Origin of the sequence: Anaerotruncus sp. G3(2012), assembly GCF_000403395.2 — a bacterium.
GTDB lineage: Bacteria > Bacillota > Clostridia > Oscillospirales > Ruminococcaceae > Anaerotruncus.
Window position 1 is genome coordinate 115,343 of the sequence record NZ_KE159668.1, and the last position, 57,027, is coordinate 172,369.

Annotated in this window: 54 protein-coding genes, 2 tRNA genes and 1 other annotated feature (2 of these 57 only partly in view); of the genes, 38 read left to right on the forward strand and 18 right to left on the reverse strand. The window is 56.1% G+C overall.

The window, feature by feature from the left end; translation table 11 throughout:
* From C814_RS12395 to C814_RS0104580, 4 genes are all read right to left on the reverse strand, one after another.
* Window positions 1-801, reverse strand: the 5' portion of a protein-coding gene (locus C814_RS12395; RefSeq protein WP_016315654.1) for a sensor histidine kinase. The gene continues 585 nt to the left of window position 1, outside the view; the window shows 801 of its 1,386 coding nt (coding positions 1-801); it begins with the start codon at window positions 799-801; its stop codon lies off the left edge, out of view.
* Window positions 794-1,528 carry a LytR/AlgR family response regulator transcription factor gene (locus C814_RS12400; RefSeq protein WP_016315655.1) on the reverse strand — a complete coding sequence of 245 codons (735 nt, stop codon included), beginning with the start codon at window positions 1,526-1,528 and terminating at the stop codon, window positions 794-796. The genes C814_RS12395 and C814_RS12400 overlap by 8 nt, the downstream gene beginning before the upstream one ends.
* A gap of 13 nt (window positions 1,529-1,541) precedes the next feature.
* Window positions 1,542-2,054: a DUF3879 family protein gene (locus C814_RS12405; RefSeq protein ID WP_016315656.1), complete on the reverse strand. Its 513-nt coding sequence runs from the start codon at window positions 2,052-2,054 to the stop codon at window positions 1,542-1,544.
* Between the two features lie 193 nt (window positions 2,055-2,247).
* Window positions 2,248-3,081 carry a Cof-type HAD-IIB family hydrolase gene (locus tag C814_RS0104580; protein WP_016315657.1) on the reverse strand — a complete coding sequence of 278 codons (834 nt, stop codon included), beginning with the start codon at window positions 3,079-3,081 and terminating at the stop codon, window positions 2,248-2,250.
* A 455-nt stretch (window positions 3,082-3,536) separates the two neighbouring features.
* Here C814_RS0104580 and C814_RS24120 point away from each other — a divergent pair, with 455 nt between their 5' ends.
* The 6 genes from C814_RS24120 to C814_RS12435 all read left to right on the forward strand — a co-directional run bounded on the left by C814_RS24120 (window position 3,537) and on the right by C814_RS12435 (window position 9,580).
* On the forward strand, window positions 3,537-4,145 hold the full coding sequence (locus tag C814_RS24120) for a 4'-phosphopantetheinyl transferase family protein (RefSeq protein WP_016315658.1): 609 nt from the start codon (window positions 3,537-3,539) through the stop codon (window positions 4,143-4,145).
* Window positions 4,087-5,577 (forward strand): polyphosphate:AMP phosphotransferase, encoded by a 1,491-nt coding sequence (pap, locus tag C814_RS12415; RefSeq protein ID WP_016315659.1) that lies wholly within the window; start codon window positions 4,087-4,089, stop codon window positions 5,575-5,577. The genes C814_RS24120 and pap overlap by 59 nt, the downstream gene beginning before the upstream one ends.
* Complete coding sequence (locus C814_RS12420; protein WP_016315660.1) at window positions 5,574-6,128, forward strand: M48 family metallopeptidase; 555 nt, start codon at window positions 5,574-5,576, stop codon at window positions 6,126-6,128. Before pap ends, C814_RS12420 begins: the two co-directional genes overlap by 4 nt.
* Before the next feature lie 324 nt (window positions 6,129-6,452).
* Window positions 6,453-6,698: a (2Fe-2S) ferredoxin domain-containing protein gene (locus C814_RS12425; RefSeq protein ID WP_016315661.1), complete on the forward strand. Its 246-nt coding sequence runs from the start codon at window positions 6,453-6,455 to the stop codon at window positions 6,696-6,698.
* Window positions 6,699-6,701: 3 nt separating this feature from the next.
* Entirely contained in the window at window positions 6,702-8,405 is a 1,704-nt protein-coding gene (locus tag C814_RS12430) for a [Fe-Fe] hydrogenase large subunit C-terminal domain-containing protein (RefSeq protein ID WP_016315662.1), read from the forward strand.
* The gene (locus C814_RS12435; RefSeq protein ID WP_016315663.1) at window positions 8,405-9,580 is read left to right on the forward strand and encodes a SpoIIE family protein phosphatase; all 1,176 of its coding nucleotides are present in this window, start codon (window positions 8,405-8,407) and stop codon (window positions 9,578-9,580) included. Before C814_RS12430 ends, C814_RS12435 begins: the two co-directional genes overlap by 1 nt.
* 167 nt (window positions 9,581-9,747) lie before the next feature.
* Here the strand turns inward: C814_RS12435 and C814_RS12440 are convergent, their stop codons facing one another.
* The 3 genes from C814_RS12440 to C814_RS12450 form a co-directional block, all read right to left on the reverse strand.
* On the reverse strand, window positions 9,748-11,103 hold the full coding sequence (locus C814_RS12440) for a sodium-dependent transporter (protein WP_016315664.1): 1,356 nt from the start codon (window positions 11,101-11,103) through the stop codon (window positions 9,748-9,750).
* 79 nt (window positions 11,104-11,182) lie between these two features.
* Window positions 11,183-11,428: a binding site (T-box leader), on the reverse strand.
* Between the two features lie 216 nt (window positions 11,429-11,644).
* Window positions 11,645-12,097, reverse strand: coding sequence for an ImmA/IrrE family metallo-endopeptidase (locus C814_RS12445; RefSeq protein WP_016315665.1), 453 nt, complete (start codon window positions 12,095-12,097; stop codon window positions 11,645-11,647).
* A gap of 24 nt (window positions 12,098-12,121) precedes the next feature.
* Window positions 12,122-12,535 carry a helix-turn-helix transcriptional regulator gene (locus tag C814_RS12450; RefSeq protein WP_016315666.1) on the reverse strand — a complete coding sequence of 138 codons (414 nt, stop codon included), beginning with the start codon at window positions 12,533-12,535 and terminating at the stop codon, window positions 12,122-12,124.
* A gap of 152 nt (window positions 12,536-12,687) precedes the next feature.
* Between C814_RS12450 and C814_RS12455 the strand changes: the two genes are divergently transcribed.
* From C814_RS12455 to C814_RS12465, 3 genes are all read left to right on the forward strand, one after another.
* A complete protein-coding gene (locus C814_RS12455; RefSeq protein WP_016315667.1) occupies window positions 12,688-12,906 on the forward strand; it encodes a hypothetical protein in 219 nt (72 codons plus the stop codon).
* A 56-nt stretch (window positions 12,907-12,962) separates the two neighbouring features.
* Window positions 12,963-13,268 (forward strand): RNA polymerase sigma factor, encoded by a 306-nt coding sequence (locus C814_RS12460; protein ID WP_016315668.1) that lies wholly within the window; start codon window positions 12,963-12,965, stop codon window positions 13,266-13,268.
* 75 nt (window positions 13,269-13,343) lie between these two features.
* Window positions 13,344-13,428: transfer RNA gene (locus C814_RS12465), tRNA-Leu, on the forward strand.
* 489 nt (window positions 13,429-13,917) lie between these two features.
* On the opposite strand, the gene C814_RS12470 is transcribed toward C814_RS12465, so the two are convergent.
* A complete protein-coding gene (locus C814_RS12470; protein ID WP_016315670.1) occupies window positions 13,918-14,418 on the reverse strand; it encodes a flavin reductase family protein in 501 nt (166 codons plus the stop codon).
* 199 nt (window positions 14,419-14,617) lie between these two features.
* Between C814_RS12470 and C814_RS12475 the strand changes: the two genes are divergently transcribed.
* The 15 genes from C814_RS12475 to C814_RS0104605 all read left to right on the forward strand — a co-directional run bounded on the left by C814_RS12475 (window position 14,618) and on the right by C814_RS0104605 (window position 28,200).
* Window positions 14,618-15,838: an argininosuccinate synthase gene (locus C814_RS12475; protein ID WP_016315671.1), complete on the forward strand. Its 1,221-nt coding sequence runs from the start codon at window positions 14,618-14,620 to the stop codon at window positions 15,836-15,838.
* A 130-nt stretch (window positions 15,839-15,968) separates the two neighbouring features.
* Window positions 15,969-17,363, forward strand: coding sequence for an argininosuccinate lyase (argH, locus tag C814_RS12480; RefSeq protein WP_016315672.1), 1,395 nt, complete (start codon window positions 15,969-15,971; stop codon window positions 17,361-17,363).
* Window positions 17,364-17,375: 12 nt separating this feature from the next.
* Window positions 17,376-18,416, forward strand: coding sequence for an N-acetyl-gamma-glutamyl-phosphate reductase (gene argC, locus C814_RS12485; RefSeq protein WP_016315673.1), 1,041 nt, complete (start codon window positions 17,376-17,378; stop codon window positions 18,414-18,416).
* Window positions 18,417-18,473: 57 nt separating this feature from the next.
* Window positions 18,474-19,694, forward strand: coding sequence for a bifunctional glutamate N-acetyltransferase/amino-acid acetyltransferase ArgJ (gene argJ, locus C814_RS12490; protein WP_016315674.1), 1,221 nt, complete (start codon window positions 18,474-18,476; stop codon window positions 19,692-19,694).
* A gap of 23 nt (window positions 19,695-19,717) precedes the next feature.
* Window positions 19,718-20,578: an acetylglutamate kinase gene (gene argB / locus C814_RS12495; RefSeq protein ID WP_016315675.1), complete on the forward strand. Its 861-nt coding sequence runs from the start codon at window positions 19,718-19,720 to the stop codon at window positions 20,576-20,578.
* A gap of 25 nt (window positions 20,579-20,603) precedes the next feature.
* Window positions 20,604-21,062, forward strand: a complete 459-nt coding sequence (locus C814_RS12500) for a DUF6194 family protein (RefSeq protein ID WP_022788378.1) — start codon at window positions 20,604-20,606, stop codon at window positions 21,060-21,062.
* Between the two features lie 17 nt (window positions 21,063-21,079).
* Window positions 21,080-22,243, forward strand: a complete 1,164-nt coding sequence (locus tag C814_RS12505; protein WP_016315677.1) for an acetylornithine/succinylornithine family transaminase — start codon at window positions 21,080-21,082, stop codon at window positions 22,241-22,243.
* Window positions 22,240-23,172: an ornithine carbamoyltransferase gene (gene argF / locus C814_RS12510; RefSeq protein WP_016315678.1), complete on the forward strand. Its 933-nt coding sequence runs from the start codon at window positions 22,240-22,242 to the stop codon at window positions 23,170-23,172. The genes C814_RS12505 and argF overlap by 4 nt, the downstream gene beginning before the upstream one ends.
* A 169-nt stretch (window positions 23,173-23,341) precedes the next feature.
* A complete protein-coding gene (locus C814_RS12515; RefSeq protein ID WP_016315679.1) occupies window positions 23,342-23,641 on the forward strand; it encodes a hypothetical protein in 300 nt (99 codons plus the stop codon).
* A 45-nt stretch (window positions 23,642-23,686) separates the two neighbouring features.
* On the forward strand, window positions 23,687-23,965 hold the full coding sequence (locus C814_RS12520) for a hypothetical protein (protein ID WP_016315680.1): 279 nt from the start codon (window positions 23,687-23,689) through the stop codon (window positions 23,963-23,965).
* A 52-nt stretch (window positions 23,966-24,017) separates the two neighbouring features.
* The gene (locus C814_RS12525; protein ID WP_016315681.1) at window positions 24,018-24,953 is read left to right on the forward strand and encodes an ABC transporter substrate-binding protein; all 936 of its coding nucleotides are present in this window, start codon (window positions 24,018-24,020) and stop codon (window positions 24,951-24,953) included.
* An 11-nt stretch (window positions 24,954-24,964) separates the two neighbouring features.
* On the forward strand, window positions 24,965-26,581 hold the full coding sequence (gene ilvB, locus C814_RS12530; RefSeq protein ID WP_016315682.1) for a biosynthetic-type acetolactate synthase large subunit: 1,617 nt from the start codon (window positions 24,965-24,967) through the stop codon (window positions 26,579-26,581).
* Complete coding sequence (ilvN, locus tag C814_RS12535; RefSeq protein WP_016315683.1) at window positions 26,578-27,072, forward strand: acetolactate synthase small subunit; 495 nt, start codon at window positions 26,578-26,580, stop codon at window positions 27,070-27,072. The genes ilvB and ilvN overlap by 4 nt, the downstream gene beginning before the upstream one ends.
* A 192-nt stretch (window positions 27,073-27,264) precedes the next feature.
* A complete protein-coding gene (locus C814_RS12540) occupies window positions 27,265-27,888 on the forward strand; it encodes a hypothetical protein (protein WP_016315684.1) in 624 nt (207 codons plus the stop codon).
* A 15-nt stretch (window positions 27,889-27,903) separates the two neighbouring features.
* Window positions 27,904-28,200 (forward strand): hypothetical protein, encoded by a 297-nt coding sequence (locus C814_RS0104605; RefSeq protein WP_022788380.1) that lies wholly within the window; start codon window positions 27,904-27,906, stop codon window positions 28,198-28,200.
* A gap of 158 nt (window positions 28,201-28,358) precedes the next feature.
* Here the strand turns inward: C814_RS0104605 and C814_RS22265 are convergent, their stop codons facing one another.
* Window positions 28,359-29,645 (reverse strand): hypothetical protein, encoded by a 1,287-nt coding sequence (locus C814_RS22265; RefSeq protein WP_016315686.1) that lies wholly within the window; start codon window positions 29,643-29,645, stop codon window positions 28,359-28,361.
* Between the two features lie 392 nt (window positions 29,646-30,037).
* Window positions 30,038-30,874 carry a triose-phosphate isomerase family protein gene (locus C814_RS12545; RefSeq protein ID WP_016315687.1) on the reverse strand — a complete coding sequence of 279 codons (837 nt, stop codon included), beginning with the start codon at window positions 30,872-30,874 and terminating at the stop codon, window positions 30,038-30,040.
* Window positions 30,875-31,162: 288 nt separating this feature from the next.
* Between C814_RS12545 and C814_RS12550 the strand changes: the two genes are divergently transcribed.
* The gene (locus C814_RS12550; protein WP_196809921.1) at window positions 31,163-32,224 is read left to right on the forward strand and encodes a branched-chain amino acid aminotransferase; all 1,062 of its coding nucleotides are present in this window, start codon (window positions 31,163-31,165) and stop codon (window positions 32,222-32,224) included.
* 97 nt (window positions 32,225-32,321) lie between these two features.
* On the opposite strand, the gene C814_RS12555 is transcribed toward C814_RS12550, so the two are convergent.
* The 5 genes from C814_RS12555 to C814_RS0104615 all read right to left on the reverse strand — a co-directional run bounded on the left by C814_RS12555 (window position 32,322) and on the right by C814_RS0104615 (window position 39,562).
* The gene (locus C814_RS12555) at window positions 32,322-32,912 is read right to left on the reverse strand and encodes a metallophosphoesterase family protein (protein WP_016315689.1); all 591 of its coding nucleotides are present in this window, start codon (window positions 32,910-32,912) and stop codon (window positions 32,322-32,324) included.
* Window positions 32,909-34,867, reverse strand: coding sequence for a BMP family ABC transporter substrate-binding protein (locus tag C814_RS12560; protein ID WP_016315690.1), 1,959 nt, complete (start codon window positions 34,865-34,867; stop codon window positions 32,909-32,911). Before C814_RS12560 ends, C814_RS12555 begins: the two co-directional genes overlap by 4 nt.
* 305 nt (window positions 34,868-35,172) lie before the next feature.
* Window positions 35,173-35,592, reverse strand: a complete 420-nt coding sequence (locus C814_RS12565; RefSeq protein ID WP_016315691.1) for a hypothetical protein — start codon at window positions 35,590-35,592, stop codon at window positions 35,173-35,175.
* 249 nt (window positions 35,593-35,841) lie between these two features.
* Window positions 35,842-37,044: a sodium/glutamate symporter gene (gltS, locus tag C814_RS12570; RefSeq protein WP_016315692.1), complete on the reverse strand. Its 1,203-nt coding sequence runs from the start codon at window positions 37,042-37,044 to the stop codon at window positions 35,842-35,844.
* A gap of 247 nt (window positions 37,045-37,291) precedes the next feature.
* Window positions 37,292-39,562 (reverse strand): transglycosylase domain-containing protein, encoded by a 2,271-nt coding sequence (locus tag C814_RS0104615; RefSeq protein ID WP_016315693.1) that lies wholly within the window; start codon window positions 39,560-39,562, stop codon window positions 37,292-37,294.
* A gap of 358 nt (window positions 39,563-39,920) precedes the next feature.
* On the opposite strand from C814_RS0104615, the gene C814_RS12575 reads away from it, so the two are divergent.
* Window positions 39,921-40,259, forward strand: a complete 339-nt coding sequence (locus C814_RS12575) for a hypothetical protein (protein ID WP_016315694.1) — start codon at window positions 39,921-39,923, stop codon at window positions 40,257-40,259.
* Between the two features lie 137 nt (window positions 40,260-40,396).
* Here the strand turns inward: C814_RS12575 and C814_RS23610 are convergent, their stop codons facing one another.
* Entirely contained in the window at window positions 40,397-40,666 is a 270-nt protein-coding gene (locus tag C814_RS23610) for a hypothetical protein (RefSeq protein ID WP_196809919.1), read from the reverse strand.
* A gap of 29 nt (window positions 40,667-40,695) precedes the next feature.
* A complete protein-coding gene (locus C814_RS12580; protein WP_016315695.1) occupies window positions 40,696-41,487 on the reverse strand; it encodes a type III pantothenate kinase in 792 nt (263 codons plus the stop codon).
* 259 nt (window positions 41,488-41,746) lie between these two features.
* Between C814_RS12580 and C814_RS12585 the strand changes: the two genes are divergently transcribed.
* The 8 genes from C814_RS12585 (at window position 41,747) to C814_RS12620 (ending at window position 50,937) form a co-directional block, all read left to right on the forward strand.
* Window positions 41,747-41,822, forward strand: a tRNA-Thr gene (locus C814_RS12585).
* Between the two features lie 274 nt (window positions 41,823-42,096).
* Window positions 42,097-42,852: a cupin domain-containing protein gene (locus C814_RS12590; RefSeq protein ID WP_016315696.1), complete on the forward strand. Its 756-nt coding sequence runs from the start codon at window positions 42,097-42,099 to the stop codon at window positions 42,850-42,852.
* A gap of 23 nt (window positions 42,853-42,875) precedes the next feature.
* Window positions 42,876-43,733 carry a sugar phosphate isomerase/epimerase family protein gene (locus C814_RS12595; RefSeq protein WP_016315697.1) on the forward strand — a complete coding sequence of 286 codons (858 nt, stop codon included), beginning with the start codon at window positions 42,876-42,878 and terminating at the stop codon, window positions 43,731-43,733.
* A gap of 113 nt (window positions 43,734-43,846) precedes the next feature.
* Entirely contained in the window at window positions 43,847-44,374 is a 528-nt protein-coding gene (locus C814_RS12600; protein ID WP_016315698.1) for a TRAP transporter small permease, read from the forward strand.
* Window positions 44,371-45,651 (forward strand): TRAP transporter large permease, encoded by a 1,281-nt coding sequence (locus C814_RS12605; protein ID WP_016315699.1) that lies wholly within the window; start codon window positions 44,371-44,373, stop codon window positions 45,649-45,651. The genes C814_RS12600 and C814_RS12605 overlap by 4 nt, the downstream gene beginning before the upstream one ends.
* A gap of 49 nt (window positions 45,652-45,700) precedes the next feature.
* Window positions 45,701-46,801, forward strand: a complete 1,101-nt coding sequence (locus C814_RS12610; RefSeq protein ID WP_016315700.1) for a TRAP transporter substrate-binding protein — start codon at window positions 45,701-45,703, stop codon at window positions 46,799-46,801.
* A gap of 312 nt (window positions 46,802-47,113) precedes the next feature.
* Entirely contained in the window at window positions 47,114-49,183 is a 2,070-nt protein-coding gene (locus C814_RS12615; RefSeq protein WP_016315701.1) for a hydantoinase/oxoprolinase family protein, read from the forward strand.
* Complete coding sequence (locus tag C814_RS12620) at window positions 49,180-50,937, forward strand: hydantoinase B/oxoprolinase family protein (protein ID WP_016315702.1); 1,758 nt, start codon at window positions 49,180-49,182, stop codon at window positions 50,935-50,937. The genes C814_RS12615 and C814_RS12620 overlap by 4 nt, the downstream gene beginning before the upstream one ends.
* Here C814_RS12620 and C814_RS12625 read toward each other — a convergent pair.
* Window positions 50,930-51,859: a LysR family transcriptional regulator gene (locus C814_RS12625; RefSeq protein ID WP_016315703.1), complete on the reverse strand. Its 930-nt coding sequence runs from the start codon at window positions 51,857-51,859 to the stop codon at window positions 50,930-50,932. The two genes, C814_RS12620 and C814_RS12625, sit on opposite strands and share 8 nt — an antisense overlap.
* 282 nt (window positions 51,860-52,141) lie before the next feature.
* On the opposite strand from C814_RS12625, the gene C814_RS24125 reads away from it, so the two are divergent.
* From C814_RS24125 to C814_RS24550, 4 genes are all read left to right on the forward strand, one after another.
* Complete coding sequence (locus C814_RS24125) at window positions 52,142-52,870, forward strand: hypothetical protein (protein ID WP_016315704.1); 729 nt, start codon at window positions 52,142-52,144, stop codon at window positions 52,868-52,870.
* A 25-nt stretch (window positions 52,871-52,895) separates the two neighbouring features.
* Window positions 52,896-53,660, forward strand: a complete 765-nt coding sequence (locus C814_RS12635; RefSeq protein WP_016315705.1) for a cupin domain-containing protein — start codon at window positions 52,896-52,898, stop codon at window positions 53,658-53,660.
* A 439-nt stretch (window positions 53,661-54,099) separates the two neighbouring features.
* Window positions 54,100-56,106, forward strand: coding sequence for a methyl-accepting chemotaxis protein (locus C814_RS12640; protein ID WP_016315706.1), 2,007 nt, complete (start codon window positions 54,100-54,102; stop codon window positions 56,104-56,106).
* Window positions 56,107-56,146: 40 nt separating this feature from the next.
* Window positions 56,147-57,027, forward strand: partial view of a methyl-accepting chemotaxis protein gene (locus tag C814_RS24550; RefSeq protein ID WP_016315707.1) — the start only. The gene runs 1,333 nt beyond the window's last position; only the first 881 of its 2,214 coding nucleotides appear in the window; its start codon is at window positions 56,147-56,149; its stop codon lies off the right edge, out of view.

Below are 57,027 nucleotides of genomic sequence, written 5' to 3' on the forward strand. Positions count from 1 at the left end.
GGTATAAAACCCTTCCACCTCCTCCATCCGTTCCTGCATGGCACGAATCTGCTGCTTTTCAAGAAAATAGGTGTTTTTTTCCTCCTGAAGCCGCGCCATCTCCTGATAGGAAAAGATGGAAACCAGCGTCCCCGCATAGAACATCCCCGCAACCAGAGGGACCAACCCGATGAACAGGGGATGCTGTTCGTAAAGCTGGAAGATAACCCCATCCTTGACGCCGATCAGCATGGTGAACAGGATGCTGCCCACCAGAATCCCGGTCACCGGGATCAGGAGAAGGCAGAAGGTTTCCCACACCCCTAGGTGCAGCTCCTTTCTGTGCAGGACACCCGCCGCAAGGAAGAGGACAGCGAGAAACAGGGCAAACTGCACCAGCATAAGCAGCAGAAAATGGATTGTCAGGCGCAGAAAGATCTGTTCAGCGTCGTTCATTTCGGACAGGCGCTGGCTCCAGAGGAAGTTCAGGCTTTCCATGGCCAGCGCGCAGAGGTTGCGGGCGCTGAAAAAAACGGCCGACAGGAGCAGGATGGTTTGCCGGCTGAGGCGCAGAGGGGCTGACAGAAGCGACATCGCCAGTGTGATGAATGCCATGCTCGACCAGTTTGGCAGGTCGGCCACCAGCCCGGTCAGATAGGGGGCGAGGTAGATACAGAAAACCGCAGCGGTTCTCTGCCGGAGAGTATGCCTCGACCTTGCCGCCAGAAACGGATGGAAGAAAGCCGCGAAACTTCCGGCATAGAGCAGGAGAAGAACCACCAGTATGCCATGTTGAACCCATCGGAAGGTTGTCTCATTCATCGTCCAGCCTCTGTTTGACAAAGTGCAGATACGCCTTGATAAACGCCCCATATTTGTATCTTGAGATCAGCAGCCTTTCCCCGTTCACCAGCGTCAGCTCGGTTTTGTTGTAGGCGTCCACATAGGTGAAATTGACCAGATAGCCCTTGTGGATGCGGAAAAAACGTCCCTGCAGCTGTTCCTCCAGCGTCCCGATCTTCGCATAGTACGCGCACTTTTCGTCCTTCATGTGGAGCACGACCTTGTGGTTGCTGCTCTCGATGTAGTAGATGTCGTCCAGCGGGATCGCCCGGCTGGTATTCGCGTACTGGATCACGAGGGGATTGGCCTTCCGCATACGTTCGTCCCGGGACAGGATGTGTTCAGCCGCCCGTCCAAAGACCTCCGCGAACCGCTGCTCATCAACCGGCTTGAGCAGGTATTGGAATGCATTCACGTCGAATGCGTCAAAGACGTATTGCTCATGCCCGGTGACAAAGACAATGAGCGGCTGGGGTTCTATCGGGAGGCCCCGGATCTGCTTTGCCAGCGAGATGCCGTCCATATCGCAGCCGGACGCCTCCATCCCGATGTCCAGGAAGAGCAGGTCAAAAACATCCGCTTCCGCCAGGCAGTCAGAAGCGGAACTGTATTCCAGGACCCTGCACCGCCGTCCCTGCTTCCGGATCAGGGCGGCGAGGTATTCCCGGACCGGTTTTTCATCGTCACAGACCGCCACCCGAATCATTCGAGACATCCTGTCAGACGGTCCGGTCCAGCCCGCCGCCGGCGGAGATGCCCGCAAAAATCCGGTCCAGCAGGTCGGTTGGGATCGGCTGCCCGGCGGACCAGCCGGGGATGCTTGCCTTGATCGCGCTGGTCACCTTCCCCGAAATCTCCAGATGCAGCTGGTTGAACGTCCAGCAGGCAGACAGCCGGTCCTCGACCGGCAGGGTTTTATAGTATTCGTTCAATGTTCGGTAGTAGGCGTCCCATTCCGCTTCGTTATCCCCCGACATCCCATTGTATTTATAATAGCTGTTTTTGACATCTTCAAAGACGTGCTGCTTCATCTCGTCCGACACATCGATGATCTTCCTCCAGCCAGACCTGCCGGTAACGCACATCCCCTCCACGCCATAAGAATTTTTGAACTTCCCGGAACGCAGGTCTTCCAGTGTGTTGACGCCCTGCGGCGCGCTCCGGCGCCCCGTTGTAAAGCCGCTGAAAGGCCCCATCCGGTTGAACCAGCCCATGTTCCCGATGATCCGCATACAGCTCCCCCTTTCAAGCTCTGTTTCTGCCCCTATCCTTAATCCTCGTTCGCCCTGCACATTTCCCAAGGACGGCTGCGCAACTGGCTGGTTTTCTGTCGCAAATGGATAGAAGCCTGAATGGGAGGCAGCCTGCTTTTAAGAGGTTAAAAATCGCAGCGAAAGGGAAAACAGGACGGTTTCCCGCTCCCTTTTATTTTGTATAGGGGACAAACCGGTCGATCGCCTGTGCGACACCGCAGTCGTCGTTGGATGCGGTCACATGGTCCGCGAGTTCCCGGATTTCCGGCAGGGCATTTTTCGGGGCGACCGCCAGTCCGGCAAACCGGAGCATCTCGAGGTCGTTTCCGTTGTCCCCAACCGCCATGACCTCCTCGGGGCGGATACCAAGCCGTCCGCACAGATGGGAGAGCCCGTCCCCCTTGTTGGCGGACGCGGCATTGACCTCCGCGTTCCCCGCGACCGAAGAGGTGACCGCCAGCCCGCCGATCGAGCCGAGCAGCGCCCAGACCTCTTCGATTTGGTGCGGCGGGATAAACGGCAGATTGATCTTTTCCACGCAGGCATCCGGCTGGGCGGCGAGCGCGGACAGGCTCTCCACCTGTTCCCGGCTTGAACGGATCATCGCCCTGCGCCCCTCGGAAACCGGAATCCGCGAGAGGATCGCGTCCCCCTGGCGGTCAACGTAGGAGCAGCCGCAGCAATAAAGCTCGGTGTAGAGTCCAAACGGCGCGATCTCCCGCAGCACCCGCAGAGCGAGATCCTGCGGTACCGGATTGGAATAGAGGGTTTCCCCGGTCATAAGGTCGCAGACCGCGGCGCCGTTTGAGGTCACCGCGTAGCGCAGCCCGGGGATCTCACGCAGCTGCTGGGGAATCCGTCCGCGAATCCGCCCGGTGGCAATCACCACCTGCACCCCCTGCGACGCGGCCCGCGCAATCGCAATCCGGTTCGGCTCGGGCAGGGTGAGGTGGTCGCTGCAAAGGGTGGTACCGTCCAGGTCCAGTGCGATCAGTCTGACTTGCATTTCAAAAACTCCTGTCGATTGATGTTGAAACCGCATATCGTAAAACCGCTGAAAAATGCGGGTCTGCCGCAGGCTCGAACAGAATCGTTCCGCCTCTGTTTCAGATGCTTCGATTATACAACAATCGCGCGGATCACGCAACGCCCTTTCCCGGAACCGGCGCTGTCTTTTTGGGTCGGGGATTTCCTTGGCAAAAATCCCCCGCTGTGCGTGCCCGCCTGGGGATATGGTCGCGGCCCTATCCCCCGCAAACAAAGCTGTCCGCCCCTGTCCACGCCGAAAAATGGTGTGCAGCGATTCTTTTGCATAAATTTACCCATCTATTATCAAAAAAATTGCGGCAGAATGCCCATCCCAACGGCAAACAAAAATTGACTGTTCCGCCGAATCCTGTTACAATAGGACTATATGGCAACCCGGCTTCTGTTGTAGGGATTGCCCAAAGGAGGGGACGGATGCAGAACACGGTCTGGCTGGCGTGCACCGACCGCAGGGACCTGTCCGCTGCGGCGCGGGAGCTGCTCGCCCATGCGCTGGCGCTTGCTACACCGCCGGCATTGGTTTATGGCGCGCATGGAAAGCCCGAACTGGAACAGGGCGGGCTGCGAATCAGCCTTTCGCACACCAGGGGCGCGGTCGCCTGTGCGGTGTCGGCGTTCCCGGTCGGGGTGGATGTGGAGCCGCTCGGCCGGAAGGTCCGGGACTGGAAGCGGCTTGCAGAGCGGTATTATACGCCGGAGGAGCGGTCCTGCATCGACAGCCCGGAACAGTTCCTCGAGGTCTGGACCCGCAAGGAGGCGTACCTCAAACGGGATGGGCGTGGGCTTTCTCTGCCGCTTGGGCAGATCAACACCCTGTCCATCCCGGGGATTTCTACCCGGGTCGTGAACGGGTTTGTCGTCTCCTTGTGCGGGGAACCGGCGGAGTTTTCGCTGGTGGCCTGCCGTTTGGAGCAGTTCAAAAAACAAGATGGGGAAAACGAAACCACCCAAAGGGGGCTATGCTATGTTGGAAGAACTGGACCTGCACTTGAAGATGGAAAAAGAGGAGTGGAACGCTTGTAAGGAGATGCTCTGGCGGCGGCTGAGTGTGTTACAGCAGCGGGCACGTGAACTGAAAATCCCGACCATCATCCTGTTTGAGGGCTGGGGGGCGTCCGGAAAGGGCTTGATGATCTCCCGTCTGATCCAGAATCTGGATCCGCGCGGCTTTTCGGTGCACAACATTGTCGGGCCGACCGCGGAGGACCTGCGTTATCCGTGGATGTACCGGTTCTGGAAGCGGCTGCCGCTCTATGGGGAGATCGCGATTTTTGACCGGAGCTGGTATTATGGGGTTACGGCCGAGCGGGAGAGCGGGGGGCTGTCCGGGAAAGAGATCGAGCGCCGGTTTGATGAGATTGTAGATTTTGAGCGGCAGATGGTTGATGACGGCGCAGTCCTGCTCAAATTTTTCCTGCATGTTTCCCGGAAGGAGCAGCGCAGGCGGCTCAAGGGGTTGGAGTCCAAAAAGGCGACCCGCTGGCGGGTGACCCAGGAGGACTGGCGCCGGAACAGGCACTATGAGGAAGAGGCGGAGCTGTTCGAGGAGATGCTCGAGAGAACCAGCAAATTGGACCTGCCATGGACGCTGGTGGAGGCGGAGGACAAACGGTATGCGGTGCACAAGGTGCTGGCCGCGGTGATCTCCGCCCTGGAGGGCGCGATTGCCCGCCGGGAGAGCGACAACATGCCCGAATTCGCGGGGGTACGCATCTCGAAGGAGCTGGCGTCCCGTCCGCTGCCGCCCCTCTCGGAGGTGAGCCTCGCCCGCCGCACCCTCTCGATCGAAGAATATAAACAAGAGCTGAAACGCTGCCAGAAACAGCTGTTCGAGCTGCAAAACCGGCTTTATCAGAAGCGCATCCCGCTCATCCTCGCATTCGAAGGCTGGGATGCCGCGGGCAAGGGCGGCACGATCAAGCGGGTGACGCAGGCGCTCGACCCGCGCGGTTATGAGGTGATCCCGATCTGTGCACCCTCGCCGGTCGAGAAAAACCATCAGCACCTCTGGCGGTTCTGGAACGCCCTCCCGCGGGATGGACATACAGCCATCTTTGACCGCACCTGGTATGGCCGGGTCCTGGTCGAGCATATCGAGGGGTTCTGTACCATGGAGCAATGGGGCCGCGCTTATGACGAGATCAACCGGTTTGAGCGGCGTCTGGCCGACTGGGGGGCAATCGTCCTGAAGTTCTGGCTCCAGATCGACCAGGAGGAGCAGCTCCGGCGGTTTATCGAGCGCCAGCGGATTCCCGAGAAACAGTATAAGATCACCGACGAGGACTGGCGCAACCGGGACAAGTGGGACCAATACGAGGAAGCGGTCAACGAGATGCTCGCCCGCACCAACACCGGCTATGCGCCCTGGACGGTCGTTGAATCGAACGATAAGCGGTATGGGAGGATCAAGACGATGAAAACGATCATCCATGCGGCGGAGGAGCGGCTGAAATGACCGCGCAGAAGCCCGGCACCCAACGGACTGTGGGGAGCATCACCTATGAGCTGACCCGCAAACGGGTGAAAAACCTGAACCTGCGGGTAGGGGAAGGGGGCGCGGTGCGCGTTTCAGCGCCCGCCCGCACCCCGCTGCGGGAGATCGACCGGTTTGTGGCGTCGCACGAGGCATGGATTGAGCAGGCACAGGAACGGGTACGCATTCGGGAGGAAGCCGCAGGACAGGTGCAGGACAGCTATACCGACGAGGAATGCCAGCGGGTGTTCGGAGAGGTGAGTGACCGCATCTATCCGCTGTTTGCGGCATACCTGCCCGCCCAGCCCGCTCTCCGGGTGCGGTGGATGAAAAGCCGGTGGGGGGTCTGCCATGTGGCGAAAAACTACATCACCCTGAACAAACAACTGATGGGGAAACCCCGCGCAGCGCTCGAATATGTGGTGCTGCATGAATATGTACACTTTCTGCATCCGAACCATCAGGCGGGATTTCATGCGGAGATGGCGCGCCTGATGCCCGATTATCTGGCCCGCCGCGCGCTTTTGAAGTGATAGATTGGAAAGATTCTCCGGAGGTTGGTCCGCCCGGAGGATACCGCCTCATGTCGCGCACGCTGCGGCGGCAGCCAAAGGCCCGGGGCCATGGGGCACCTCTCCTGGTGTGGAGCGGCAGAAGGCGGGTTTCATCAGAATTGACAAAATTATCACAAAAATTTGGATGGAGAATTTCCGGATGCAGAATTGAAAAAAGATGAACTTTATAGTATGCTATAGTCAAAATAGTTAAAAGCAGAACCATACGACTGGAGCGGTTTGGGTTTTTTCCCGGGCGGCTCCTGAAAGCCGGAATCCGGCGGGAAGGGGATTTGTGTTTGTATGAATATTTCTGTGTGTATTGGAAGCTCATGCCACCTCAAAGGTTCCTACGATATTATCAATGTCTTTAAACGGATGATCGCACAGAACCAGCTTGCGGAACAGGTCAACCTCAGTGCATCGTTCTGCCTGGGGAAATGCCAGCAGGGGGTCGCGGTCCGGATCGACGATGAGATCGTGACCGGTGTGAACCCGGAAAATGCCGAAGAAATTTTCAGGGAAAAAGTGATGAAGGAGCTGCAGTGAGGAATGACCGACGTACTCAGCCTGAAAAAAGCGAACTGTAAAAACTGCCATAAATGCATCCGGGTCTGCCCGGTGAAGTCGATCCGCTTTGCCGATAACCAGGCCAAAATCATCAATCAGGACTGCATCCTCTGCGGACGGTGCGTGGTCACCTGCCCGCAGAATGCCAAGAAGGTCCGCAACGACCTCACCGAGGTGATCGGCGCGATCGGCAGCGGCAAAAAGGTGGTCGCGAGCGTGGCCCCCTCGTTCATCAGCGAGTTCCCGGTTGATGGGATCGGGCAGTTCGAGACGCTGCTGAAAAAGCTGGGGTTCTTCGCTGTGCGCGAGACAGCCGAAGGCGCATATATCGTCAAGCGGGAGTATGAGCGGATGATCCGTGAGCATCAGCAGGAGGTCATCATCTCTTCCTGCTGCCCAACTGTCGTCTCCCTGATCCAGAAATACTATCCGGCTGCGCTGCCGTACGTCGCACCGGTCATCTCCCCGATGCTCGCCAGCGCGCGCCAGATCAAGGCGGAATTCCCGGATGCGTATGTTGTGTTTATCGGCCCGTGTATCTCCAAGAAGGAGGAGATGCACAAGCTGCCCGGCTACATAGACTGTGTACTGACCTTTGACGAGCTGGAACAGTGGCTCATCCGGCGCGAGATCAAGGTGGAAGCGCTTGAGGCAGATGGACAGCCCGAGGGGGATGGACGTCTGTCCCGGTTTTTCCCCAAGACGGGCGGAATCATCGAGTGTATGGACCTCGACTTTGAGAGCGGTTATGAATACCTGCCGGTTGACGGGGTGGAAAACTGCATCAATGCGATCAAGGAGATCGAGAACGGCAGCCTGAACGGCTATTTCGTCGAGATGAGCGCCTGTGAGGGGAGCTGCATCAACGGCCCGTTCACGCGCCAGTATAAGGATTCGATCCTGCGGAGCCGCCGCCGGGTCAACCAGTATGCCCAGCCCGACCGCTCCAGGCGGACCGATTTCAGCATCAAGCCGGATTTCGGTCTGATGCGTCCGCTGCCGGTCGAGCTGGTGCGGGAGCACCGCCCGTCTGAGGCGCAGCTCACCGAAATCCTTGCCAAGATGGGCAAGACCCGCCCGGAACACGAGCTGAACTGCGGAAGCTGCGGCTATCCGACCTGCCGGGACAAGGCGGTTGCGGTGTTCAACGGCAAGGCGGACGTTGGGATGTGCCTGCCGTTCATGCGGGAGAAGGCCGAATCCTTCTCAAACAACGTGTTCAGCATCACCCCAAACGCAATCATTGTGCTTGACGAGGACCTCTGCATCCAGAAGATGAACATGCCGGCAAGCCATCTGTTTGGGATCAGCAGCCAGAAACTGATTGGCTCGATGATTATTGAGCTGGTGGACCCGACCTATTTCCAGGATGTACTGGACACGGGGAACGATGTCATCGACAAGCATATCTATCTGCCAGAGTTCGACAAGCATGTTGAGCTTTCGATCGTGCGGGACGAGGAGCACCATCTCCTGTTCGGGATGCTTAAGGACATCACCTCGGAGCACAACCGCCACGAAAAGTATAAGACCCGCCGCGACCAGACGATCGAGATCACCGACAAGGTGATCGAAAAGCAGATGCGGATCGTCCAGGAGATCGCTTCGCTGCTCGGCGAGACGACCGCCGAAACCAAGGTGGCGCTGACCCAGATCAAGAATACGGTTCTGTCGGAGGAAACATGATGGACAGACTGTTTATGGAGAATGGCTTCATCAGCCTGATTAAATATGGGGAGGAACTTTGCGGCGACCGGGTGATGGTCAAGACGCAGAACCCAAAGGGTGACTTTACCATGGTGCTGGCGGATGGTTTGGGCAGCGGTGTAAAGGCCAACATCCTTTCCACCCTGACTTCCCAGATTATCGCAACCATGATCGATTCGGACATGTCGATCGAGGAGTGTGTCACCACCATCGCGCAGACCCTGCCGGTTTGTTCGGTGCGGCAGGTCGCCTATGCGACCTTCTCGATCCTTAAGGTGCACGACGGCAACCAGATCGACCTGATCCAGTACGACAACCCGGACATTATCGTGCTTCGCAACGGCAAAAACTATGAGTATGAGCGGGAAGAGCGGGTAATTTCGGGAAAGAAGATTCTGGAGTCCCATTTTGAGGTCCAGCTCGGGGACATCTTCATCGCAATGAGCGACGGGGTGATCCATGCCGGGATCGGGCAGTCGCTCAATTTCGGATGGGAACGCCCGAATGTGATCGAATACGCCGAAACCCACTGCAAAAAAGAGATGTCGGCAAAATCCATCGCGAGTATGCTCAGTGACGCCTGCCGGGAATTGTATATGGATAAGCCGGGTGACGATACCACGATCGCGGTGCTGCGTATCCGGGAACGCCAGCTTGTCAACCTGATGATTGGCCCGCCGGTCAACAAGGAGGACGATGAGCGGGTCATGGAGGAGTTTTTCTCGCAGGGCGGCAAACGGATCGTCTGCGGCGGCACCACCTCTTCGCTGGTCGCACGGTATCTCAATACAACGGTCGAAACCCGTCTGGACTATCTGGATGCAAACATCCCGCCGATCGGGTTCATCAAAGGGGTGGATCTCTGCACCGAGGGGGTGCTGACGATGGGCAGGGTGGTCGAAATCGCCAAGCAGTACGCCTCGGCGTCAGATAAATACACCGAGTGGCTGGACAAAAAAGACGGTGCATCGCTGATTGCCCAGATGCTGTTCGAGGAGGCAACCGACGTCAACCTGTTTGTGGGCCGCGCGATGAACCCCGCGCATCAGAACCCGGAGATGTCGATTGATTTTTCGATCAAGCTGCGTTTGATTGAGGATCTCGCAAAATACCTTGAGATCATGGGCAAGCATGTCCACACCAATTATTATTGACCTTCGCACAACAGCCCCCGCCTCTGCAAAGAGGCGGGGGCTGTTTTTCAAACATGCGGCAGGCTGCGGGGGCGCTGATTCCCGGTCCCGCAGCGGATGCTTCAAAAGTACAGCTTGCAGGGCAGACTCCAAACCGGAGCGGAACAGAGCCACGCCTTTTCGTCAGTTTACGCAGGCATCAGACCTATGACAAAGATGACCAGGATCAGGACCGGTGCAACAAATTTGATCATCAGAGTGAAGAACCCTCTGATCCGGAACTGCACCCCATTCTGTTCGATCTCCTGCGTCACCTTATCAATGCCCCAGACATGCCCGACAAAGACACAGGTGAACAGCGCGGCCAGCGGCATCAAAATTTTATCGGTCAGGAATCCGAGCGCATCGAACAGGTTCATGCCGGCGATGGTCAGGTTCGGCATAGGACCCATCGAAAGCAGTGCGAAGATACCGATAATCCCCATCAGGCTGCCCAGGATGATGGCCGCATTCCGGCGCTTCCAGTGGAAATGGTCGATGAAATAGGCCACAACCACCTCAAACAGGGCGATTGCGGAGGTCGCCGCTGCAAAAAAGACCAGTACAAAGAACAGCAATCCAAACAGCCGCCCCATGAACATCGAGTCAAATACCGCGGGTAGGGTTTCAAAGATGAGGCTGGGTCCGGCGGTCGGCTCAAAACCGAACGAGAACACCGCCGGCAGGATTGCAATACCTGCAAGTACAGCGATCAGGGTGTCCAGCCCTACGATCAGATAGGTATTTCTGGGCATATTCGATTCCTTTTTCAAGTAGCTGCCGTAGGTGATCGTAATGCCAAGCCCCAGGCTCAGGCTGAAGAACACCTGCCCCATCGCAAGCACAATCACATTGCTCAGCTCGGAAAAGGAGCTGAAAATCTCGAAGCGGGGCACAAACAGGAACTTCAGCCCTTCCACCGCATTGGGCAGCAGTGCCGAACGCACAGCGACGATAATCAGCAGCGCGAACAGGCCAGGCATCATCCATTTGCTGACCCGCTCAATGCCGGCAGCGACCCCGCCGATGACTACCAGCCCGCAGAATGCCAGAAATACAATATGCCAGACTGCCGATTCGAACCCTTGCCCTACAAAATTTCCAAAAAAAGTGGAGGTGCTTTCGCCAAAATCCCCGCCCAGCAGGTAGACGGAAATGTATTTGAGCACCCAGCCACCCACTACACTGTAATAGGAAAGGATGGTGAACGCACAGAGCACGTCAATCGCGCCGACGAATGCCCATTTTGGGTTGAGCTTGTGGAACGCGCCGATCGCATTGAGCTGGGTGCTGCGCCCAATCCCCATCTCCGACAGGGTGATCGGGACACCAAGAATCAGGGCAAACAGGATGTAAAAGACGATAAAGAAACCGCCGCCGCTGCTGCCTGCAATATAAGGGAATTTCCAGAGATTCCCCAGGCCGATTGCAGACCCGGCTGCCGCCATGATAAACCCAATGGATGAGGTAAAATGCCCTCGCCCCTTCGCTGATTTTTTCGACATAACCATACTCCTTTTCCGTTTCACGCATAACCATAGTCCGATACATTGACACAAACAAAAAATCCTGTCCTCTGTTTTCACAAAGGACAGGATTGTATCCTGCGGTACCACCTTACATTGACGCACACAGCACGTCCACTCTGCGGATGCAAACACATCCCGGAGCTGTAACGCGCTCCCCGCGTCGTACACTACTGGGCAGAATGCTGCTGTTTGCATACGCTCTCAAGGGCTACTTTATCGGTTCCGCCTTCCGCCGGGCTTCCACCACCGCCGGCTCTCTGTGGGTGCGCAAACCGTTTTACTTCCCTGTCAACGATTTTGTGTGATGATTGTGTCTAAATTTATTAAAGCATACTCCGCCGTATTTGTCAAGAAAAATCCGGAAAATGAGAAAGAAGGGGCTTTTCAGGATTTTCTCGGACTGTCGGACGCTGCCTCCAGAGGCTTATTCGGGCGTATGTGCGGGCTTCCGGTCAGGATGCAGCAGTTCATGCCCCCCAATCAGGGGACGCCGAAGTGTCGCCCTTGTTTTTTCTTATCAGACGGGTCCCCGCTCCCGCAGGCACTGTTCCACCACCCTTGGGGGCAGCGCAGTATACCGGCTGACCTGTTCCACCGTCCAGCCATTGGCACGGCAGTCGGCGAGGGTCTGCCTGTCGAGCAGGAGAAACCCTGCGAAGAGGTCCGCTTCCCGCTCGTAGCGGGCAGTGACAAAATCGGTGCTCTGTTTCAGGAAGAAAGAGTTGTATCCGGTGTGCAGCAGCGCGTGACCCAGTTCATGCGCGCAGACTGCTGCACGTTCCTTGGGGTCGGATAGTCCGCTGTTGAGATAGACGATCGGTACCCCAAGCGGACTGGCATAGAATCCGCGGATCCTCGCAGGAAGCGGCAGCTCAAGCAGTTCCACATCCAGAAAGCCGCAGAGGGCGAACGGGTCAGCGGTGTGGAACCGCTCGACCAACGCATCCGCAGCCGATTTGAACCGTTCCATGAAAACCTCCCTATGGTCTTGTTGTCAGGCTTCCCCGCCATTGTTTGTGCGGCGGCGCAGTTTCTCAACCGCTACCATCGTTCCCACTTCGATCGCATCTACCACCTGCGCGATGTCGCTTTCTGAAAGCGGCATCCCGTTAAACATCAGGCCCTGCTGGGAAAGCAGGTGGGCTCGGAAGTCCTCTATAACGTCATTCAGGTCAATATTGCTCTGTAAAGCGGCCTGCTGTTCACTGGGTACGGGGCTGTCCAGCAACAGCGAATCGCTGGAGACTTCAAACAGCTGACAGATCTTCAGCAGGGTGGCATGGTCCGGGCTTCGCCTGCCCTGTTCGTACATGCCGACTGTACTGGTGGAAATTCCCAACGCTTTCCCCAGTTCCTGCTGCGTCATACAGCGAGATTTGCGCAGCATTTTCAATTTTTCTCCAAGCATGTTGACTCACCTCACATCTTTATATTATCACATACTGTGTAATTTGTAAATCTTTTTTTCTGAATTTCCCTTGACAAAACACGAATCGTGTGATAATCTAATAAAAAGAACATATGTTTACACAGTTTGTGGAAAATGGAGGGGTCTAACCGATGTATTTACACCAGCTCGCTTGTCAATATGAAGAAGCTGCCGGACGGATTCAAAAGCGGATCGCTGAACTAAAGAAGGCAGCAGAACAGGCATACGGCCAGGAGGCTGCTTCGCTCCAGAAACGGATCGAAACACTCTATACGGAACTGCATGACCTGCGGGTTGTTGCAAAACATCTGGACGGGTATTGCTCCGCCGATGCAAAAGAACCCGGCTGATTTTTTCAGAACCACGGCTATCTCACCAGACTTTGATTTTCGAGGAGGAGTTTTGATTGTTTGAACAACGGCGCACCGTCCAGCTGCGGCAGGACTTCTCACAGCTCAGCAGCCGGCCTATCTCTGCCAACGACAATTCCAGACAGCGGGAAAAGTACCGCAAATTCCTGTCAGCCGCAATCAAATCCCTCCCGCCGCGCCAGCGGGATTCGATCCGGCTTTACTATTTGGAAGGCAAAAAGCAGCAGGAAATTGCCGAGCTGCTTGGGGTTGAGCGTTCGACTGTCAGCCGCAGACTGAAGGCTGCGCGGCAATCGCTCCAAAAACTCGCTGCGCTTTTTACGGATGCCGGAATCTTTTAATAGCTGCTTTGTACCGAACGAAAAACCATGTTGTTGACATTTAGCGCCCTGATGAGTATAATAAGGATTATACCAGCGGGCGTGGCGGAATTGGCAGACGTGCTAGATTTAGGCTCTAGTGGTGTAAACCGTGCAAGTTCAAGTCTTGTCGCCCGCACCAAAAAAGAGGCGGGCACCAAGGGTGCCTGCCTTTTTTATAAAATTTTTTCTTAAGCTGCGTGTCATGTGCAGTGAATATGCAACTTTTTCTGTCAAGGAGAACTTTATAGAGGATTTTATTCCTTATCTTTCGATTAGGAGGTCTTTCCATGACAGAGGAAAATGACAATGATCGGATCAGCCAAACCTTGCTGGTTCATGGCTGGCTATAACGAAATGCTGCTGCGGATCGAGCCTGAAAAAACCATCTGCTACAATGTCGCCCTTTCCGGAAATGCAGGGCGACATTGTATTCGTGGATTACGGCCGCAGTTCCTGGAGATACATGAGCTATGAGCGGCCCTATCAGGCAGAAGACTTGGATGCCTTCAAAATCGGCGGGCAACCGAAGGGCTTCTATAAGGAGGTCATTCACAGCAGTCACCTCGGCAAAACGTAAAAGCCCGCCGGTCGACCGGTGGGCTTTTCTCCTGTCTCTGCCTGTCAGCATTTATGCTTTTTCATATGCGCCTAGGATTTCAGCGACATACAGAAAATGATAGTCCTTCTCCGGATAGTTGACCTGGTCGATCGACTGGTCAATCAGGCTGTCCGGGGTAAGCCGCTGACAGTAGAGCTTCCGGCAGGTGAGCGCCAGATCAGACTGTTCAAGCACCGGCGCGCCGTCCAGCTCGGCAGCGGTAAACCCGCAGGCTGCCAGCTTATCCTCGTCCCGGCCGGAGTGTGACCCGCAGTATTGCAGCTGCTTGCGGTAGTCCTCTGGCAGGAAACAGACCGAAAACCGCTCGGACGCATCGACCAGCTCGCGGGTGTACCGCTGCGGGCGCAGGAAGATATAGACCACCGGCTTGTTCCAGAGGATGCCTACGCCGCCCCACGACGCAGTCATCGTGTTGGTTTTGTCACCGACACGGGTGGTCACCATCGCCCATTTTTTCCCGATCAGGGAAAACGGGTTTTCGGTAATGTCATAGATAGAAAGCTGCTTCATGATGCAATTCCCCTTTTCGATAGAATATCCCCGTACAGTATACCACGTTTCCCGGAAAAAAGAACCCCTTTTGTGCAATGTTACCCAATAAAAAATCGAATAAGATGAATATTCATGCAAAAATAAGGGTTGAAATTGTATGAATATGATGTATAATAGGTCATATCGTGAATGATTAACCATATGGAGGTTTATTGTAATGGAAAAGAAGCAGTATAAAAAGGTTGTTCTCGCCTACTCGGGCGGTTTGGATACATCGGTTCTGATCCCCTGGCTGAAAGAAAATTACGGCTGTGAGGTTATCGCGGTGTCGGCCGATGTGGGACAGGGCAGTGAGCTGGATGGGCTTGAGGAAAAAGCGCTCAAAACAGGCGCATCCAAACTCTACATCGAGGACCTGACTGAGCCGTTTGTGGATGATTTCATCATCCCTTCGCTCAAGATGGGCGCAGTTTACGAGAACCGTTACCTGCTGGGGACCGCGTTTGCACGCCCGCTGATCGCCAAGCGGCTGGTCGAGATCGCCAAGAAAGAGGGCGCTGACGCGATTGTACACGGCTGCACCGGCAAGGGCAACGACCAGGTCCGGTTTGAACTGGCGATCAAGGCATTTGCCCCGACGATGGACATCATCGCCCCGTGGCGGTTCTGGGAGCTGAACAGCCGCGAAAAGGAGATCGCCTACGCGGAAGAACACAACATCCCGCTCAAGATCAACCGTGAGACCAACTACTCGAAGGACAAAAACCTCTGGCATCTCTCCCACGAGGGCCTCGACCTTGAGGACCCCTCGAATGAGCCGGATTACGATAAGATCCTCGAAATGGGCGTTTCCCCTGAGAAAGCGCCTGACAAGCCGACCTACATCACCCTGCGGTTTGAGAAGGGCGTCCCGGTCGCGCTGGACGGTGTGGAGATGAAGCCGATCGACATCATCCGCAAGCTCAATGAGGTTGGCGGCGCGAACGGCATCGGGTTGATCGACATGGTAGAAAACCGGCTGGTTGGCATGAAGAGCCGCGGCGTATACGAGACTCCGGGCGGCACCATCCTCTATCACGCCCACAACAAGCTGGAGGAAATCTGCCTTGACAAGGAAACCCAGCACTACAAGATGCAGATGGCGATTAAATTCAGCGAGATCGTCTACAATGGCCAGTGGTTCACCCCGCTGCGCGAGGCGATGAGCGCGTTTGTGGACAGCACCCAGCAGAACGTGACCGGCGAGGTCAAGCTGAAGCTCTACAAAGGCAACATCATCGACGCGGGCATGACCTCTCCGCACTCGCTCTACTCGGAAGAGATGGCGACATTTGGTGAGGATGAAATCTACAATCAGGCGGATTCGGCAGGTTTCATCAATCTGTTCGGACTGCCGATCAAGGTCAAGGCGCTGCTCGACGAGCAGAAGATCAAGTGAGGGTTTGCAAAATCGAGTAAAACTTTGATGAAAAACGGTTAACGGGGCTGTGGCACAGGCGGCGGGTTCGCCCCTCTGCCCGGCCTTTTTGGTTCCAACCCGTTCCGACAGTGAGAAAGGAATTTTACGAATGAAAATGTGGGCAGGACGGTTTTCCAAAGAGGTGGACGACCGGGTAAACGACTTTAATTCCTCCATCCGGTTTGATGCGCGGATGTTTGAACAGGACATCGCCGGCTCGATGGCACATGCGCAGATGCTCGGCGCACAGGGGATCATCGAAAAGGTGGATGCAGACCGGATCTGTGACGGGTTGGCGGGCATCCTTGACGATCTGAAATCGGGTGCACTCCCGTTCGACCCGAACGCCGAGGACATCCATATGTTTGTGGAGCAGGTGCTGACCGAGCGGATCGGGGATACCGGAAAACGGCTGCACACCGCGCGTTCCCGCAACGACCAGGTCGCGCTCGATATCCGGCTCTATCTGCGCGATGAGATGAAAACGGTCTCCTCCCTGCTGTTCGATCTGGTAGCCGAGCTGGCGGACAAAGCCGGGGAGCATCTGGAAACGGTCATGCCCGGATATACCCATCTCCAGCGCGCCCAGCCGGTGACGTTTGCGCACCATCTGATGGCCTATGCAAATATGTTTATGCGCGATCTCTCGCGCATCCAGGATGCCTGTGCCCGGATGGACTTTCTGCCGCTCGGCAGCGGCGCGCTGGCGGGGACCACCTACCCGATCGACCGGCAGCTGGCCGCCCGGAAGCTTGGTTTTTCCGGCGTAACCGCGAACTCGCTCGACGGGGTTTCCGACCGGGATTTCTGCATTGAACTTTGCAGTGCGCTGTCAATGGTGATGATGCACCTTTCCCGGTTCTCGGAGGAGATCGTCGCGTGGTGCTCGTGGGAGTTCAAGTTTATCGAGCTGGATGACGCGTTTGCCACCGGTTCGAGCATCATGCCGCAGAAGAAGAATCCCGATGTTGCTGAACTGGTGCGCGGTAAGACCGGGCGTGTTTACGGTGACCTGATGGCGCTGCTCACCGTCATGAAGGGGCTGCCGCTTGCCTACAACAAGGATATGCAGGAGGATAAAGAGGCGGTTTTCGACGCGGTGGACACGGTCAAGCTCTGCCTTTCGACCTTTACACCGATGCTGCATACCATGACCGTCCTCAAGGAGAACATGCGCAATGCCGCGGCGCGCGGATTCATCAACGCGACCGACTGCGCCGACTATCTGACCAAAAAAGGGGTGCCGTTCCGGGATGCCTATAAATGCACTGGAGGGCTGGTGGCCGAATGCATCTCCAAGGGGCTGACCCTCGAAACCCTCCCGCTCGCGTCCTACCAGAATGCAAACCCGATCTTCGATGAGGACATCTATCAGGCGATCAGTCTGGAGACCTGCGTCAACGGGCGTACGAGCGAAGGGGGCCCCTCTCCCAAGGCGGTACAGAAACAGATCGCACAGATCCGGGCGTTTCTTGACGGGGCGTCCGGGGAAAAACAGGGTTAGGAGGGACTGCGCATGGGAAAGATTCAGGTTGGCGTGATCGGTGCGACCGGGTATGCCGGGCTTGAGCTGGTGCGGCTGCTGCTCGCGCATCCGGATGTGGAGGTTGCGGCGGTATCGTCGGTCAGCTTCGAGGGACAGACGGTCAGCGAGGTTTACCCCCAGCTCACCGGGATTTTTGATCGGGTCCTGACCAACGACCGCGCGGTTGTGGATGCCTGCGACGTGGTGTTTGGTTCGATGCCTGCGGGGCTTTCGGAGCCAATCGCGCGCGCAGCGTATGACAAGGGCGCCCTGTTTATCGACATGGGCGCGGATTTCCGGTTGAAAAACGAGGGGGACTACCGCCAGTGGTACGGCAAGGAATACACCGACAAAGCCCTGCATCAAGCGGCGGTCTACTCGATTCCCGAGCTGCATCGTGACCGTCTAAAAAATGCCCGGCTGATCGGCAATCCGGGCTGCTATGTCACCTCGGTCTGCCTCGGGCTTGCGCCGCTCTTCCGGGCGGGCGCGGTTGATCCGGACACACTGGTGATCGATTCCAAATCCGGTGCGACCGGTGCGGGCCGCGGGCTTGCCCTCAACACCCACTACACCGAATGCAACGAGGCGTTCGCGCCCTACAAGGTTGCCTGTCACCGACATACCCCCGAAATCGAGCAGGTGCTCGGGGAGCTTGCGGGCAGGCCGGTGCAGGTCACCTTTGTGCCGCATCTGCTGGCGGTCAACCGGGGGATCGTCTCGACCATGTATATGAAGCTCACCGGTGGGTTCGGGGAGCCGGAGGTCCGCAAACTGTTTGATGATTTCTACCGGTCGGAACCGTTTGTCAAGCTGCTCCCGCAGGGCGCGGTTGCCAACCTCAAAAATGTGAAATATTCCAACTACTGTCACATTTCCCTGCACACTGACCCGCGCACCAACCGTCTGATCGTGGTTTCCACCCTTGACAATATGGTCAAGGGGGCGGCTGGCCAGGCGATCCAGAATATGAATCTCGCGCTCGGGCTGGAGGAGGCCGCTGGCCTGCGGATGGTTCCGCCCGCGTTTTGAATGGACTGCCAACCCACTAAAAAATAAGCGTTTCTATTATAAAGGAGTGAAACAGCGATGTCATTTAAATTTGTCGATGGCGGTGTCTGCGCTGCCAAAGGGTTCAAGGCCAGCGGTATCTGGTGCGGCATCCGCGCCAACCGCACCAAGCGTGACCTTGCACTGATCGTCAGCGAAGCTCCCTGCGCTGCTGCCGCGATCTATACCCAAAACAAGGTCAAGGGTGCTCCGATCCTGGTCACACAGGAGCATCTGGAAAACGGGACTGCCCAGGCGGTTCTCTGCAACTCGGGCAATGCGAATACCTGCAACGCGGACGGCGAGTTTATCGCGCACGCGATGTGTGAAAGCGCGGCCAATGCTCTGAAACTCTCAGAGGACGATTTCATTATCGCATCGACTGGCGTGATCGGACGTCCGCTCCCGCTCGAACCGATCACCAAAGCAATGCCTTCGCTTGTTTCAGCGCTGCGTGCGGACGGCGGCACCGAAGCCGCCGAGGCGATTATGACCACCGACACCCTGCGCAAGGAGGTGGCGGTCAGCTTTGACCTTGAAGGTAGGGTCTGTACGGTCGGCGGGATCGCCAAGGGCAGCGGGATGATCCATCCCAACATGGCGACCATGCTCTGCTTTGTCACGAGCGACACCGCAATCAGCCCCGAGATGCTGCGCAAGGCATGCAAGGTGGTTGCAGATGAGACATTCAACATGATTTCGGTGGATGGCGACACCTCCACCAACGATATGATGTCAGTCATGGCGAACGGCCTGGCGGGAAACGACCGGATCGAGAGCGAGAACGCCGGGTACTTCAAATTTGTGCAGGCGCTGACCATGGTCTGCCGCCAGCTTGCAAAACTGATTGCCGCGGATGGCGAAGGCGCAACCAAACTGCTCGAGTGCACAGTATTGGGCGCGCCCGACAAGGAGACCGCCAAAAAGGTCGCGAAATCGGTGGTCTGTTCCAACCTGCTGAAAGCGGCGATGTTTGGCGCGGACGCCAACTGGGGACGGGTGCTCTGCGCGATCGGCTATACCGATGCGGATTTTGACATCAGCCGGATTGCGGTCGAGTTCTCCTCCAAGGCCGGGACAGTGCAGGTCTGCGAAGGGGGCGCGGGGGTCGCGTTCAGCGAGGAGACCGCCAAACAGGTGCTTTTGGAATCGGAAATCCATATCGAGATTGACATGGATCAGGGGGTCGGGCAGGCGACCGCATGGGGCTGCGACCTGACCTATGATTATGTGAAAATCAACGGGGATTATCGGACTTAATCTGCACGTTTGGAGGATTGGATATGAACATCAGCAACACCGACAAGGCGGCAGTGCTTGCGGAAGCGCTGCCTTACCTGCAAAAATATTACAACAAGGTCGTTGTGGTCAAATACGGCGGGAATGCGATGGTCAACGACGCGCTCAAAGAGGCGGTGATGAGCGACATTGTGCTGCTCTCGCTCGTCGGGATCAGGATCGTGCTGGTACACGGGGGCGGCCCGGAGATTTCCGCTGCGCTCAAGGCGGCCGGCAAAGAGAGCCGGTTTGTCAACGGGCTGCGGTATACCGATCAGGAAACGCTCGACGTGGTGCAGATGGTCCTCTGCGGCAAGGTCAATAAGGAGCTGGTGCGCCTGCTCCAGCGCAAGGGCGGCCGGGCGGTCGGGCTTTGTGGGATCGACGGGCAGATGATCCACGCGGAGAAAGCGCAGTCGGGCGAGGATCTCGGCCTGGTCGGGGAGGTAGCGGGGGTGAATGCCGCTCCGATCCTCGATGTGCTTGAGGCGGGCTATATCCCGGTCATTGCGACGCTGGGCGTGGGAACCGACGGCACCGTCTACAACATCAACGCCGACGCTGCTGCTGCCCGGATCGCCGCCGAACTGCACGCCGAAAACCTGATTTCGCTCACCGATATCCGCGGCCTGCTCCGGGATCGTGACGACGACGCCACCCTGATTTCGGAAGTGCGGTGCAGCGAGCTGCCCGCGCTGGTCCGGCAGGGGATTGTCTCGGGCGGCATGATCCCCAAGGTCGAATGCTGTGTCGAGGCGGTGCGACGGGGGGTCAGCCGCGCGTTCATCATTGATGGAAGAATCCCCCATTCAATCCTGATCGAGATGATGACCAACGAGGGGATCGGTACCATGTTCCTCGGCTGAGGATTCTGCTAAAGGAGGTCGGTTTTTGTTGGTTACACCGGATTCGATTCTTGCATACTGCATGGAACATCTGGAAGGGGTGGTCCTGCGGGAGAGCTGGGGGGAACGCGGGATCTACTACAACCCCGGTGAAACGCTGCCCCGTGGAGTGTATATCCTGACCATTAAGGAGAAGGACGGGGAGAATGACCGCGCATCTCAGCTTGACAGGGAGGGCGTTTACCGGGTCAATCTGGGGCTGCGCAAACCATCCTTCCGGGCGCTGTTTGGGGAACTGCCCAAACGCCCGCCGGCGGGCGGGGTGGTTGAAATGCCGTATGATTTCGCCGCGCTCGACCGCCTGATCCCGCATCCTGTCTATGCGTGGATGGGCTGGATTGCAGTGCTCAGTCCGGGCGAGCAGACCTTCCGGGAGCTGCTCCCATATATTGAAGAGGCATATGGTTTTGCAAAAGAGAAATACAACCGGCGCAAACGGAAATAGAAAGCGGGGAAATCAGAATGGGATTCAAGGAGCTGGACCAAAAGTATATTGCGCACAGCTACGCGCGGTTCGACCTGGAGGCGGTCAGCGGCAAGGGGGCCGTCTGCACCGGTGCGGACGGCAAAACCTACATCGACTTTTCGACCGGTATCGGCGTGGATTCGCTTGGGTTCTGCGATGATGGCTGGGTGAAAGCGGTCTGCACACAGGCCGGAAAATTGCAGCATATCTCCAATCTCTATTACTCCGAGCCGATGGTCCGGCTCGCTGAAACCCTCTGCACGCGCACCTTTGCGAAAAAGGTGTTTTTTGCAAACTCGGGCGCGGAGGCAAACGAGGGGATTCTAAAAGCCGCTCGTAAATACAGCCATGACAAATACGGTAAGGGGCGCCATACCATCATCGCGCTGGAAAACGGGTTCCACGGGCGTACGGTGACCACCCTTTCCGCGACCGGACAGGACATTTTCCACCAGTATTACGATCCATTTACCGAAGGGTTCCGGTTCGTGCGGGCGGGTGATGTGGAAGCGCTCCGGGCCGCTGCGGATGGGACGGCCTGCGGCATCCTGCTCGAGCTGGTGCAGGGGGAAGGCGGCGTGGTGCCGCTTTCACAGGAGTTTGTCAGCGCGGCGGCGCAGCTCTGTGCCGAGCAGGACATCCTGCTGATGATCGACGAGGTACAGACCGGTGTTGGCCGCACCGGGAAGCTGCTCTGCTCCGAGCACTACGGGATTACCCCCGACCTGACCTCCCTTGCCAAAGGGCTGGGCGGCGGACTGCCGATCGGGGCGGTCCTGCTCGGGGAAAAGTGTGAATCGGTGTTCGGCTGCGGCGACCACGGGACCACCTTCGGCGGCAATCCGGTGGTCTGTGCGGGAGCAAATGAAGTGCTGCGCCGGCTCGACCAAACGCTGCTCGACGAGGTCTCTGAAAAGGGGGCATATCTCACCAGAAGGGTGCTTGAGATGCCGCATGTGGTGAGTGTCGAGGGCAAAGGGATGATGCTGGGGATCACGCTGGACGGTTTGGAAAGCAGGCCGACCGCGGCGGAATGCCTGCGGCATGGGTTGATTATCCTGACTGCCAAGGCCAAGCTGCGGATGCTCCCGCCGCTGACCATCTCGTATGCGGAGATCGACCGGGGACTGGAAATTTTGAATGAGGTGTTGGGACAATGAAACATCTGTTGAAACTGTTGGACCTGAGCGGCCAGGAGATTATCGAGATTCTCAACCTTGCCGACCAGCTCAAATATGAACTGAAACATGGGATCAGCCATCCTTACCTGAAGGATCAGACATTGGGCATGATCTTCCAGAAATCCTCCACCCGTACGCGCGTCTCGTTCCAGGTGGGGATGGGGCAGCTCGGCGGGTCTGCGCTGTTCCTCTCGTCGCGGGATTTGCAGATCGGGCGCGGGGAAGCGGTAGAGGATACTGCGCGGGTGCTCTCCCGTTACCTGGATGGTATCATGATCCGCACCTTTGCGCAGGAGGAGGTTGAGGACCTCGCCAAATACGGCAGTATCCCGATCATCAACGGGCTGACCGACTTCTGCCATCCCTGTCAGGTCCTTGCCGACCTGCTGACTGTGCGGGAATACAAAGGTTCCCTGGAAGGGCTGAACCTCTGCTATATCGGCGACGGGAACAACATGGCCAATTCGCTGATTGTCGGCGGGCTGAAAGTGGGGATGAAGGTTTCGGTTGCGACCCCCGGGGATTACCAGCCGGATGCGCAGGTACTTGCGTTTGCGAAGGGCTATCCCGGGCAGTTCAAACTGGTGTCCAGCCCGAAGGAGGCCGCTGCGGGTGCGGATGTGGTATTTACCGACGTTTGGGCGTCGATGGGGCAGGAGGGCGAAGCCGAACTGCGCAAAAAGGCGTTCGAGGGCTATCAGATCAACGACGCACTGCTCCGGGAATGCGCGCCGGATGTGATGGTGCAGCACTGCCTGCCCGCGCACCGGGGAGAGGAGATCACCGCCGAGGTGTTCGAGGCGCACGCCAACGAGATTTTCGACGAGGCGGAAAACCGTCTGCACGCCCAGAAGGCAGTATTGGTCAAGACAATGGCAAAGGACTTCCAGAAGGAGCCTTCGGTATAAACTGTGCGGTTCTGCCGCCATGCAAAAGCGGTCCGGATACACAATATCCGGGCCGCTTGTTCTGTCCGCATTGGTCCAAAACGCATATTTTCAAGGGTATGCATTGAACCGGACAGGTGTTTATGATAAAATCAGAGCAAACCATCCAAACTTGAAAGGAGAAACAAGCATGGCGAAAACAGCGTGGATCTTTTCCTACAAGCTCAGGAAAAATGTGACCAAGGAAGAATTCATCGAATGCACCCAAAAGCTGCATGACGAGGTCATATCCAAGGCAAAGGGGTTTCTCTCGTGGGAGCATTATCTACAGGATCAAACATGGACGGATTTTGTCCTTTGGGAGACAGAAGAGGACGCAAAGAATGCCACAACGGTAGGGCAGGGAAAGGAAGTCACCGAAAAATTCTATGCCTGCATCCAGATGCAGACCTGTAGAGCGCTTATTTCACAACTCGTGAAACAGTATTAGGGTTTATCTGAAATTGCAAATCGGAATCTGAGGGGGACAAAAGCGATGGAATACGCGGATTATGTGCGGCAGGGGCTGGAGGGAGAAGAACAGCTCAAACTGATCCTGTGCGGGAGCATACAAGATATGGGATCGGGCAGAGCGGGCGTTGTGTCGGTGGTGTATGCCACTAAGAACAGGGATTTGGCAGAGCAGAAGATACGCACATTGGCGGCAGCAAACCCGGAGCATTATTACATGGTTTACAGCGTGCCGCTCGACACGGATTTAACCGAACTCCCGCATTATCCATCAATCGCAGTTACAGAGGACGATTTTCGGTAGAAGCGTGAGACAGGGAGCGTGCTGCGAACAGGAAACCAAAGGGGGTGTATGGGTGAAGCATACGGGTTTATTGGCGCTGCTGCTGGCGGCAGCGATCGCTGTGACAGCGGCGGGATGCAAGGATAAGGGGGGAAAAGAGGAACCGCAGGGGACGGTTTCTTCCTCTGCGCCCGAGCCGGTCGACCGGAATTTCCCGGTTTCGATTGGGGAAATCCGTATCCCCGAACGGCCGGAACGGATCGTCTCACTCTCCCCCGCCTTGACCGAGGTGCTCTGTGAACTGGGGGCGGAGAGCCGTCTCGCGGGAGTCAGCGATTTCTGCGACTATCCGCAGTCGGTCGAAGGGCTGGACCGGTGTGGTTCCGCCTCGCTCCCCAACTTCGAGGCGATCGCCGCCCTTTCACCCGATGTTGTTTTCACCTCCGCACCGCTCGCACAGGCGGATGCGGTCCGGCTCCAACAGATGGGCGCAGAGGTGGTGGTGCTCGGCAGGGCGGACAGCCTTGAAGCGCTGTCGGAGGTTTACGAAACCGCGGCGACCATCCTTGACGGAATGGAGGATGGCGCGGAAAACGGCCAGACGGTGTTTGGCGGCCTGCGCGCGGGTTATGATGCGTTAAAAGCGCGCGCGGACAATCTTTCTGAGCCGCTGGGGGGAATCCTCCTGCGGGAACCGCCGCTCCTGATGGCGACCGGCGATACCTTTGAAGGGGAACTGCTCGAATGGATCGGGGTTGAGAACGATGCGGCGGAATTTACCGGCTGGGTCTATCCGTCGGACAAGGCGGTAGACCTCTATCCCGACCTGATCTTTTATGACCAGTCGATTGACCCTTCGTATTTTCAGTCTACGCCGGTATACAGCACCACCGGTGCATTTCAGAATGGACGGCTTTATCCGGTTGACATGACCGCATTTGAGCGGCAGAGCGGGCGGATGCTCGATGAGCTGACCCACATGTTTGAATCCGCATATCCGGAAGGTTAGGAGGAAGATGGATGATCACAGGCGCACAGGCGATGGTGGAATCGCTCAAACAGGAGGGCGTTTCCACCGTATTCGGCTATCCTGGGGCAGCGATCTGCCCGTTTTATGACGCCCTTCGCGGCTCTGGAATCCAGCATATCCTTGTGCGGTCGGAACAGAACGCCGGACATGCCGCATCCGGCTATGCGCGGATCACCGGCCGGCCGGCGGTCTGCATCGCGACTTCGGGTCCGGGCGCCACCAATCTGTTCACCGCGGTTGCGACCGCTTGCATGGATTCGATCCCGCTGGTCGTGATCACCGGGCAGGTCGAGACCCGTCTGCTCGGCCGGGACGTTTTTCAGGAGGTCGATACGACCGGTGCGGCGGAACCGTTCACCAAATACGGCTATCTGGTCAAGGAGGTGCGGGAGATTCCCCGCGTATTCAAGGAGGCGTTCCATATCGCCTCGACCGGGCGCAAAGGCCCGGTCCTGATCGACATGCCGGTCGATGTCCAGCAGCAGTCCCTCCCGTTCGCCTATCCCGCCTCGGTCGACATCCGCGGCTATAAGCCCCGGTTCAAGGGGCATCCGGTGCAGGTTAAACGGGTGGCACAGGCGATCTGCGCGGCGAAAAAACCGCTCCTCTGCGTGGGCGGCGGGGTACATGCGGCGGACGCGGCAGAACGGGTGTGCCGGTTCTGCGAGCAGTGCGGGATGCCTGCGGTATCGACCTTAATGGGGATCGGCGTTTTCCCGTCCGCGCACCCGCTCTATTTCGGGATGCTCGGACAGAGCGGTTTCCGCTCGGCCAACCGCGCGGTCGAGGAGAGCGACCTGCTGGTGATCATCGGTGCGCGGGTGGGCGACCGGGCGGTAAACTCCCCGTCTGCACTCGAACAGGCCACCGAAGTGGTGCATATCGACATTGACTCCGCCGAGATCGGCAAAAACCTCGGTGCAACCATCCCGCTGGTGGGGGATGCGGGTGCAGTCATCGAGCAGCTTTGTGAGCAGAAGCCTTCCGGGGTATGGGAGCAGTGGCTCTCCCATCTGCGGGAACTGCGGGAGCAGGAGCCGCGCCCGTACACTGAAAAACCGGGCGCGGCTGACCCGCGGCGTTTGGTAGAGGCCCTGTCGGAAAAGATGGAGCCGGATGCGGTCTATGTTGCGGATGTGGGGCAGAACCAACTTTGGTCTGCGCGGTATTATCGTGCGCGGGGCGGGCGTTTTTTGACCTCGGGCGGCATGGGGACGATGGGTTATGCGCTTCCGGCGGCGGTTGGGGCCAAGCTCGCAGCCCCAAACCGGCAGGTGGTCGCGGTCTGCGGGGATGGGTCGTTCCAGATGTCGATGATGGAGCTTGGCACTGCGGTGCAGCATGGTGTAGATGTCAAACTGGTGGTGGTCCGCAACAACCGCCTTGGTCTGGTGCGGGAAATTCAGCAAAATCGGTACGGCGGGCGGGAGATCGCAGTCGACCTTTCGGGCAGCCCGTCGGCCTGCGGGATTGCGGCGGCATACGGCATCCCGGCATGGCAGGTGTCGGACAACGGCAGCCTGGGACAGGCGGTCGAGCGTCTGCTCCGGACAGATGGCCCCGCCCTGATCGAATGTTTGGTGGACCCGAAGGAGGCGACCGAATGAAACGGATTATCTCGGTACTGGTGGAAAATAAGGCGGGCGTGCTCTCCCGGACAGCGGGACTGTTTGCGCGCCGGGGGTTTAATATCGAGAGCCTCGCGGTTGGTGAAACCGAGGACCGGAGCGTCTCTCGTATGACGATTGTGGCCAGGGGGGACGAACGCACCCTCGAGCAGGTGGAAAAGCAGCTCAATAAACAGATCGACGTCATCAAGGTGCGGATGCTCCCGGCGGAGACTGCGACCCGTCGGGAACTGGTCCTTGTCAAGGTGAATGCCGACCAGCAGAACCGCGGCGGGATCATCGATATCGCTTCGATCCTGAACGCGAAGATTGTCGACCTTTCGCACACCACGCTGACCGTCGAGCTTTGCGACCGCCCGGAGAAGGTCGACCTGCTCCTCGAGATGCTGACCCCTTACGGAATCGCCGAGGTCGCCCGGACAGGGATGGTCGCGCTGCAAAAGGGTTCGGAAGCCATCCGCATGATTTAAATGTTATTTTCAAAATAAAGAATTTTTTTCATATTGACATTTTATTATAAATATTGTAAAATTAAATAAAATTAAAAAAGGAGGATGGTTCCTATGGGCTACTGTTCTATTTAGCGCTCAATATGGAAGGCTAATTTGCGGCAAATGTTTGGATTGCTCTCAGCGATACGACAAAAAACAGGAGGTTTTTCAATGAAAAAGAAGCTTATCAGTTTGATGATGATCACTCTTATCAGTTATCTTTGTGCAGTTCCTGCTTTTGCAAGTACATATTATACACAGGCAGATGTGGATAGAGAAGTTAATACGATCAATCAGCAATACCAAACGGAATTTGAGGTAACGATTACAGGAACTGTCAATGAATCTGAGTACCTCGAGATTATCAAGAATGTGGAGACAATGGCAAAAGAGCAGGCGGAGATTGAACGCATTATAGATTCTTTGGAGTTTTATTCGGTTGGTACGATTTTGCCAACATCCGCATCCCGCGCGAATCCTGAGCTGAACACGATATTTAAAGATTCTCAGACTATTTCACAGAAAGTTGAGAGCGGAGGAAAAACAGGAACAGCATATTTCAAACAATCTGTGTATGCGATTCGAGATGAAGATAAAAAATTTATTCAGGTAAAAGATATTTCCACATCTGGTTCGGGCAACTACACTTCCTTTATTCCTTCTGGAAGTGGTAAATACGCCCAGTTGGACGGAGGGCTTACTCTAATGACCTATCAGGTGGGGAGAATGGATTTTCGGAACGGAGACATGATATACGGAGACAATAGCTACAAAGTTGTAGGTTATTGGCCGTAATAAAAAAGCAAAAAGATGATGAAAACAAAAAGATTTCTAAAAGTTCTGCTTGCCTGTCTCATGGCAGCGCTTCTTGCTTATTCCGGTGCCCTTCTGCTTGCGCTCCGCAATAAAAGAGAGTGTGACAAGATCCTCCAATACTACAACGAACGGTATGATCAGGAGCTTTACATAAAAGTGAATGAGGGACATTTTCTCCAATGGCTTTCTCTCCCGCCCGAAGCGGTGCATGATTTTGCTCAAACCATGTTGAGAAACCAAGATACGAGATTTCCGAATTATACGTTGCGGGAGGAAGATCTGCGAGACTGAACTCCAGGCAGACGCAGCAAGCACAATAAAAACAGAGTGAAACCCACAGGCAGCCAAATGTCTGTGGGTTTCACTTTATCTCGAAAAAGTATTGAGCAGGTCACAGCAAAAAAATGCCGCCCCGGCTGGGGCGGCAGAAGGGTTACCACAAATGGTACTTATTTGGATTTTTTGTTTGCTGCGATCGCGCCGGCAGCCGCGAGGGAAGCGATCCCTGCCATAACAGCCGCGTTGATCATGTCGCCAGCACCGGTGCCCGGGTTGTTCTTGTCGGTGTTGACACTGTTGCCATCGGATACGATGTTCTCGTCGATCACAGTGCCATCCTTGATCGCCTTGTCGGTGACAAAGAAGGTATCGAGCTTGTTGGTGCGGAACTCCAGGGTCTCATCCGCCGCATTGTAGGACGCGTTCAGCTTGTAGACGCGGCCGTTCGCATAGCGGTAGAGGTTCAGGTTCTCGTAGTCGTCCACGATGTCCGAGACATCCAGCGCGACCTTACCGGTCGAGTTGAAGGACGGTTTGCCGCCGAACCGGAAGAACTTGAAGTCCTGATCCGGATATTTTGCCATGATCTCTTTGACGCCAGCGTTGGTGAAGACCATGTTCTTGGTGGTCTCGTCGGTCACATTGACAGTGAACTGCCAGCCAGCGCCCGCCAGGGTGACGTTCTTATAGTCGTTGAGTTTTGCAATTTTGTTGAACTGCTCTTTGGTGATGACCGGGCGGTTGTTGTCGATCTCGACGATGTCGCCCTTGTCCAGATCATTGATGTAATCGTCGTTGCTCTCGTCATAGCCGTAGGAGAATTTGACCTCCTGGGTGAATACCGAGATGTTGTTGGATTTGCGGACCAGCTTGACGTTGTATTTTACGTCGATCGGCTTGGTCGGGGTGGTGTCCTTGGTCTCGACGATCAGGTAGTAAACCCCTTTGATCTCCTCGATCTTGAAGGTCTTGACGCCCGAAGCAGTCACACGGGTGTAGTTAAACTTGAAGTCCTTGAGCAGGTCGTCATTGACCACAACTTTTTTGCCGCCGATCTCGACATAGGCCGGGAAACGGTACTCCTTGCCAGGCTCGAGAAGGTCTTCGCCAAGAACAGTGCCATCCTCAGCCGAATGCAGGATCAGGGCAGAGGGGTCGCCCACCGGGGTCTCGTCCTCAGAGCTGGAAGAATCGTCCGAAGAGGTATCCGAAGAGCTGTTGTCGGAAGAGGTGTCCTCCGAAGAGACGTCCGAAGAGCTGTTATCGGAAGAGGTATCCTCCGAAGAAACATCCGAAGAGCTGTTGTCGGAAGAAGTATCCGAGGAAACGTCCGAAGAAGAAACATCCGAAGAGCTGGAGTTGTCAACGTCCTGGGGGTTTACATCCTCCGCAAGGGCGGTCACGCCGAGAGACATAGTCGCAGAAACTGCAAGCAGCATAGCAATCGCTTTTTTCATGGTTTAAGGTCCTCCTGAAAGAAAAAGTTTCGATCCGCAGCGCCCGTCGTCCGGGCCGCTTGGAACGTGTCTTAGTATACTAGAGCTCCAAGCGTTTTTCAAGAGGTTTTTGTTACCAGATTGTCATTTTTATTGTGCATATTATATAATTTAATTTATGATACGAAATCGAAAAATAGAAATAATAGATCATTTCTAAACATATACAGTGTTGTCTCCTAAACGCTTGGAACTGTGCTTCCAGAGGATAGCAAAAGGACGGGGATTTCCCCTGTTTTCTGGATGCCGGCCTGTTTTTTCCCAATTCAGATACCCCTAACCCCTCCCCGAGATACAAAAGGCTGCCGGACGATCTGTCCGGCAGCCTTTTCGGATACCTATATAAAAAACCGTTAAAAACCGAGATAGGTTTTGATGATTTCCAGATATTCGTCGGGATAAAAGCCAATTTCTCCCGTAAACCGGGTCAGTGCGATCAGTCCACCGTCCACTTCGGGGATTGAAGCGAGCATTTCTGCATTGTCCACCTTCAGCCCCCCGCCATAAACAACATCCATCCCGCCGGACACCTCTTTAATGTACTGTGCAATCATCTGGATGTAGGCGCGGTCGGGCGGCGTCTTGCCCGGCCCAATCGCCCAGACCGGCTCGTACGCGATCACAGCACCATTCCGGTCTGCCCCGTCCAGCCCGATCTCAATCTGGCTGCGGAGTACCTCCTGCCAGTTTGGCTGCTCCTCGCTGGTTTCCCCGATGCAGTAGAGGACCTGCAATCCGCGCGCCGCAGCCGCTTTGATTTCCCGATTGAGCAGGCGGTTGACCGCCGCCGGGTCGGTGACCCCGGCTTCCGCCAGTACCCCCGCTTTGTCGCGCCGCTCCTCGCAGTGGCCGATAATTGTGCTTTCACAGCCGAGCGCCTTCACGATCCCTGCCGGGCGGTTGCTGGTAAACGCGCCGAAGTTGCCGCCCACAGCGGCATCCTCGCGGTAAACGCTCTGGCTCCCCAGCTTGACCGCGCTGCCCTCGCACCGCGCCGCAGCCGCATTGAGCAGGTGCGCTTCCGGCAGATACATCACAAATTCAACCTGCTTGGGGTCATACTTCTGAAGCTGCGCCTGTGTTTCCCGGACGATCTGTCCGCCCCATTCCTGCAAAGGTGCAAGGCTGTTAACCCCGCCGTATACTTTCGGCAGGTCAAACCGCTTCAAATTTAGAAAGATGTGTTTCATTTGACATTCCCCCTTTTTCTGTTTTTTTCATTATACTCCGAAAGCGGTTGAAAAGTCCAGAAAATCTTGGAAATCCAAAGGATGGACACAGGGATCAGCCCTGCATTTCAGGGGGCCCCATGCTGGTAAAGGGTTACAAATGTGGTTTCAGGTTCCCTGAGAAGGGCGTGTGGACCGGCAAAAGCCGGAGAATCCCCCTTGCGAACCGTATATGAACGTGCTAAAATATAAAAAGTATCGCTGTATGATTACGCAGGAAAACTTTTGAGACAGGATGTGTTGTATATGATGGATATTCAAGTGACCCTGACCACCACGCCCAAACAAAAGCCCGCACAGGACAAGCTCAAGTTCGGGCATAACTTTACCGACCACATGTTCCTGATGAACTACGAGGCGGGAAAAGGCTGGCACAACCCGCGGATTGTCCCCTATGGCCCGATCCCGATGGACCCGTCCAGCTCCTGCTTCCACTACGCGCAGGAGATCTTCGAAGGAATGAAGGCATACCGCACTGCGGACGGGAAGATCCAGTTTTTCCGCCCGGAGGAAAACTTCAAACGCCTGAACAGCTCGTGTGAGCGCCTGGTGATCCCCAAGCTTGATGAAGCGCTGCTGCTGGAAGGGCTGAAAAAGCTGGTGGAGATCGACAAGGACTGGGTGCCCGATGCCCCTGCTTCTCTCTATATCCGTCCGTTTGTCATTGCGAATCAGGAGGTTCTCGGCGTACATCCGTCGGTGAACTATCTCTATTGCGTCATCCTGTCCCCCTCGGGCGCATACTATGCGAGCGGCCTTGCCCCGGTCAAAATCTACGTCGAGACCCGGTATGTGCGCGCCTCGAAGGGTGGCATGGGCGCCTGCAAAACCGGTGGGAACTATGCGGCTTCGCTGATCGCACAGGAGGAGGCAGAGCGTCAGGGCTATTCGCAGGTCCTCTGGCTTGACGGTGTGGAGCGCAAGTACGTGGAAGAGGTCGGCGCAATGAACGTCTTTTTCAAGATCGGTGATGAGATCGTCACCCCTGAACTGGACGGCTCGATTCTGCCCGGGATCACCCGCAAATCGGTGATCCAGCTGCTGAAGTCCTGGAACATGAACGTGACTGAACGTAAGCTGTCGGTCGAGGAGCTGGAAACCGCCGCGAAAAATGGTACGCTGAAAGAAGCATTCGGCACCGGTACGGCCGCGGTCATCAGCCCGATCGGAGAATTGAAGGTTGGGGATACCGTCACAGTCATCAACAACAACGAAATTGGAGAATTGAGCCAGAAGCTCTATAATACCCTTACCGACATCCAGTGGAGCCGGATCCCGGACCCGTTCGGATGGATCACCCCCTGCTGCTGATCCTGGAATTGAATAAAAGAGATAGGCCATCGCCCTGCCGGTATGATAACCGGCAGGGCGATGTTATTTGGAACCACATCTCGCCGCAGCGGATGGTTCAATATTCAAATCGGTACCGCTCAAACGCATTGATGATCTGGGTATCCCGGTAGGAGGAGCGCCGCTGGTAGCTGCGCCCATAGGTCATGTGGGTGTGGCCATGCACAAAATAGCGGGGGTTGTACCGCTCGAGCAGGGCGTTGAATGCCCGGAAGCCGGTGTGCGGCAGGTCTTGTCCATCCCCGAGTTGGTAGGCAGGGGAATGGGTCAGCAGGATGTCGAATCCGCCGTACCGCTGAAGCTGAAACCACAGCTTGCGCACCCGCCAGTCCATCTGGCGCTGGGTGTACTGGTTGGTCCCCGGCTTATACCGCATCGAACCGCCCAGCCCAAGGATGCGCACCCCCTTATGGACATAGAGCCGGTCCTCGACACAGATACAGTTGACCGGCGGTTCGGCAGCATAGCAATCGTCATGGTTGCCGTGGACATAGAGGATCGGCGCGGGAGAGAACGTCCCGAGGAAAAGCAGGTATTTGGGGCTAAGATCCCCACAGGAGAGGATCAGGTCTACCCCTTCGAGTTTGCTCGGCTCATAATAATCCCAGAGCGACCGGCTTTCCTGATCGGCAATTGCGAGAATATTCATCGCTGCCCTCCCAATTCCTTTCCGTTTTTCTGGCTGGACGGGAGGTTCTTCCCGATCACGCCCTGAATCTGGACAAGATCGCGGGCCGACTGGGTGAGCGATGCAAGATCAGGGAACGAGCCAACCACATTGTCTGCCAGCCAGTCGATCCGGATGATTTCGTCCGGGGCCAGGCAGTTGTTGGGGTCTTTTTGTATCATGCCCGACTGCGAATAGAGTATCCCAGCAAACGGGTTGAAATCGCTGGTGGTGATCGTCCGGCGGAGCAGTTCGATCAGCCGCAGCGTGCCGATCGGGAGGGTGCGCGAGTAGAATACGTCGATCACCCCGGCGGACATCCCCCACCAATAGTTGATCGCGCGGGTGGAATTGGGGGATGCTTCCGATTTCCACGATCCATCCAGGATACTGCGGACAATCCGCTCATAAAAGATTCCCCACTGCCAGACTGGGAGCGCGAGACTGGTCAATTTATCGCCATCCACATGGCACAGTCCAAACTGCCGGGAAGGGTTCGGGGAACGGACCATATCCTGGTTGGAGATAATGCTGATCCCCTTTTCCTGGAATGCCCGCTGGACGTCCCGCCCCTCGACGGTTGACCACTCCAGATAGACCTTTGCGCGCGGATTGACCATCTTTGCGCCGAGCGCGAAAGCGTTGATGTTCGCCCCCATCCCGTAGATGGGATAGTCGGCGATATAACCGATCTTCCCGTTTTCGGTGAGTGCGCCTGCGATCGCCCCGGTGAGGAATTTCGCCTCGTACATCCTTCCGTAGTAGGTGCGGATCGACGGATGGGCGAAGGTGAGCGAGCAGTTGAGGAACCGGATTTCCGGATGTTCGACAGCCGCTTTCAGGGTTGCACCGATCAGGCGCGGCGTGGTGGTAAAGATTACCTGGCTTCCCGCGTCGATCGCCTCTGCGATCCGCTCGTCTGCGCCAAGGTCATTGGCGCGGTCAAAACAGCAGGTCTCCACCTGGCCGGGGAAGGCGTGTTCCAGATGAAGCCGCCCCATCTCATGGTTGTAGGTCCAGCCCGAATCATCGGTGCTCTTGGCGTGGACGAATGAAATTTTGAGATGGGATTGTCCGGCCGACAGGAACAGCTTGTGCAGCAGGTTTTTCTGCGGCGTTTCAGCGGGCTGCATGGAGAGGTCGACAGGCTTCTGGTTTTCCAGCACGAGGAATTCATCCCAGACCTTTGCAATATTTGCTTTCAGCTCGTTCGGTGTGCTTTGCAGCAGGGCGGGATACCCGTAGATATCCAGATAGGTGAGCAGCGCGTCGCCGGTCGTGATTGGCAGCAGGTTGCCGTTTCGTGCCTCGTATGCCTTGGAAAAACTGATGTAGGCCGAACGGAACTGCCGTTTTTCGGTTTCGTCCCAGACATGCGATGCATCCAGTTCCAGTGCGGCAAGCAGGCTCTGGAAACATCCTTCCCGGCTGAACCAGAGATAATTGATGCCGGTATAGTGGTAAAACTCCAGAAATTCGTAGTAGATTTTGCTTTCGACTGAATCATTGGGTGTGGGCAGGATACGGGTCACGACTGCGGGGATCGACACCGCGTCAAAATATTTCAGTACGCTCACCCGTTTATGTCCCTCAAGCACATAGAACCGGTTCATGAACTCGTACGCCTTGATTGGATCGCGGATGCCCTCTTCCAGATGGGCGTCACAGAGGGCGCTCCATTTGGAGGCAAACTCGGAGTCCTCCTCGAGCAGGGGCATGAAATTGCGTGCGAAAGCGGTTTTCCGTCCGGCGGTCTTGGTGCCGAAAATCCGCTCGGTAGGCAGGTCCACCAGCCCCAGGCTGACCTCCCCGCGGGTTTGCGCGTTGACAAGGATGTCGTCCAATACCTGCGGATAGGGGTAGACACCGCGCGAAACACAGCTGCGGTACTCTTTTTGTCCCAGACGCAGGGCTTTTTTATAATCTTCCAATGCCATAAGTGTTCCCTCCTCAATCATTCGAGGGCTCCGCCCCTCGACCCCGCCACCTTTGAAAAGGTGGACGAAACTTTTAGAACCTGTATTCATCATCAGGGGATGCCAGATAAACAAGGGATTTTGCTGCCCTGCAAGGAGAAAAAACGCAGACAATACCTTTGTGTATTGCAAGGTTTTTAACGCAGCAAGCCGGCAAAAGGCCCGATCAGACGGCATCGAATGGTGATGAATAAGAGTCCTTCATTCAGAAAAAGAAAGTTTTTTTGGATTTTTTTACTGCTGCCGCACTGTGAGCCGCTTAGAATCTAACGATTTGCTTGAAAGTCCAAATACTCTTGTGCGCTTTCTTTGATGCCTTTATCTACATCTGCCCTTCCGGTGATTTCTTTCAAAATATCCATAAATTCCTCTGTACGGGCCCCGGCATTGATGCACCTGTTCAGCATCCAAACGGTTGTACTCGTTGGGGTTCTTTTTACGGATGCGGCAAGGGCGTTTTCGTATTCCCCATCGAATTGTTCGATAAAATGCACAATTGCACCAGGATCGCCAAAATAGGCTACAGGATGTCGTTCGAACAGCTGTAATAATGGCTCAACTGCTTCCGATTGATAGCCCGCATTCGTAATAGCGTCTATACTGTCATACATTATAAGTGTATCGGCCTCATCATATTCGTCAATAGATGCCTCAATCTTTGCAATCTCCTGCTCTAAAATTTCCATATCCATTCATCCTTCGTAAATCCCGATTTGTCGAATTGGTATGAGCAAAGTATATCACTATCAAAAATCATCCGTCAGCTATTGCAAGATAGAGGTTTGTTAAAACGACCTTTCTACATTACAGTTCAGTATAACCAGTATAATATAAGAGCGGCATGAGAGCAAGGCAAAAACAAAAAAAGGATGGGTAAAAAAAGAAAAAGGACCGGCTGACACAAAGGAACAGCCGATCCGGAAGGGGGGACAAGGTTAGTGCAGGACGTTGATAAAGATGGTCAGGATGCCGGAGTTGAAGAAGTCGATAAACAGGCTTCCGACCAGTGGGACGATAAAGAACGCTTTGGGTGCAGGGCCAAACTTCGAGGAGACCGACTGCATATTTGCCATTGCGTTGGGGGTTGCGCCCATACCGAATCCGCAGTTTGCGGCAGCGAGGACAGCAGCCTCATAATCGCGCCCCATCACGTTAAAGGTGACAAAGGTTGCATAAACAGCCATGAGGAGTGTCTGTGCGAGCAGCATTACGACGAGCGGAAGTGCCAGCGCCGCCAGCTCCCAGAGCCGCAGGGACATCAACGCCATTGCGAGGAATACCGACAGGCCAACCGAGCCGCAAACCTCGATTTCACGTTCGGGGAGGCTCATTTTTTTCAGGTCGCAGACATTGCGGATCAGCGCACCGATCAGCATTGCACCGATATAGGTCGGGAAGGTGAGATTGATGCTTTTAAAGAAGTTATAGACGATCGAACCGATGCCCATCGCGATAAAGAGGATCGCGATTGCATTCATAAACCGGTCGGTATCTACCTCATGGACTTCCGGAAGAACCTCTTCCAGAACGGTTTCCTCCTGCTCGGAATACTGGTTGCAAACCGGTTTCAGGCCGCGCTTGACGATCAGTCGGTTGGCGATCGGGCCGCCGATCAGGCTGCCACCGATCAGCCCAAAGGTGGCGGAAGCGATTGCGACAGTGTTTGCGCCCAGCACACCCAGATCGTTTTCAAACAGCGGTCCAAACGAACCGGCAGTGCCGTGTCCGCCGACCATCGGGATCGAGCCGGTGCAGAGGCCAAGCAGTGGATCAAGATTGAACACACCTGCCAGCAGGACAGCCAGCACATTCTGGAGCACAACCAGCACGATGGCAACCGCCAGGAAGATGAACACCTGGACACCGCCTTTTTTCAGCAGGCGGAAGCTCGCGGTGAAACCGATGCTGCAGAAGAATACGGTCATAAAGACACTCTGCAGGGTGTCGGTCAGGTTGAGGACGAGCACACCGCTCGTCCTCAGCCCGAGGTTGATCAGAGCGAAGATCAGCCCGCCGATGACCGGAGCGGGGATACAGAACTTGCTGAAAAAAGATACATTTTTCCTTATGTAGCATCCCAGGAAATAAAAGATAACGGCCAGTGCTACGGTTTGATACATGTCAAGCGATAATTCCATACATTCTCCTCCACACATCTTAGATTTTGGATTTGTTTCTATTTTATGAATAAGTTACATAGAATCTCAAAAAAAATCAAAAATTTTGTGGAAAAAGAAAGGGTTTGTAACAATCGACAAATTTCGATTTTTTAAATTGTTAAAAACGTATCATAGTTTTTGTATAATTATAATAAAAAATTGCAAAATGTAAAAAACATACGCCGGGCTGGATAGGAAATACATCAGCCCGGCGTATACTTTTCATTTAGTCATCGTTGTCAATAATGTTGAGTCCGCTCCGGGTTTTGCGTCGATTGGGGCGCTTGACAGTGGAGCGGTCTTCGTCATCCAGATTGATCGAGCTGCTCCCATGCATCGCATTGCAGGGGCCGCCGTCATAGGACTTTTTGTACCAGCCGGTCGCCACGGTCGTGCATTCGCCTCCCGCGATACCGCCGCTCTCGACACAATAGGTTTTTTCCTCAACCAGGTCGGAAATCGGGAAATCTTTTGGTTCGAGGTTCTGATGGAGCGGCTCCATCAGCTGGCGGTAGATAATCGGCGGCGGGTAACTGTAGTAGGTGATCCGCTCGGGAGTATCGAAGCCGAGCCAGACCGCAGTAACATAATAAGGGGTAACGCCCATGAACCACTGGTCGCGGTCATCGTCGGTGGTACCGGTCTTGCCTGCAACCGGGATGCCCTGCACCTGCTGGAAGCGGGCGGTCGTACCGGTTCCGTACGGGCCTCCGGTGACCCGCTGCATCAGCTTGTTAATGATGGTCGAAGTTTCCTCCGAGATCACCCGGCGCGGGGTGGTGTCCTTCTCAAGGATCAGGTCACCGGTCGCATCGAGCACCTGCGTATAGGAATATGGCTTGGTGAAATAGCCGCCGTTGGCGAAAATCTGGTAAGCGCCCGCCATTTCCAGTGGAGAAACGCCGTTGGTCAGGCCGCCGAGCGCCATCGGGAAGAGATCCACGTCCGAAAAGACCACGCCATTCGAGACATACCGGTCCACGAGAGAGTCCATTCCGAGCTTGTCGTGCAGGAAATCGAACACCTTGCGCGGGGTGACCAGCTCAACCAGTTTGACCGGGATGGTGTTGGTAGAACGCTGGATCGCCTCATCAATCGTGATCGGGCCGAGATAGGTGCGGTAGTGGTTGACCGGCCAGCCCACCAGATTTTTCAGGCTTTCCTCGTCATTTTCCTCCTCGCCGCCCGCGGCCTTGGCACTGGATTTCACCGGGGTATCGTCCAGCTTGGTCGACCAGGTGACAATGTCGTTTTCAATCGCCTGCAGATAGGCGGCAATCGGCTTGATCGACGAACCGCACTGGCGGGTCATTCCGGTTGCGCGGTTAAATTCGCGCATACCCTTCTTTTCGCCGATGCCGCCCGCCATGGCAAGCACCTTGCCGTTCGGGTCAGTGATGACGCAGGCAGACTGCGGATAGGTCGCATTGCCCACTGCGGGGAAGTTGGCGGCATCGCTGTAATACTGGGTGACCCAGTCCTGCATCTGGGTGTCGATGGTGGTATAGATGCGCAGGCCGCCGCCATTGACCATCTGCTGGGCGGTTTCATAGGTGTAGCCATACTCGTTCATCAGGTCGTCGATGACCTCTTCGATCACATGGTCCACAAAATAGCTGTAGACCGGCGAAACCTGCGCCTGTGCGACCTCGGTATGGAACACCAGTTCTTCGTTGATTGCGTCTTCATACTCCTTCTGGGTGATCCGCCCCTGGTCGAGCATCTCCCAGAGGATGTCCTCCTGACGATCCTTGTTGTGCTCCGGATAGAGCAGAGGATTATAATAGGTAGGGTAGTTGGTAATCGCGATGATCGACGCACACTCAGCGAGCGAAAGGTCCGAAAGGTCCTTGGCGAAATAGGTGTTTGCCGCCGCTTTGGCGCCGTAGGCGTGATTGGAGAAAAACACCACATTGAGATAGGCGGTGACAATCTGCTCCTTGGAATAGTGCTGCTCGAGCTTGAGGGCGCGGAAAATCTCCTGCACCTTGCGCTCGATGCGGTAGTCATCATCGCCGGTGATATTTTTAATCAGCTGCTGGGTGATAGTCGAGCCACCGAACGAGGCGCGTGAGGGAAGGAACAGGTTGACGGTCGCGCCAATCGTACGTTTCCAGTCAACGCCGTGATGTTCCCAGAACCGTTTGTCCTCGATCGCAACCAGCGCGTCCACCATATGTTTTGGGATCTCTGAGTAATCTTTGATCGGGATGCGGTTTTCTGCGGTTTGGAGCTGCTGTAGTTCCTTGGGCAAACCGGTTTCAGGGTCGATCTCGTCTCCCGCATAGATAATAGAGGTGTATTTCATCGTCACATCATCCAGCGTGATCTGCTCATCCGCGTTGATATAGCGCAGGATGTAGACGGTCAGCACCGATGCAACAATACAGCCAGTAATAATCATGACCATAATCAACGCAGCGATAAACCGGAAAAAGTTCCCGAACGCTGCGGCAACGATACTGCCGGCCGAACGTCGTTTTTTGTGAGCACTCATCGGTAAGGAATCTCCTCCTGTCCAAAAGGCTGGGGTCTTTAATAACCATTATAGTATAACATACTTCCATGATAAAGTGTTACCATTTTTTAAACGAAATTTCGGGGAAATGCCCATATTATAATGGAAAAGTTGCCCGGTTGTATATTTCATCCAAACCTCGTCAAAAATAGGTTCAGCCGCTGTATCGTGAAAGCGGTTAGGCGGCTTCTGCCAGTTTCAAAGAGGAGCAGGTTGTTTTCCAGCAACAAGTGTTTCCCCGCATGTTATAGGATGCCTATGGGATATGTAATGCGGGACAGCGCTGCCACAGGCTTCCAAAGAGTGTTCGGATTCTATGATAGATGAGGTGTTCCCCATGAGAAATGCAATATTACTTACCCTGATCGGCGTGGTGCTGGTCTCGATCATCACGATTGCGGCGGCGCATGCATCCCCGGTGGAAGCCCCGCCCGAGCTGGCCGCCTCCAGCGAACCACGGCCTCCTGCCCATAGGGATACCTCCGGTTACCCATATCTGCTGCGCACCTATGATGGAAAACTCGCAGTCTTTACGGATGATCTGGTCGAGCCGGACCTTGTGTTTGATGTTTATGTGCAGTCGCTCCCTGAATATGATCGGAAAGAACTGGAGCGGGGGGTCCGGGTGGAGAATTACCAGAAGCTTACCGCCTTAATTGAGGACTATATCAGCTGAAAAGGCGGGAATGCTCCTACGCGGATAGCTTGTTACCGGTTTGTTATTTTTGGCTCGCAACTGTTACCGTTTTGTAACCACTTTGTAACCGAAAAAGGAGGATTTCAGAGGCGTGACAGGATATAATGTAATCAAGGTTAAGGGCTACGGTAAACGGCCCGAAACCCTCCTGAAAAATCAGTTTCAAAATCGTAGGGTCTGATCAGCCTTGCAACACTCAACACAATAAAAAGCGGTTGTGCCAGCAACCGCTTTTTTGCTGCCCAAATTCCCAAAAAGAGTTGTAAAACGCCCGCAGGATGGATGAAATCAGCGGGCGTTTTGTTGTTTTTGGCTGAATTTATACAAACAGGAATATTTGTTAAACAAATAAAGCGCCTTCGGAAGGCTAGGGCCATAGCTCCCACAATGGTATCCATTTGCGTTAAAACAGTTGTTAGGGGGCCATCCGCCCCTGTTTTTTCTGGTAGGATTCATAGAGGAGATAAAGCCCGTCGAGCATGAGCGACCGGTCGATCGCGAGGAAGATGTCGGTTTCGTCCCCGACCAGTTTGGCAAGCCCGCCGGTGGCGACGACCCGCACGTCACCGCCCATCTCACGTTTCATCAGGCTGACAATGTTGCGGACCGCCCCGACATATCCGTTGACCGCCCCGGACTGGAGGCTGGTGACGGTATTGCGCCCGATCACCGACGCGGGGCGCACCAGTTCGACCCGCGGGAGCTTGGCCGCTTTGGTGAAGAGCGCGTCCATCGAGATTTTGATGCCCGGATAGATGGCGCCGCCGAGGTACTCCCCCGCAGGACCGATTGCATCAAAGGTGGTAGCGGTGCCGAAATCGACCACGATCAACGGTCCGCCATACTTTTTATATGCAGCGATCGCAGCGACCAGACGGTCGGCGCCCACATCCCGCGGATTGTCGTAGCAGTTCACAATGTCAAAGGGGAGGTTGTCCCCCACGATCAGCGGTACCTTATTATAAAAGTATTTTTTGACTGCGTTGGTGATCGAGTACATCACCTGGGGCACGACCGAAGCGATCACAATGTCGCTGATGTCCCGGCGGTCGAGGCTGTTCTCCTGAAAGAACTGGCTGGTAAACAGCCCAATCTCATCCGAAGTGATGTCGCGGTTGGTGACCAGGCGGAACGAAGCAATGATCTCATTCCCACTGAAGACCCCAAATTCCATATTGGTGTTGCCGATGTCGATTGCGAGCAGCATAGCGCTACCTCCATAAGGATTTGATAGGATAGAAGTGGCTCCAAAACCGCATAGGAATTTGAAACCGTTTGGTCATAAGGCTTATTTTATAGCGTATCCCCCTGCCCGTCAATAGGAATCGGTATAATTTTTGTGAAATTTTGGAGGGAGGCAAAAAGAGAGATGCTGTGAAGAGACGGTTTTTTTGGATCCGGGAGAATTTTGCCGAAAAGATATTGACGTCCGGCAGCGAAACTGCTATACTAAATAGGCGTTCTTTGCTAGTGTAGCACAGTCGGTAGTGCAGCGCATTCGTAATGCGCAGGTCGCCTGTTCGAGCCAGGTCACTAGCTCCAAACCCCTCGAAACCTCGGGTTTCGAGGGGTTTTTTGCGTTCTGAAAACACCAGTTTTTTGGAAATTATGAAAAGGGATGGGCGTGGAAAACCGCATCTGGCCTTGCAGCAGGATATCTGGATAAAAAAGGTCTCAATATTTTCGTTATTTAATGCGAAAAAACAGTATTTTTATTCTGATTCGTTCCATGCTACAATGAAAATAACAAAAGCAGAGGGGGATACAACAGAATCTGCACACTTTGCAGTAGAAACCGGCAATGGAGGGAAAGAAAATGGCAATTTCGTATGTGAAAAAGGATGCGATCCGGCTGGAGATGAAACAAGGGTTCGGACAGGCCGAGCTTCTGGCGGGCAGTTATCAAGGCGGGGTGCGCGCCTACCGGTGCAGGCTAGACGCAGGATGCCAGGTCAGCCCGGAGATGGTTGAAAACACCTTGCAGGTGTTCTGCCTGACAGATGGCAAAGGCGCGATTATCACCCCGGAGCGGGCGTACTGCATTGATGAGGTCTCGTTTTATGTCGCTGACCCGGACTCCCATTTTACCTTTCACGCGGCAACCGATATGACGTACACGATGTTTGTTGTGGAGCAGAAGCCTGCGGACCTCGAACGGTTCCATGCGTTCCATATGAAGCTGCCGTTCTTCAAGGGACTGTCCCAGTGCACCGAATACTGCCAGGACTGCAAATCCGCAAGTTCCCGGAGCTTTTCAGTCATTCCAACCAAGCGGCTCTGCCGGGTCCTGATGGGGGTTGGCGAGGCGTCTGCGGAGAACAGTACCCAGCCCGAAGGGTGCTTCGAAAAGGGCCATCCGGCGGTTGCCCAGTGGAATGTCCCGTTCGGGGACACCGAGATGCTCCTGACGGTGGACGGGGAAACAGTGGAACAGGAAAGCGGCGATTTCAGCTATGTACCGGCGGGCCTGGACCACTCGCTCCAGTGCAAACCGGGCAGGAATATTCACTATATCTGGTTCGAACACTATGTGCAGGAGAGGGATTATCTGGTCAGCTATCCCCGGAGCTGACCGCAGGCAGGAGGAGGTTACACATGAACGGACAAGCGCGGTATATCCCGGTGGAATCCCCGTTCCGTTTGGCGGTGATGAACTGCCACTACATCAAATTCCCGCTGACCTGTTTTCTGGATGCGGCAAAGCGGTTTGGATTCCGGGAAATTGAGCTGTTTGGTGCGATGCCCCATTTCTTTCTGGACGATGTGGACGGCCTGCTGGTTGAGCAGGTGATCTGCGAATGCCAGAAACGCGGCCTGAAGCTGTCCAGTTTCTGTCCGGCACAGGGCGCCTACCCGATGAATATTGCGATCGATGAGGAGCCAATCCGCCGACGCACCGTCCGAATGCTGAAAAAGGCGCTGCGGATCGCCGGGAAGATGGGCTGCGAGACCATGCTGGTTTCCCCCGGATTCGGGTACCATAACCAGAGCAGGGAAATCTCATGGGCGCACAGCCGCAGATCCCTTGAGGAGCTGGCGGATACCGCGCAGGAGAACAACGTCGTCATCACCATCGAACCGCTGACCCCGACCACAGCCAATCTGGTGAATACCAGCCGGGAGGCAGCGCAGATGATCCGGGAGGTCAACTCCCCGTTCCTGAAAAGCATGATGGACATCGGCGTGATGAACTATATGGACGAGTCGGTTGACGAGTATTTTCAAAATCTGGGCAGCGACCTGCGCCACATCCATTTCACCGACGGGCCGGGCGCGCATGTTGCCCTGGGGGACGGCAGCTTCCCGATGGCACGCTATCTGGAGGAGATCCGACGAAATGGATATACCGGTATCCTGTCGTTCGAGATCAATGACAAGCGTTACCTGCTCAACCCTGATGAGGCGCTGCGCAAGAATGTCGCGTGGCTGAAAGACAACGGCCTGAGCGGCTAGGGGACGCTTCACATCCGCAGGAAGTTTTTTCTCTTGTAATTTGGAAACCGCAGCCTTTGAAAAAGGCTGGTGAAACTGTTCGCCGCGATAAAAACGAAAGGGAGATGATACGAGTGAACACCAAAAAGCTGTTGCTGCGCTACTGCGACCTGATTGATCTGGTGGTGGAATTTGCGTGGCGGATTGCAGCGGCATTGTTGGGGCTGCTGATGTCTGCGCTGGCGGTCCAGATCTTCCGCCGCACCCTTTTCAAGGCGCCGATCTTCGGCATTGAGGAGGGCGTCACAGCCGCTATGGTCTGGTTTGCGGCGCTCGGTGCGGTGGTGGTGACCCGTCAGAACGGCCACGCACAGGTGGAATTTTTCCTGCGCTTCCTGCCGGGACAGGTGAAAAAGGCGGTTAATGCGCTGGCCTATCTGTTGGGCGGGATGGTCAGCGTGCTGATGGTAGAAGGCGGGCTTCGGCTCTACCGGGTACAGGCTAAGGCGGTGCCGCAGGGCGGGCTCCCGTTCGGACGTGTCTACTACTATGCGCTGCCGATGATCGTGATGGGGATTCTGCTCGTGCTGGTCTGCCTGAGCCAGATCCTCCGCATCTATGTGCAGGATGAAAAGGCCAGAGAAGGAGGGGATATGATATGAGCATCTGGGTCTATCTGATTCTGTTTCTGGTGCTGATGCTGCTGGACGTGCCGATCTCGTTCTCGATGATGACCACCACCGCACTCTACTGCTTTGAGACAGCGACCAATTTCAGCCTGTTTGCGAATACCATGTCCAACGCGATGGCTGGTTTTACCATGCTGGCAATCCCCACCTTTATCTTTGTCGGCTCCTATATGAACCTGCTCGGATTCTCGGACGACATCTTTGACTTTGCGAAAGCGCTCGTGGGGCACCGGACCGGCGGCCTGGCACACGCCAATGTGCTGGCGTCGATGATCTTCGCGGGCATGAGCGGCAGCGCAATCGCGGATGCGGGCGGGCTTGGCGCGATCGAGGTCAAAGCGATGACCGACGCAGGCTATGACGACGGCTTTTCCGCCGCGGTCACCGCAACCAGCGCCGGCATTGGGCCGATTATCCCGCCGAGCATCAGCTTCGTCATCTATGGGTCGATGACCTCGATCTCGATCCTCACCCTGTTTATGGCGGGTTTCCTCCCGGGCGTCCTGATGGGGGCCAGCCTGATGGTTATGTGCTATATCATGGCCAAGCGGAACCCCGAAATCGCACCGACCACCCCGAAACAGCCGCTGATGGCCGCGCTGAAAAGCGGTGTGAAGGCGCTGCCGGCGCTGGGTGCACCGGCGCTGCTGCTGGGCGGCATGAGCGGCGGCATGTTCACCGCTACCGAAGGCGGCGTGATGGCATCGGTCTATGTGGTCGTGCTTTCGCTCATCTACCGCCGGTTCTCGTTTAAAAACCTCTGGGAGACCCTGCGCTCCTCAGTGACCACCACCACGATGGTCCTGTTCATGATGGGCGCCGGGCAGATTTTCAACAATATGATTACCACCTGTGGCCTGATGGGCAAACTGCTGGACGGTATGATGAGCCTGAGCAACCCGTTCCTGGTGCTGCTCGCACTGGATGCGATCCTGTTGTTCGAGGGCTGCTTCATGGGCGGCAGCTCGATCCTGATCCTGATGACCCCGTTCATCATGAGCCTTTCACTTGAGATGGGATTCGATCTGGTGCATCTGGGCGTCGTGCTGGTGCTCACCACCATGATCGGAGGCACCACCCCGCCGATGGCCCCGGCGCTGTTCACCACCTGCAAATGCTGCAACGTCAGCTTTGAGAAGGCGCTGCGGCCTGCACTCTGGCTGCTGATCCCGCTTGCGGTCCTGCTGCTGATGCTCACCTATATCCCCGCGCTTTCCACCGCAGTCCCGTCCCTGTTGGGATTGATGTAAAACACAAAGCACCCATTTTCAAGACCCAATCATAAAGGAGGATATTCTTATGAAAAAGGCACTATCCCTGTTGTTGGCACTTTGCTTAACAGGCGCCGCCCTCAGCGGCTGCGGCGGTTCCTCGAGCGCGAGCAGCGCACCGGCTTCCAGCCAGCCCGCCAGCTCGGCGGCTGCGCCCAGTGAGTCGGCTCCGGCCAGCCAGCCTGAGGCAGCAGGCCCCACACCGGAAAAACCGATTACGCTGAAATTCGGCAACTCGAGCGCGCCGGACAAGCTCGGCAGCGTTGTGATGGAAACGTTCTGCGCCAATGTCACCGAGCGCACCAACGGCGCGGTAGTCTGCGAATGGTATCCGGCCAGCCAGCTCGGCAACGGCACCGCACAGATCGAAGCGACGATGGCAAACAACCAGGGCGGCGTTGCCACCGCGCTCGACTCCTATTCCACCTGGTGCAACGACCTCGGCATCCTGTCGGTCCCGTTCCTGTTCGAGGATGCGGACTCGGTACTTGAATTCATGGCGTCTGAAAAGGGACAGGGGATGCTGGATTCACTCGCAAACGACGCGAACCTCAAGGTCCTGAACTATGAGTTTGTCCGTCTGCCCCGCGTGCTGATCTCCACCGAGGACATCACCCATCCGGAAAACCTCAAGGGCAAAAAATTCCGGGTCGCAAACATCCCGCTCCAGGCGAAGATGTTCCAGTATTGGGGCGGCACCGTCAACCAGATCGGCTTTAACGAGTATCCCGAAGCGCTGATGCAGGGGGTTGTCAATGCGGGCGAGACGAGCAGCGAGTCGTTCTCGACCTCCAAGTTCCACCTCTACGCGCCCTATATCGCGGAAGTCAACTTCCAGTACCCGCTCGACTGCATCGTCATGTCAAACGAGGCGTTTCTCTCGCTCAGCCCCGAGCAGCAGCAGATCATGCTTGACTGCGCGCAGGAGGCTGCGGACGAGTACAACGAAAAATGCTATGCGGAGTTCGAAGCATACCGCCCCACGATGATCGAAGAAGGCGCAGTCTTCCTCGACATTGACCGCAACGAGTGGATCGAAAACATGCAGGGATTCTATACCCAGCTTGAGGAGGAATCCTTCTTCAACGATCCGGAGCTGATCGCCTATGCGACAGCAATGAAACCCTGACTGGATAACCAGACAATGGGACAAAAACTCTGTTGAAAGATCGAGTTTTGCACCGGCGGAGGTCGGCTGCTGCGTCGGCCTCCGCTTTTTGCGCCCAAAATCAGGAAGAACCCCCTCTGTTTCATATCCATTACAACGTTTCGCCAGCCTGTTCAAAGGCTGCGGTTTCCAAAGGCAGAGCCTTTGAGCGCACCCCACAGGGTACGCAACGCGTTCTCCTGTGAAGCGCATGTTGCAAGTAAAAAAGCTCCCCGAACGGAGGGCGGCAGATATGAAACAGGATTTCAAGATGGAAAGAAAGGTGATACAGCCATGAGTTACATGATAGGCGTGGATGTTGGCGGTACCTTTACCGACCTGTCCGTGTTCAACACCCAAACCGAGCAGATTTTCAACTACAAGCTCAGTTCCACCCCACAGGACCCGTCCCAGGCGATCGTAACCGGCATCGAGACGCTGCTTGGACTGCTCGGAATGCAGGCGGAGCAGATTTCCTACCTGGCGCATGGTACCACAGTGGCAACCAATGCTCTGATCGAAAAGAAGGGCGCGCGCATCGGGATCATCACCACCGAGGGCCTCAAGGACCTGATGGAGATCGGCTGGCAGAAGCGTCCCAATCTTTACGACCTGCTCCGCCCCAAGGCACAGAGCATCGTCCCCGCAGGTTTGAAATGCGAGGTACCCGAGCGCATCCTCTGCGACGGCTCGGTCAAAACCCCGCTCGACGAGCGGGCTGCCATCCGGGTGATCCGCTATCTGAAAAAACAAAAGGTACAGGCAATCGCGGTCTGCACCCTGTTCAGCTACCTCAACCCGGTCCATGAAAACCGCCTCAAGGAGCTGATCCGGGAGCATTTTCCGGAGGCTTACGTTTCGGTTTCCCACGAGCTGGTCCACGAGTTCCGGGAGTATTCCCGCATGAGCACCACCGCCCTGAACGCCTACCTGGGACCGGTCATGAAGGAGTATGTCCGTCACTTCGAGGAATCGGTCAAAAAGGTCGGGGTCAAGGTCAGCCCGTATGTCACCCAGTCGAACGGCTCGATCATCTCGATCAGCGAAACGATCGACTGTCCGATCAAGACCGCGGTTTCCGGCCCGTCGGCAGGCGTGATCGGCGCGGCCTATCTGGGCGGGCTGTGCGGCCTGCCGAACATCATCACCTTCGACATGGGCGGCACCAGCATCGACGTCAGCCTGATTGAGGACGGAAAGCCCCAACTGAGCAACGAACGGCTGGTCGAAGGCTATCCGGCCCGTATCCCGATGATCGACATCATCACGCTGGGCGCGGGCGGCGGCTCGATCGCCAGAATCGACGAGGGCGGCGCCCTCAAGGTGGGGCCGCAGAGCGCGGGCGCGACCCCGGGCCCGGCCTGCTATATGCGCGGGGGCGTCAACCCGTGTGTCACCGACGCCAACATCCTGCTCGGCAAGCTCAACCAGAAGAAGATTCTGGGCGGGCGGATGGAGGTCGATCTGGAGCTTGCGAAACAGGCGATCCAGACCTGCATCTGTGACCGTTCCTCCCTGAGCCTTCCGGAAGCCGCTGCCGGGATCATCAGCGTCGTGAACTCAAACATGATGCGCGCCATCCGGATCGTCAGCGTGGAGCGCGGCTACGACGCGCGTGACTTCGCACTCATGGCATTTGGCGGCGCGGGTCCGCTCCATGCTTGCGAGGTCGCGGAGGAACTGGGCATCCGGAAGGTCCTGATTCCGCCCAACCCCGGCACCCTTTGCAGCCTCGGGCTTCTGATGGCCGACACCCGGTTCGACCTCTCACGTTCCCGCATCATGCTCGCCCAACCCGAAAACATCCCCGCGATCAACACGGTTTTACAGGAGATGATCGAAGAGGGCAGCGATCTGCTCGACCGGGAAAAAATCCCCGCCGCACAGCGCAGCTTCTCCGCCTCGGTGGACGCGCGGTATGAGCGGCAGAACTACGAAATCAACATCCCGCTGCGGGAGCCTGCGGTCACTGAGGAGATTCTCGGGGAGGCAATCCAGCAGTTCCATGCGGCGCACGAGAAAAATTTTGGGTACAGCAACGAGGCATTCCATGTGCAGCTGGTCAACTTCCGGCTGTCTGCGGTCGGAGAAGTCGAAAAACCCGCTCTGGTCTGTAAGCCGCTCGAGCCGGATGCGGCTCTGCCTGCGCCGCAGGAGATCCGGCAGGTACTGTTTGTCGGGGAGAAGGATTACATCTCCACGCCGGTCTATCACCGCGACGGGTTTGTCCCCGGCCTGCAGGCGGAAGGCCCGATGATCATTGAGCAGATGGACTGCACAACCGTCATCCCGCCCCACTGGAGCATCTTCACCGACGGGTACCTCAATCTGCATGTCAATTACAAGGGAGGCGAGGAACAGTGAGCACAAAGCGGAATCCGGTCGATCCGGTTACAGTCGAAATCGTGGGGAACCTGATGCTCTCGATCGCGGAGGAAACCTGCCTTTCGATCATCAAGAGCGCCTATTCCACCAACATCAAGGAGCGGCGGGACGTTTCTGCCGCGGTGGTAGGCCCGGAGGGGGATCTCGTGGCGCAGGCGGACTATCTGCCGATCCATCTGAACGCCTTCCTCACCTTTATCCCCTATATCTACCAGCATTTCGACCGGGCCAAAATCCGTCCGGGCGATATGTTCATCGGCAATGACCCCTATCACGGCGGCGGCAACCATCTGCCCGACATCGTGGTGGCAATGCCGGTCTTTGGGGACGGCGCAATCATCGGATGGGTGGTCAACATGGCCCATCATTCGGACATCGGCGGCATGGTTCCCGGCTCGACCTCCAGCTACGCTGACAGCATCTTTCAGGAGGGCATCCGGATCCCGGTGATCCGCATCTGCAACGAAGGGAAGCTCAACGAGGATGTGTTCCAGCTGCTGCTGGGCAACACCCGCGTCCGGGAGGAGCGGGAGGGCGACCTGACCGCCCAGATTTCCTCCAACCGGGTGGGCGCGCGCCGGATGGAGGAGGCGTTCGCCAAATACGGCGACCGCCTGACCGCCTGCATGGAGGAGCTGCAAAACTACTCGGAGCGGCGGCTGCGGGCAGCGATTGCCAGCGTGGCGGACGGGGTCTACTCGTACACCGACTATCTGGACGACGGCGGCGACAACAGCCCAGACCCGCAGACCATCTCGGTGGATATCCGCATCTCGGGCGACAGCATCGTCTTTGATTTCAGCAAAACCTGCAAACAGCTCAAGGCGCCGCTGAACATCTCGTACAACACCCTGCTCGCCTCCTGCTTCTATTCGCTCAAGGCGCTGTTCGGCGCGGATATCCCCGCCACCAGCGGCATCTTCCGGGTATTCGAGGTGGTCGCGCCAAAAGGTTCGCTGGTCAACCCGATCGACCCGGCCCCGCTGGGGCTCACGATCAATGCGGCCCAGCGGCTGCCCGATGTCATCTTCGGCGCGCTGGCCGAGGTCGCCAGCGAACGGGTGCTCGCAGGCTGCAACAGCACCTGCCAGACCACTGTATTCACCCGGGAGGACCCGCGCCATCCGGGCAACACCTTGATCTGTCACGAGGCGATTGCAGGCGGTTCGGGCGCGAGCAGGCACGCCGACGGTCTGAGCGCGGTGCAGGTCCACATGACCAATACCTCCAACATGCCGATTGAGGCGATGGAGACCGAATTCCCGATCCTCATGATTAAAAAATACAGCCTGCGCACCGACAGCGGCGGGGCAGGCGAATTCCGCGGGGGGCTTGGGATCGACCGCGAATTTGAGATGCTGCTCGACGGCATCCAGTGCAAGGCAACCGGCGACCGGCAGAAGTTCGCCCCCTATGGCCTGGAGGGCGGCAGGGATGGCGCAACCGGCGCGTTCTTCCGGGAGATGGATGGGGCGCGCACCCGGCTTCCAGGCAAGAGCACCGGCAACCGGATGGAAAAGGGGGAAATCCTTGTCGCGCTGACGCCCGGCTCGGGCGGCTATGGGGACCCGCTCCGCCGCCCGCCCGAAAAGGTGCTCGACGATGTAGCGGATGGGTATGTCTCGGTCGAAGCGGCCCGCGACCAGTATAAAGTGGCCGTCAACCGGGACAGCGATGGCATCTGCACCCTCGACGTGGAGGCCACCCGCGCGCTGCGCGCCGCGGTCAGGTGAGCATCTGAAGGTGCCCCGCTGCCGCTTCGTTCCGGAGAAACCGGTCCAGGTAATCCATGAACAGCTCCATGCTTGCTTCATAACCAGTGCGCGGAATCCGGTGGGTCAGCAGGTAGCAGGTGCGGGGCGGCGGTGGGTTGGTAAGCCGGTGGATGGAAACCTTGCATGAACGCTGGATTTCCAGCGCCATTGAGACCGGTGCAACACACCAGCAGTCGGTGGGGGTTGAGAAGAAGTCCTTGACCAGCAGCGCATCCCCCAGCCCGATCGCCGGGTCGGCATAGTACCCGAACCAGTAGTTGCGCCAGTGCCGGTAGTCCTGATGGTACTGGAACAGGATTTCCTTAGTGGGGTCCAGCTCGCTGGGATGGACATCCGGCCCATATTCCCCCGGCGGCAGCGGGGAACCGCTCTGCACCATCAGCACGTTTTCTTCGCTGAGCAGCGGCTGGTTGATGACATTGCTGTAAAACGACGGCAGCACCGAAAATCCGAGGTCGATCTCCCGGTTTTCCAGCGCGGGGTAGAGCGCGGCCGACTGCATCGACTTGACCATCAGGCGGATCTGGCGCTGTTCCTTCCGGAAGATTTCCTGCAGGAGATAGGGGAACAGGTACTGGATCAGGCTGGCCACCGCCCCAATATAGAAGGTGTGGCTCCCATGCATCGTGTGCAGGTCCTGCGCTTCCGCCCAAAGCGCCATCCAGCGCTCGGCAATCCGCACGAAGTCCCGTCCATAGGGGGTCAGCTCAAGGGTGCGGTGCCCCTTGTGGCGGATGAACAGGGTTGCATTCAGCTCCTTTTCCAGCATCCCCAGCCGATGGCTAAGGGTGGACTGCGACATATAGAGGGCGCTGGCCGCTTTGGAAAGGTTGCGCTTCTCCACCACCGCGAAAAAAATTTCGATGTCCTGCTGGGTCATCCGCACTCCGCTCCTTTATATGGATTCCATATCATTTTATTGTCTTAGAACCTGTATTCATAATCAGAGGATGCCGGATGGGCGAGGGATTTTGCTGCCCTGCAAGGCGAAAAAATGCAGACAATCCTTTGTGTATTGCAAGATTTTTCAACGCGGCAGGCCAGCCAAAGACCCGCTCAGGCGGTGTCGAATGGTTGTGAATACGGGTTCTTAACAGTATACCACGTCCGGGCACCAAAAACAAACGGTTGGCGTCCGGCTGAGAAAGTGAGGTTTTCGCTTATGATTCAGGTCAGCAAAAAATCCGCCGGGAACCAGCAGGGGCCGGTCGAAGAGGTCCCGGTCCTCGCTGGGGCCTGTGATCGTGCAGAACTCTTCCGCTGCACCATACAGGCCGGATACGCCTGGAAGCCGCCCCTGTTCCCGCGTCCGGCAGTGACGCAGATGTTCCTTTTCCTCGGAGCGGGCGGGTATGTGGCCACCCCAACACAGGCGTTCAGCATCACCGAGCCGTCTTTATTCGTCCCGGATTTTGACAGGGAGGAGGTCGCCATTCAGGCGGGAAGCCAGCCTCTCGAATGTATCCGGATTGTCAGCCGGATGAACGAGGAGGACTGTAACCAGATCGGCAAGAGCCACATGGTTTTTCCGCGCTTCCGGCCGTTCTCACAGGCATGGGAACACACGATGCGCACCATCGACGCGGAAGGCGCCAATACCCGGGCGTTCGTGCTGATCGAGAACCGGAAGCTGGGCGCGAACAACATGGGACTGTTCCGGTCGGCCCAGCCCGGCGCTTCGAAGGTCGCGGAGGATATGCTCCCCACCTATGACCAGTTTATCCTCTGCCTGGAACAGGCCGGCTGTACCCTGTGGGTCGATGAGGAGGAGGCCGCGCTCAGAGAAGGGGACATTGCATACATCCCGCATGGGAGCCGGTTCCGTTTCGAATGCGGGCCGGATGGGCGCATCCATCATGTTTGGTACACGCTCAACCGGGCCTATGACTGAGAGATTCGGGAAAGGAGAGGATCATATGAGTAAAATCCGTCTGTTGCAAGGGGGCTCGGTCCAGCACCGGTTCGATGGAAATGGTCTGTCCCGTCAGCCGCTGATGCCGGAAGCCAACGAGGAAGCCAAACTGTTTGAATGCACCCTGAAGGCGGGCTGTGTCTGGGAGCCGCCGCTCTTCCCCTTCCGCGAGAAAATCCAGATGTTTTTCTTCACCAACCAGACCGGTTTTGTCCGCACCGAAACCCAGAGCTGGAATATCGAGCAGGGGGTCTTCGTCCCTGACTACGACCGGGAAAGGGTCGCGCTCCATGCGGGTGCGCAGGACCTGCATTTCCTGCACATCGTAGGCGGCCTGAACGACTACGACCGGGAAACGATGGCCAACTGGTGCATCAAGCTGCCGCGGTTCCGCAATTTTGACCAGTGCGTCCAGTATACCGAGGGGTTCACCGGGGATGCTGGCTCGAATGTGACATCCCGTCTGCTTATCGAAGGCAGGGCCTGCGGCCGCTGGAGCATGGGCTGGAATGAGGGGATGGGTCCCACCTTCATCGGGGAACATGTCCATAAACATCTGGTGCAGTGGTACTACGTCCTGCCGGATGGCTCGTTCACCTACATTGCGGGCGGGGATGAGCAGGATCTGGGGCCGGGTTCGCTCTCATATACCGAAGCAAACACCCCACACGGCTCCCGGTCGGCGGAAGGAAAGCGGATCAATTACATCTGGCTCGAACTGGCCACCAATGGGTATCCGGTGGGACCGGACGGGTTCCCAGGGCTTTGAGAGCGGTTCTGCATCTTTTGGGAGAATTAGACAACGGTTTTTTCCAAAATTTCCGCCCAGAAAGGGCAAGGAAGCGGCAGCGATTCCCACTTGGGGCGCTGCCGCTGTTTTTTTCTGGGAGCCTATCTGGGCTGGAAAGCGTTAAATCATATATAATTTTGTAACTTTCTACTGTTTTTTTATCTTATATGATCGTTTTGATTGACAAATTATGCAATCGCTATTGCTATTTTGCCCATCTATGTGCTATAATCCCAAGAGAACAGATTGTTTGCCTGTGCGGGTGCTGAAAATGGAAAGCTTGCGGCTGGAAGACAAAACCATTTTAAGAGCACGCCGCCTGTCGGCGCTGGCAGGCTGGGAGTTGTTTGCGGAAAGAGCGGTGTTCCGATTGTCGCAAAGATCCCCGAGGCAGGACATCGCGGGGGAGGAATTTACAATGAAAAGCATACGGGGAAAGATACTCTTTTATATGCTGATGACGGTACTGGTTCTTTTGTCCATATTGGGCCTGACAAGCGTCAGCCTCACCTATATCAGCAGCAGGACGCTGTTGGAACAGACGATGGGTGAAACCGCACAGATCGCTGCGGTGCGGGTGGAGCAGGAGCTGATCTCCTACGCGAATGTTGCAACAGATGCAGGCGCGGTTGCAAGGCTGGCGGATTTTTCCCAGGGTGCGCAAGCCAAACAGGAGATCATCAACCAGTGGTGTGAAGCGCATGGATTTATAAGAGGCAATATCATCGGTACAGATGGAAAAAGCATTTTTGACGGTACAGACTATTCCGACCGCGATTACTTTAACAAGTCGATGCAGGGCAATACCTGTATTTCTGACCCGCTCCTGAGCAGGACCACCGGAAAGATTTCGATTATTGTGTCTGCGCCGCTCTGGGAAGGCGGCGTCCCGGGCAGCAAAGTGGTAGGGGTGGTCTATTTTGTGCCGCCGGAAACTTTTTTGAATGATATCGTATCCAAAGTAAATATCAGCGAGCACAGTGCCGCCTATGCGATCAATGCGGATGGAATGACCATCGCTGACAACACAATAGAGACGATCATGGTGCAGAACATTGAGAAGGAGGCGCAAAGCGACGCCTCCCTCAAATCGCTTGCACAGATTCATACCAAAATGCGGCAGGGGGAAAGCGGATTTGACTCGTATGTAATCAACGGGGTCCGAAAATTTTCCGCCTATGCTCCTATCCCGGGAACAGCGGGAACCAACGGCTGGAGCATCGGCCTCACTGCGCCGCAGGCGGATTTTCTGGGTTCCACCAATCTCGCGATCATCTGCACCGGTCTTTTGCTGCTGGTTTCGGTGGTTGTGGCGTCGGTTATTGCATACAGGCTGGCCAACGGGATCGGGGTGCCGATTAAACAGTGTGCGGACCGCCTGCGGGCACTGGCAGAAGGGGATATGCATTCCCCTATTCCCCAGATCAAAAAGAAGGACGAAACAGGCATCCTCGCGGAGGCAACCGAAAAGATTGTTTCCACCACGCGCGATATCATCACGGACATGGGCTGGGGACTCAGTGAGATGGCCGATGGAAACTTTGAGATTGAGAGCAATTCTCAACATTTATACATTGGAGATTTCCAGCCCCTTGCGGCTTCGATGTACAAGATTATGGAGCAGCTCACGGCTACACTGCTGCGGATCGACGGGAGTGCCGAGCAGGTTGCTTCCGGTTCGGAGCAGGTTTCGGTAGGCGCACAGGCGCTCTCACAGGGGACGACCGAACAGGCTTCTTCCACAGAGGAGCTGGCCGCAACCATTGCCGACATCCTGCGCCAGGTGCGGGAAACCGCCCAGAACGCGGAAGAGGCCCACGTCCGTTCGATCGATTCGGGCAAGGAAACCGAGGTCTGCAACCGGCAGATGCAGGAGATGATCTCGGCGATGAACGAGATCGAACACAAATCGACCGAGATTGGGAACATCATCAAAACGATCGAGGATATCGCGTTCCAGACCAACATTCTGGCGCTGAACGCTGCGGTAGAGGCTGCCCGCGCGGGGGTGGCAGGAAAAGGCTTCGCGGTTGTTGCGGATGAGGTGCGCAACCTGGCGAGCAAATCGGCAGAGGCCTCCAAGAGCACTTCGGCGCTGATCGAAGGCTCGGTCAAAGCGGTACATAAGGGGACACAGATTGCGAACGATACAGCAGAGTCGCTTTCCAAAGTAGTGGAAAGCGCACAGACAGTTTCCCATCTCGTAGATCAGATCGCAGCTGCGGCTGCGGAGCAGTCTAATGCGATCGAGCAGGTTACAGTCGGGGTGGATCAGATTTCCAGCGTTGTGCAGACAAACTCTGCTACAGCAGAGCAAAGTGCGGCAGCAAGTGAAGAACTCTCCCAGCAGGCGCAGATGCTCAAGAATCTCGTGGCCAAGTTCAAACTTCGTCGCTCGCAGAGAGAGGGCAGCATGATTTCGTAAGCGGTGTTTTTTGCAGATATATTTTAGAGGAGGCTTAACGATGTTAAAAAAACTGAAGCTGGCGCCAAAGCTCGCCCTGACAATCGGCAGCGTTCTAACGGTGATTCTGGTCATTCTGATTGCAATCACGATTTCTCTGTCCAAAGCGGCGATTTCGACTGCGACCTATGGGGAACTGATGGCGATTTCCAAGTACAATTCCATGCAGATACAATCCATTCTGGATGAGGCGGAAACGGTTGTGGCAGATATGCAGAGCTATCTGCAGCGGGCGTACGATTCCGCAAAAACCGCGGATAAGGCACAGGTCACAGTCCCAACTGACCCTGCGGCGATTGCGCTCTGCCAGAGCCAGATTTACAACGCAGTACTCAATCCTATCACTTATGACATCGAGCTTTATCTGCGTGAAACCGCTCGTACAGGCGCAATATCCAGCCAGGATATAGTCGGCATAGGTGTTATGTTCGAGCCATATAAATTCCAGAGCAATATACGCGATTACAGCTTTTATGCATCTGAAACGATTGGGGATGGAAAAATCCCTTCCCTGGGTACCTACCAGAGCTATTCAGCGCTGGATGACTATCAGCTTGCGATGACCTCCAAAATCCCGTCTGTGACTAGTCCATATGAATATAATGGGGATCAGATCGTTTCTTATGCAAGCCCGATTGTTTATAACAATGAGATATGGGGTGTTATCTCGGCTGACATCCGGATCAGGAATTTTGACCGGATTGATACCACCAGTGAGACCTATCCCAGCATGTATGCTACCATTTTCGACAGCTCAGGGCTGGTTATCTACGACAGCGACCCTACTGCGGGAAGCGGCCAGACGCTCGCGGACTTTACCCCGGACACCGAGGAACTCTCTGCCATGCTGAGCATGATGAAACAGAGCGAGGCTTTCCAGAT

Excerpts from the sequence above, each read along its gene's own strand:
- C814_RS12455 (WP_016315667.1), top strand. The coding sequence starts at position 12,688 with ATGTATTTACACCAGCTCGCTTGTCAATATGAAGAAGCTGCCGGACGG.
- C814_RS12590 (WP_016315696.1), top strand. The coding sequence starts at position 42,097 with ATGGCAATTTCGTATGTGAAAAAGGATGCGATCCGGCTGGAGATGAAA.
- C814_RS12555 (WP_016315689.1), bottom strand. The coding sequence starts at position 32,912 with ATGAATATTCTCGCAATTGCCGATCAGGAAAGCCGGTCGCTCTGGGAT.
- argC (WP_016315673.1), top strand. The coding sequence starts at position 17,376 with ATGGGAAAGATTCAGGTTGGCGTGATCGGTGCGACCGGGTATGCCGGG.
- C814_RS12440 (WP_016315664.1), bottom strand. The coding sequence starts at position 11,103 with ATGTCGAAAAAATCAGCGAAGGGGCGAGGGCATTTTACCTCATCCATT.
- C814_RS12550 (WP_196809921.1), top strand. The coding sequence starts at position 31,163 with ATGGATATTCAAGTGACCCTGACCACCACGCCCAAACAAAAGCCCGCA.
- C814_RS12450 (WP_016315666.1), bottom strand. The coding sequence starts at position 12,535 with ATGCTTGGAGAAAAATTGAAAATGCTGCGCAAATCTCGCTGTATGACG.
- argJ (WP_016315674.1), top strand. The coding sequence starts at position 18,474 with ATGTCATTTAAATTTGTCGATGGCGGTGTCTGCGCTGCCAAAGGGTTC.
- C814_RS12405 (WP_016315656.1), bottom strand. The coding sequence starts at position 2,054 with ATGCGGATCATCGGGAACATGGGCTGGTTCAACCGGATGGGGCCTTTC.
- C814_RS12595 (WP_016315697.1), top strand. The coding sequence starts at position 42,876 with ATGAACGGACAAGCGCGGTATATCCCGGTGGAATCCCCGTTCCGTTTG.
- ilvB (WP_016315682.1), top strand. The coding sequence starts at position 24,965 with ATGATCACAGGCGCACAGGCGATGGTGGAATCGCTCAAACAGGAGGGC.
- C814_RS22265 (WP_016315686.1), bottom strand. The coding sequence starts at position 29,645 with ATGAAAAAAGCGATTGCTATGCTGCTTGCAGTTTCTGCGACTATGTCT.
- ilvN (WP_016315683.1), top strand. The coding sequence starts at position 26,578 with ATGAAACGGATTATCTCGGTACTGGTGGAAAATAAGGCGGGCGTGCTC.
- gltS (WP_016315692.1), bottom strand. The coding sequence starts at position 37,044 with ATGGAATTATCGCTTGACATGTATCAAACCGTAGCACTGGCCGTTATC.
- pap (WP_016315659.1), top strand. The coding sequence starts at position 4,087 with ATGTTGGAAGAACTGGACCTGCACTTGAAGATGGAAAAAGAGGAGTGG.
- C814_RS12615 (WP_016315701.1), top strand. The coding sequence starts at position 47,114 with ATGAGTTACATGATAGGCGTGGATGTTGGCGGTACCTTTACCGACCTG.
- C814_RS12565 (WP_016315691.1), bottom strand. The coding sequence starts at position 35,592 with ATGGAAATTTTAGAGCAGGAGATTGCAAAGATTGAGGCATCTATTGAC.
- C814_RS12610 (WP_016315700.1), top strand. The coding sequence starts at position 45,701 with ATGAAAAAGGCACTATCCCTGTTGTTGGCACTTTGCTTAACAGGCGCC.
- C814_RS24120 (WP_016315658.1), top strand. The coding sequence starts at position 3,537 with ATGCAGAACACGGTCTGGCTGGCGTGCACCGACCGCAGGGACCTGTCC.
- C814_RS12420 (WP_016315660.1), top strand. The coding sequence starts at position 5,574 with ATGACCGCGCAGAAGCCCGGCACCCAACGGACTGTGGGGAGCATCACC.
- C814_RS12545 (WP_016315687.1), bottom strand. The coding sequence starts at position 30,874 with ATGAAACACATCTTTCTAAATTTGAAGCGGTTTGACCTGCCGAAAGTA.
- C814_RS12430 (WP_016315662.1), top strand. The coding sequence starts at position 6,702 with ATGACCGACGTACTCAGCCTGAAAAAAGCGAACTGTAAAAACTGCCAT.
- C814_RS12575 (WP_016315694.1), top strand. The coding sequence starts at position 39,921 with ATGAGAAATGCAATATTACTTACCCTGATCGGCGTGGTGCTGGTCTCG.
- C814_RS0104615 (WP_016315693.1), bottom strand. The coding sequence starts at position 39,562 with ATGAGTGCTCACAAAAAACGACGTTCGGCCGGCAGTATCGTTGCCGCA.
- C814_RS12475 (WP_016315671.1), top strand. The coding sequence starts at position 14,618 with ATGGAAAAGAAGCAGTATAAAAAGGTTGTTCTCGCCTACTCGGGCGGT.
- argB (WP_016315675.1), top strand. The coding sequence starts at position 19,718 with ATGAACATCAGCAACACCGACAAGGCGGCAGTGCTTGCGGAAGCGCTG.
- C814_RS12560 (WP_016315690.1), bottom strand. The coding sequence starts at position 34,867 with ATGGCATTGGAAGATTATAAAAAAGCCCTGCGTCTGGGACAAAAAGAG.
- C814_RS12505 (WP_016315677.1), top strand. The coding sequence starts at position 21,080 with ATGGGATTCAAGGAGCTGGACCAAAAGTATATTGCGCACAGCTACGCG.
- C814_RS0104580 (WP_016315657.1), bottom strand. The coding sequence starts at position 3,081 with ATGCAAGTCAGACTGATCGCACTGGACCTGGACGGTACCACCCTTTGC.
- C814_RS12445 (WP_016315665.1), bottom strand. The coding sequence starts at position 12,097 with ATGGAACGGTTCAAATCGGCTGCGGATGCGTTGGTCGAGCGGTTCCAC.
- C814_RS12470 (WP_016315670.1), bottom strand. The coding sequence starts at position 14,418 with ATGAAGCAGCTTTCTATCTATGACATTACCGAAAACCCGTTTTCCCTG.
- C814_RS24125 (WP_016315704.1), top strand. The coding sequence starts at position 52,142 with ATGATTCAGGTCAGCAAAAAATCCGCCGGGAACCAGCAGGGGCCGGTC.
- C814_RS12435 (WP_016315663.1), top strand. The coding sequence starts at position 8,405 with ATGGACAGACTGTTTATGGAGAATGGCTTCATCAGCCTGATTAAATAT.
- C814_RS12400 (WP_016315655.1), bottom strand. The coding sequence starts at position 1,528 with ATGATTCGGGTGGCGGTCTGTGACGATGAAAAACCGGTCCGGGAATAC.
- C814_RS0104605 (WP_022788380.1), top strand. The coding sequence starts at position 27,904 with ATGATGAAAACAAAAAGATTTCTAAAAGTTCTGCTTGCCTGTCTCATG.
- C814_RS12580 (WP_016315695.1), bottom strand. The coding sequence starts at position 41,487 with ATGCTGCTCGCAATCGACATCGGCAACACCAATATGGAATTTGGGGTC.
- C814_RS12640 (WP_016315706.1), top strand. The coding sequence starts at position 54,100 with ATGAAAAGCATACGGGGAAAGATACTCTTTTATATGCTGATGACGGTA.
- C814_RS12520 (WP_016315680.1), top strand. The coding sequence starts at position 23,687 with ATGGAATACGCGGATTATGTGCGGCAGGGGCTGGAGGGAGAAGAACAG.
- C814_RS12625 (WP_016315703.1), bottom strand. The coding sequence starts at position 51,859 with ATGACCCAGCAGGACATCGAAATTTTTTTCGCGGTGGTGGAGAAGCGC.
- C814_RS12540 (WP_016315684.1), top strand. The coding sequence starts at position 27,265 with ATGAAAAAGAAGCTTATCAGTTTGATGATGATCACTCTTATCAGTTAT.
- C814_RS12605 (WP_016315699.1), top strand. The coding sequence starts at position 44,371 with ATGAGCATCTGGGTCTATCTGATTCTGTTTCTGGTGCTGATGCTGCTG.
- argH (WP_016315672.1), top strand. The coding sequence starts at position 15,969 with ATGAAAATGTGGGCAGGACGGTTTTCCAAAGAGGTGGACGACCGGGTA.
- C814_RS12425 (WP_016315661.1), top strand. The coding sequence starts at position 6,453 with ATGAATATTTCTGTGTGTATTGGAAGCTCATGCCACCTCAAAGGTTCC.
- argF (WP_016315678.1), top strand. The coding sequence starts at position 22,240 with ATGAAACATCTGTTGAAACTGTTGGACCTGAGCGGCCAGGAGATTATC.
- C814_RS12635 (WP_016315705.1), top strand. The coding sequence starts at position 52,896 with ATGAGTAAAATCCGTCTGTTGCAAGGGGGCTCGGTCCAGCACCGGTTC.
- C814_RS12515 (WP_016315679.1), top strand. The coding sequence starts at position 23,342 with ATGGCGAAAACAGCGTGGATCTTTTCCTACAAGCTCAGGAAAAATGTG.